The organism is Streptomyces sp. CRN 30, from assembly GCF_034105845.1.
This window is the reverse complement of record NZ_JAVRHI010000516.1, coordinates 1-44,411: the sequence shown is the minus strand read 5'-3', so window position 1 is coordinate 44,411 and position 44,411 is coordinate 1. Positions and strand designations below refer to the sequence as shown.

The window sequence follows — 44,411 nt, the reverse complement described above, 5'->3', positions numbered from 1 at the left end:
GCCCGCACGGGCCCGCGCCACCTGCACCACGCGGTGGGCGCGCTAGCGATGGCCTACATGGCCGCCGTCATGGCCGCCGCCCCCGGCCCCCACGGCGGGCACGGGGGCTCCGGCGCCCCCCTGCTGACCGGCGCGCTGCTGCTCTACTTCACCGGTTACGTCCTGTGGTCCGGTGTCCGGCTGGTACCCGTGCCGGTCCCGGCCGGGGGCACCGCGGTCGCGGCCGCCGGGTCCGGCCGGTGCGACCGGCCGGAGGTGACACGCGCGTGCCGGCTGTCGATGGGCATCGCGATGCTGGTGATGCTGCCGGCGCTCTGAGGGCCCGCGCCACCGGGTTCCGCGCACCGGCCGCGGGCCCCGGCACGCCTTCGCCTGTACGAAACCGTGGTCTGTGTCACTTTGCCGTCCGGTCCCGTGCCCCGCCGCCCGTGCTCCTCATAGGCTGCGCCCCATGATGGTCCCCGCGGCACTGTTGCTGCTCGGCGCCCTGACCGCCGTCGTCGCCCCACGACTGCTCGCCCGCGCCGACTGGCCGGACCGTGAGCCCGTGGTCGCGCTGTGGATGTGGCAGTGCGTGGTGGTCGCCGTCCTGCTGTGCTGCGCGCTGTCGATGGCGCTGAGCGCGGCCGCCGCCTGGTCCGCCGTCCGGGGCCAGGTGTTCGCGCCGGCGCCGCACGGCGTCGTGGAGGCCTACGCCCTGAGCACGGGCCGTCCGTGGGCCGCGACGACCGCCGTGGTCCTCGCGTGCGGCGGCATGTGGACCGGGGCGATGCTGGTCCGCGAGATCGCCGGGGCGCGGCGGCGCCGTCGGCTGCGGCGGACCGAACTCCTCGTGCGCTCCCCGCTGTTGCCCGGGGAGGAGCCGGGGCCCGGCCCGCTGGTCGTCCTGGAGGGCGAGCGTCCGGACGCCTGGTGGCTGCCCGGCGCCCGGTCCCGGCTCGTCATCACCACGGCCGCGCTGCGGCGCCTGAAGGGCCGGCAGCTGGACGCCCTGCTCGCGCACGAGCAGGGTCACGCCCGGGCGCGGCACGACTGGCTGCTGCACTGCTCGTCCGCGCTCGCGGACGGCTTCCCCCAGGTGCCCGTGTTCGCCGCGTTCCGCGACGAGATGCACCGCCTGGTCGAGCTCGCCGCCGACGACATGGCGTCCCGGCGCTTCGGCCGTCTCACCACCGCCCTCGCCCTGGTCGAACTCAACGAGGACCGCGGGGTGTTCGGACCCTGCCCGACACCGCAGGCCCAGGTCCCCCAGCGGGTCGACCGGCTCCTGACGCCGCCGGACCGGCTGACGGCGGCCCGGCGGCTGCGCCTGACGGCGGCCGCGGCCCTCGTCCCCGTGGTACCGGTGCTGGTGGCGTTCGGGCCGGGCCTGCGGGCGCTCGGATAGACCGGACGCGCCGCACGGGACGCACCGGCCCCACCGGGCGCGCTCACGGCCGTCCCCGCACACCGCGCCGCCCGTGCGCACGGCCATCCCCCGACAACTGACGGCGGCCCCTTCCGGGTTCCGATCCGCGGGGTGAAGTCTTTCTCACGCCGCGGTGTTGGCCTCCGGCCGCGCGGGTCGGCGAGGATCACCGTATGCGTTCGCCGTCCCCCGACCCACCGCCCCGTCCGGCGGGCCCGCGCGCGGCCGTACGCGCCGCCGTGGCCCTCGCCGTGCCCACCCTCCTGCTCCTGCTGCTGGTGATCGTCTCCTGGCAGCCGCTGATGTCGCTCGACGGGGACATCGCCCGCACCACGCACCGCTGGGCGGTCGACGAGCCCGGCCTCACCCAGGCCTTCCGCGTCCTGACGGACTGGGTGTGGGATCCCGTCACGATGCGGGTGCTGGGTGTACTGACCGTCGTCTGGCTGCTGTGGAGACACGCGCAGCGGCGGCTCGCGGCCTGGCTGCTGGTCGCGGGCGTGGCGGGCGCGGCGGTGTCCCAGGGACTGAAGGCCGCGGTCGGCCGGGAGCGTCCGGTGTGGCCCGATCCCGTGGACTCCGCGCACTACGCGGCCTTCCCGTCGGGGCACGCCATGACCGCCACGGTGGTGCTCGGTCTGCTGCTGTGGCTGCTGCGGCTGTACGGTGCCGGGCGCGTCCTGTGGCTCACGGCGCTCTCCGTGGCCGTGGTCTCCGTGGTGGGGGTCGGCCTGACCCGCGTCTGGCTCGGTGTGCACTGGGCCTCGGACGTGCTGGGCGGCTGGCTGCTGGGCGCCCTGACGGTGGCGCTGACGGTCGCCGCGTACGAGAAGTGGCAGGGTGCTCGGCGCACCTGACCCGTACGGGATGCCTGCCACGTCCGCCGTGAGGCGTGAGCCCGTCCGTCCCGGACCATCCCCCGCGTGGCCCGGGACGGACGGCATCCCAGGAGGTCCACAGGGGGTGGGCTCCTGGCCGCGCTGAGTATAGTTGGCTGGCAGCCAGTCAACGCAGGAGTTACAGGATGGCCCCGCGCAGCGCCTCGGTCAATGAAGAATTGCGGCGACGGTCCCGGGAACGGCTTCTTCAGGCTGCGGTCGAACTGGTCGGCGAGCGCGGCTACGAGGCGACGACGCTCGGGGACATCGCGGACCGGGCCGGGTCGGCGCGCGGACTGGTGTCGTACTACTTCCCCGGCAAACGGCAGCTGGTGCAGTCGGCCGTGCACCGGCTCATGCACCGCACGCTGGAGGAGGCCCTGGAGCGCGAGCCGCGCACCGAGGACGGCCGGGAACGGATGGCGCGGGCGATCGACGCGGTCCTCGGACTCGCCCGGGACCGGCCCGTGCTGATGCGCCAGCACATGGCGGGGCTGCTGGACACCGAGGGCTTCGTGCAGTGCCCCGAACAGCAGCGGCTCGGCGAACTGCTGCGGGACACGGTCGAGCGGCACGGCCGCGCGGACGCCGCCGCGGGCTATCCGCTGCTGCGTTCCCTGCTGATGGGCGCGGTGTACGCGATGGTGCTGCCGAACGTGCCGTTACCGCTCCCCGTGCTGCGCGACGAGCTGTTCGAGCGGTACGGGCTGGACCGGGAAGCGGGTGCCCCGCCGGACCCGGAGGGGCCCGGCGGGGCGTGCGACGAGGATCTGTCACGGTTCTTCTCGACCGGACTGTGCCGGCCGGAGCAGCCGGTGGCCGATCAGTCGAAGTAGTCCGGCTGCGTCTGGACGTTCAGCTCGTCCGTGCGGACGCGGGCCGCCGGGTCCGTGCGCCGGTCGCTGAGCTTCAGGACGTCGAAGCCCTTGGCCATGTCGTTCGAGTAGATGTAGCCGTTGTAGTAGTACGCCGACCACGAACCGCCACCCACCAGGGCCTCCGTGGAGATGGGGCCGCGCTCGAAGTAGGCGATCTCCTTGGGCTTGCGGGAGTCGGTGAACTCCCAGACCGAGACACCGCCCTGGTACCAGGCCTGGACCATGATGTCCTTGCCCTTGACCGGGATCAGCGAGCCGTTGTGGGCGACGCAGTTCTCGGTGTCCGCCTGGTGGCGGGGGATCTTGTAGTAGCTGCGGAAGACCAGTTCGGCCTTGTCGCCCTTGCCGACGATGTCGTAGATGCCGTTGGCACCGCGGTTCGGCCCGATGGCCGCGTTGCAGGTGGCCGCGCCACCGCCGCCCAGCTCGTCGGTGAAGACGATCTTGTTCGCCTTCTGGTTGAAGGTCGCCGAGTGCCAGAACGCGAAGTTCACGTTGTCCTGGACCTGGTCGATGATCTTCGGCTTCTCCGGGTTCTTGATGGAGAACAGGATGCCGTCGCCCATGCAGGCGCCCGCCGCGAGGTCCTTGGAGGGCAGCACGGTGATGTCGTGGCAGCCGGTGGTCTTGGACACGCCCGGGTTGGTGGGGGCGCCCGGGTTGCCACCGCCGTCCGGTCCCTCACCGGGGAAGAGCACCGGGAAGTCGATCACGGCCGCCTGCTGCGGGGCCTTGCGCGGCACCTTGATGATCGAGATGCCGTCGTGCGGCGGCTGGCAGTCCGGGAAGGACGCGCTCGGCGAGTACGAGGAGACGTAGACGTAGACGTTCTTGCCCTCGGGCACCAGCGTGTGGGTGTGCGAACCGCAGGCGGTCTCGACGGCGGCGACGTACTTCGGGCTGCGCTTGTCGCTGATGTCGAAGACCTTCATGCCCTCCCACGAGGACTTCTCGGTCGCGGGCTGCGTGGTGCTGTTGCAGGAGCTGTCGCTGCGCGAGGAGTCGGTGGAGAGGAAGAGCAGGTTCCCTGAGACCGAGATGTCGTTCTGCGAGCCCGGGCAGAGCACCTGCGAGACCGTCTTCGGCTTCTTCGGGTTGCTGATGTCGAAGATGCGGAAGCCGTCGTAGTTGCCCGCGAAGGCGTACTTGCCCTGGAAGGCGAGGTCCGAGTTGGTACCCGGCAGCGCGTCCTTGGGGACGTTGGCGAGGTGCTTGATGTTGGAGGAGTGGACGATCTCGTCCTGTGCGGGTATCTCCCCGCTCTCGATCGCCTTCCTCGCCTCGGCGATGTCGCTCTGGGAGACCTTCTCCCTCACGGCCGGGGCGTCCCCGGGGTCGGGGGTCGCGGCCGCCGGGGCCGCCGTGAACAGTGCGGCCAGCAGTCCGGCTGCCGCGGTGGCGACGCCCAGGCGTCTGCGCCGTGTGCGCGGGTTGTTCGACAGGGTCACTGCGTCCTCCCTTGTAGCCGTTCACGATCGAACGGTTCTCGGACCACCGGAAGTATCGCCTTCGGCATGGACAGATCAATAGATGGAAACGCACCTGTAACAAATTCTTCTGATCACCCGGGCGGGGAACCGTGCTAGACCGTTCACCGACACTCACGAGGTGTCCGTCAGTTCTCTGCCCATCTGGAGGTCACCGTGCTCGTTCGCCGTACGTCCCGTGCACCGCTGGTCGTGACGTCACTGGCGGCCACCGTGCTCGTGCTCACGGGCTGCGACTCGGGGTCGGACTCCGGCGGGGGCAGGAAATCGGCCGACGCGAGCGGCTCTTCCGTGATCGCGCCCGGCATGCCGGGCGAGGCCGCCGAGACCCTGTCCGCCGCGGAGGCCGAGGAGCGCCGCGCCGAGGACGACTCCCCCAACTCGGCGGACTTCACGTACGCGCAGATGATGATCGAGCACCACGGCCAGGCCCTGGAGATGACCGAACTCGTGTCCGAGCGTGCGGATTCGGCCAAGGTGAAGGGGCTCGCCGAGCGGATCACGGCCGCGCAGCAGCCGGAGATCGCCGCCATGGAGGGCTGGCTGAAATCAAACGGCGACGAGAAGCAGGCCGGTTCACGGGGGCACGCGCACGGCCATCAGCACGAGGCGATGCCCGGCATGGCGACCGAGGCGCAACTCAAGGAGCTGCGCGCGGCGCGGGGCACGGCGTTCGACCAGCTGTTCCTGAAGCTGATGATCACGCACCACGACGGGGCGATCACCATGGCCACGGACGTGAAGGCGCAGGGCAACAACATCCTGATCGAGGAGATGGCCGACGACGTCATCGCCCAGCAGGCGTCGGAGATCGGCCGGATGCGCCAGATGCAGTGAGCGCCTGCGCCACGTCTCCGGCAGAGCCTCACCCCTGGCCACCTCCGTGGCCCGGCGGCAACAGGCCGGCGTCGCGCGCCCCGGCGATCAGCCGGAGCGACCTGCGGCGGCTGTGACCGGTCGCCCACATCACGGCGAGCACCGGATCGGCTCCCCGCTCCCGGGCCGCGCGGTACTCCTCGGCGATCATGCGGCGCCCCTCGGCTCCGCCCGGCCGTGCGGGCCGGGCGTGCCGCGCGGCCACCCCACTCCCCCCGTACGCCTCCGGGGCCTCCTGCGTCCCGCGGGCCTCCCTCGGCCCACCGGGCAGTCCGGGCCGGCCCACGACACACGCCTCGAACAGCGGACCCTCCAGCCAGTCGGCCAGCACGGCCAGGTCGTCGAGGGTCAGGGGTGGCTCGGAGCGCACCTCCTCGATCAGGACGTGCCCTCCGGCCGCCACGGCGAGCGCGTCGACGCGGGCGCCGTCGGCGAAGGCGAGCCGTGCGTGGAACCACATCGTGACCCCGGCCCGGTCCCGCACCCGCCACGCGGGCCACACGGACACAGCGCCGCCGTCATCATTCGGCCAATTTCGATCAGAAAGATTAAGAAAGGACGCTTCCGTCACATAAGGAACGTAAGTGAATGATCACACCCCGGACGAAGAGGCACGCACGCCGGAGGCGTTCACCGCACCCCGACAGCGCATCGGCCGCCCTCGCGCCCCCTCCCCCGCCACCGGAGGCGGTGCCATGCTGAAGGCATCAGCGATCTCCTCGAGCAAGGAGCTCCGCAGTGCTGCGTGTCGCCGTCGTCGGCTCGGGTCCGAGCGGGGTCTACTCCGCCCAGAGCCTCGTCCAGCAGGACCCCGCGGTACGCGTCGACGTCCTGGACCGACTGCCGTGCCCGTACGGCCTGGTGCGCTACGGCGTCGCGCCCGACCACGAGAAGATCAAGTCCCTGCAGAACACCCTGCGCACCGTGCTGGAGCACGACCGGGTCCGTTTCCTCGGCGGAGTCGAGGTGGGCCCCGCGGGGCTGCCGACCGCCCGGCTGCGCGAGCTGTACCACGCGGTGGTCTACTGCGTGGGCGCCGCCACCGACCGCCGGCTCGGCGTGCCCGGTGAGGAGCTGTCCGGCAGCTGGTCGGCGACCGAGTTCGTGTCCTGGTACAGCGGACACCCCGACACCGCCGCCGCCCTGGCGGACGACTTCCTGCACGGGGCGCGCACGGCCGTGGTCATCGGCGTCGGCAACGTCGCGGTGGACGTGACCCGGATGCTGGCGCGGGGCGTCACCGAACTGAGCCCCACCGACATGCCCCAGGCGGCGCTCGGCGCGCTCGCCGCCAGCGAGGTCACCGAGGTGCACATGGTGGGGCGGCGCGGCCCCTCCCAGGCCCGCTTCACCACCAAGGAACTGCGCGAGCTGGGCTCCCTGCCGGACACGCGGGTCACCGTCGAGCGGGCCGACCTGGAGCTCGACCCCGGGTACGCCGACCCCGCGGAGCTGCCCGGCGCCCAACGCCGCAACGTGGAGGTGCTGCGCGGCTGGGCGGACGCGCCCCCTCGCGAGGACGCCCGGCACCGGCTGCGGCTGCGCTTCTTCCTGCGGCCCGTCGCGCTGCTGCCCGACCGCCCCGGCGGCGACCGGGTGGGCGCGGTGCGCTTCGAGCGGACGGAACCGGACGGCCGCGGCTCGGTGACCGGGACCGGACGGTACGAGGAGATCGAGGCCCAGCTGGTGCTGCGGTCGGTGGGCTACCGCGGGGTGCCGCTGGAGGGGCTGCCGTTCGACGCCGGGCTCGGCACTGTGCCGCACCTCGGCGGGCGGGTGCTGCGCGAGGGCGTTCTCGCGCCGGGCGAGTACGTGGCCGGGTGGATCAAACGGGGCCCGACCGGGGTGATCGGCACCAACCGGCCCTGCGCCAAGGAGACGGTGACCTCGCTGCTCCTGGACGCGCCCGCGCTCCTGCGGCGCGACCTGCCGGGCGATCCGCTCCCCGTACTGCGCGCGGAGGGGCACGCGCCCGTCGACTGGTCCGGCTGGCGGGCGATCGAACGCGCCGAGGCGGAGCTCGGGGCGTCGCTCGGGCGCGGCGTGGTGAAGCTGTCCGACTGGACGTCCCTGCGGGCCGCGGCGCGGGGCGACCGGGCCTGACCCCGCGGGGTCAGCCGCCGAGCCGGTCCGCCTGCCGGGTGGCCGCGTCGAGGACGCGGCCGAGGAGTCCGGGGAACAGCGCGTCCAGATCGTCCTCGCGCAGGCCGTTCAGCTTGGCCGTGCCCCGGTAGACCTGCCGGACCACCCCGCTCTCGCGCAGCACCCGGAAGTGATGCGTGCTCGTGGACTTGGTGACCGGCAGGTCGAACTGCGAGCAGGAGAGCTCGTTGCCGCCTGCGGCCGCGAGCTCCCGCACGATGCCCAGCCGCATCGGATCGGCCAGGGCCTGCAGCACGTTCTCCAGGCGGATCTCCGCACGCCGGGGGTGCGGCAGCTCACGGCCACCGGCGCTGACGGGGACGGGGACGGGGGTCGTCACAGCGGCTCTCCACTTCGTCCGGGATGTCTCCGGGGAGCTTATTCCGGAACCCCTCCATGGGATTCCTCATGCGGGGAATTGTACGAGAGGCATCGTAGTTTGACACACGCCGTACTACGATGACTATCGTACGAACGATTCCCTGGTCCCCCACGAACGGAGTCCTTCCGTGAGCGCGCTCTTCGAGCCCTACACCCTGCGTGAACTGACCATCCCGAACCGGGTGTGGATGCCTCCGATGTGCCAGTACTCGGCCGCTCCGGAGGGCCCCGGCGCGGGCGCCCCCACTGACTGGCACTTCGCCCACTACGCGGCGCGCGCCACCGGCGGCACCGGCCTGATCATCGTGGAGGCCACCGCCGTCAGCCCCGAGGGCCGCATCTCGCCCTACGACCTCGGCATCTGGAACGACACCCAGGTCCAGGCGTTCCGCCGGATCACGGACTTCCTGAAGGGCCAGGGCACCGTCCCCGGCATCCAGCTGGCGCACGCCGGCCGCAAGGCGTCCACCGAACGCCCCTGGAAGGGCGGCGAGCCGATCGGCCAGGACGAGCCGTACGGCTGGCAGCCGCTCGCACCGAGCGCCGTGCCGTTCCAGGAGGGCCACCCGGTGCCCGCCGAGCTGACCGTCGAGCAGATCCGCGAGCACGTCCAGCTCTTCGTCGACGCCGCCCGCCGCGCCCTGGCCGCCGGCTTCGAGGTCGCCGAGCTGCACGGCGCCCACGGCTACCTGATCAACGAGTTCCTCTCGCCGCACTCCAACAAGCGCACCGACGAGTACGGCGGCTCCTACGAGAACCGCGTCCGCTTCGCGCTCGAGGTCGTCGACGCCGTGCGTGAGGTGTGGCCCGAGGACAAGCCGCTGTTCTTCCGCATCTCGGCCACCGACTGGCTGGAGGAGGGCGGCTGGACGGCCGACGACACGGTGCGCTTCGCCGCCGAGCTCAAGGACCACGGCGTGGACCTGCTCGACGTGTCGACCGGCGGCAACGCCTCCGGCGTCCGCATCGTCACCGGCCCCGGCTACCAGGTGCCCTTCGCCGCGCGCGTGAAGGCCGGGTCCACGCTGCCCGTGGCCGCCGTGGGCCTGATCACGGAGGCCGAGCAGGCCGAGAAGATCCTGGTCAACGGCGAGGCGGACGCCGTGCTGCTGGGCCGCGAGCTGCTGCGCGACCCCTCGTTCGCACGGCACGCCGCCCGTGCGCTCGGTGCCGAGCCGTACGTCCCGGACCAGTACCACCGGTCGGTCTGAAGTCCGCGTGCGCGGGACGGTTCCTTCCGAGCGGGGGGGCCGTTCCGCTCAGTCCGCCGGGAGCACCTGCTCCGCCCAGATGGTCTTGCCGTTGCCGTTCGGGCGGGTGCCCCAGCGGTCCGTGAGCTGGGCGACCAGGAGGAGGCCCCGGCCGCCCTCGTCGTAGGTGCGCGCCCGGCGCAGATGCGGTGAGGTGCTGCTGGCGTCGGACACCTCGCAGATCAGCGAGGAGTCGCGGATGAGCCGCAGCTGGATGGGGGCGCCGCCGTAGCGGATGGCGTTGGTGACCAGCTCGCTCACCACCAGTTCGGTGACGAAGGCCGTCTCCGCCAGCCCCCACCGGGCCAGCTGTTCGATGGTGTGCTGGCGGGCGGTGGCGACCATCGCCGGATCGGCGGGCATGTCCCAGACGGCCACCCGTTCCGCGTCCAGGCCCTCGGTGCGGGCGATCAGCAGGGCCACGTCGTCACCGGGCCGGTCCGGCAGGCAGGAGCGCAGCACGGTGTCGCACAGGTCGTCGAGGCTCTCGGCCGGGGCGGCGAGGGCGGCGCACAGCGTCCGCGTCCCCGCGTCCACGTCGAGTTCGCGGCCCTCGATGAGCCCGTCGGTGTAGAGGGCCAGCAGGGAGCCCTCCGGCAGCTGGATCTCGGTGGCCTCGAACGGCAGCCCGCCCACGCCGAGCATCGGTCCGGCGGACACCTCGACGACCCGCACGGAGCCGTCGGGCAGCCTCAGGACGGGTGGAGGGTGGCCGGCGGAGGCGACCGTGCAGCGCCGGGACACCGGGTCGTAGACGGCGTACAGACAGGTCGCCGCGATCTCCCCGGCCTCCCGGTTCTCGTCCGTCGCGTCGGTCGCCAGGTGCCCCACGAGGTCGTCGAGGTGGGTGAGCAGTTCGTCGGGCGGCAGGTCGACGTCGGCGAGCGTCCAGACGGCCGTACGCAGCCGGCCCATGGTCACCGAGGCGTGGATGCCGTGGCCCACGACGTCGCCGACGACCAGCGCCACCCGGGTCCCGGACAGCGGGATCACGTCGAACCAGTCACCGCCCACGCCCGCCTGCGACAGCGCGGGCAGGTACCGGGACGCGAACTCGACGGCCACCTGGCCCGCCAGGGCGTGCGGCAGCAGACTGCGCTGCAGGGCCAGCGCCGTGGTCCGCTCCCTGGTGTAGCGGCGGGCGTTGTCCACGCACACGGCGGCCCGGCTGGCCAGCTCCTGGGCGAGCGACACGTCGTCGTGGTCGAAGGCGATGGGCTGCTCGGGCCGCATCATCCGGGCGAACGTGGCCACGCCCAACGTGGTGCCCCGCGCCACCAGGGGCACCGCCATCAGGGACAGGTCCTGGTCCCGCCACGTGTTCATGTTCACCCCGGAGTGACCGGCGGCCCGCTGTTCGATCCAGTCGTCCACGTCGGCCGTTCCGGTGCGGGCGAGCACGATCCCGCCGGTGGCGAGCGCACGGGCGGGCGGTGAGGTGGGCGGGTGGCTCTCGACCGCGCCCAGCTCGGTGACGGGGCCCGGTGCGGGCGCGTCCAGGGACTGGTGCGCGACCCGGCACAGCTTCGCGTCACCGCCCACGACGCCCAGCGGCGGCGGCTCCTCGCCCCGGAGCACCGAGTCCAGCAGGTCGACGGCCGCGAAGTCCGCGAACCGGGGCACGGCCAGGCCGGCCAGCTCCTCGGCGGTGTGGGCCACGTCCAGCCGGGTGCCGAGCGCGTCGGCGGCCTCGTTGAGGATGGCCAGCCGCTGCCGGGCCAGGTACTGCTCGCTGCTGTCCTGCGCGGCGAGCGCGGTGCCGATCAGTTCGCCCGCGGAGTCGCGCACCGGCCAGATCTCGATGTTCCAGGCGTACATGCGGCGTCCGGACGGCGCGCTCGTGCGGCTCTCGTAGTGGACCGGCCGCCCGGTCTCCACGACCATCCGCAGGTGGCGCTGGAATCCGGGGTCCGTCACGATCTCCTGCATGTACCGGTGCTTCACCTCCGCCTCGGGCTGCTCCATGACCTGGGACGCCGCCTCGTTGGTGCGCAGGTACCGCTGCTCGGTGTCCAGGACGCACATCGGCATGGAGGCCTGCCGGAAGACCGCGTCCACCAGCGCGCACTCGGCGGCGTCCGGTGCCGCGGCGACCGCGGTGACCACATAGGCCGGCCACCCGCCCCGTACGGGGCACACCCGGACCGTGAGCTCGGCCCGGCGGCCGTCACGGTGGCGCAGGAGCACCGTCGCGCCGCCGTCCGCGCACAGGGTCCGCCAGATCCCGGCCGCGTCCCCGTCCACCAGGGCGGTCACCGGCCGGCCGGTGACCTCGGCCGCCGGGTAGCCGGTCAGCAGGCGCGCGCCCTCGCTCCAGCCCGTCACCGTGCCGTGCGCGTCGACCACGGCCAGGACGTCACCGGCCGGGTCCGTCCGCTCGGGTCCACGCGGCGCCGTCACCATATGTCCAAGAATGACCCGGGAGGGCAGCGGCAACAACCGGGGTCCGGCGGCGCGGTCACCCGGTGTCCGCGCGACCTGCCACCCCGCCCTCCCCTCTCGCCGTGCCCCGCCGCGATTCCCCACCGCGACCCCGGATCCGTGCTCCGACCTGCGGCGACACCCGCCTTTCGGGGTGACTGTCAGTGCCGGGGTGCAGACTGGCCGTGCCTTAAGACAGCGACGTCCCGGAGGTGGTCGGCATGACCGGCATTCTGCTCACCGTTGGCACCCGCAAGGGTCTTTTCGTCGGGCGGCGGCGCGACGGCGCCGCCCGGGGGCGATGGGAGTTCGACGAGAGCCCGTACTTCTCCGCGCAGGCGGTGTACTCGGTCGCCATCGACACCCGGCGCGGCACGCCCCGGCTGCTCGTCGGGGGCGACAGCGCGCACTGGGGCCCCTCGGTCTTCCACTCCGACGACCTGGGGCGGACCTGGACCGAGCCCGCCCAGGCGCCCGTCAGGTTCCCCGAGGACACCGGCGCCTCGTTGGAGCGGGTCTGGCAGCTGCACCCGTCGGCGGCCGAACCGGACGTGGTGTACGCGGGCACGGAACCGGCCGCCCTGTACCGCTCCGAGGACCGCGGGGAGAGCTTCACACTCGTACGGCCGCTGTGGGAGCACCCCACGCGCGGCCGGTGGGCGCCCGGTGGCGGCGGCGAGGGGCTGCACACCGTCCTCACCGACGGACGTGATCCGCGGGCCGTGACGGTCGCCGTCTCGGCGGCCGGGGTGTTCCGCACCGGAGACGGCGGCTCGACCTGGTCCCCCTCCAACTCCGGCGTCTCCGCGGTGTTCCTGCCCGACCCGAACCCCGAGTTCGGCCAGTGCGTGCACAAGATCGCGCGCGACGCCGTCGTACCCGACCGGCTGTACCTGCAGAACCACTGGGGTGTGTACCGCAGCGACGACGCGGGCGCGCACTGGACGGACATCGGCGAGGGGCTGCCGTCGACGTTCGGGTTCACCGTGACCGCCCACCCGCACCGCGGGGACACCGCGTACGTCTTCCCGATCACCGCCGACGCGGACCGGGTGCCGGCCGGCCGGCGCTGTCGCGTCTTCCGCACGGCGGACGCGGGCAAGAGCTGGGAACCCCTCTCCGCCGGACTGCCGGACGGCGACCACTACGGCACGGTGCTGCGCGACGCGATGTGCACGGACGGCGCCGACCCGGCGGGCGTCTACTTCGGCAACCGCAACGGCGAGGTGTACGCCTCCGACGACGACGGCGACAGCTGGCGGCAGCTCGCGGCCCATCTGCCGGACGTGCTGTGCGTGCGCGCGGCGGTCGTGGACTGAAGGTCGTGCCGCACATGCACATGGAGAGCGCCGGCACAGCCGTGCACACCGCGTCCCCGTGTCCGCCAAGTCCGCCCGGCGAGCGGTCCGTTCCACAGCCGACCGGTCGTTCCCGGTCGTACGTCGGCCACTGGATGATCGCCGTCGCGCGGACGGCAGTAGGGTGACGCCCGTGGCACCACGACCCTTGCATGAAATCGTCGAGGCGGGCTGGGCGAAGGCCCTCGAACCCGTGACCGGGCGGATCGCGGAGATGGGCGAGTTCCTGCGCGCCGAGATCGCCGCGGGACGCACCTACCTCCCCGCCGGGGCGAACGTCCTGCGCGCCTTCCAGCAGCCCTTCGACGACGTCCGCGTCCTGATCGTCGGACAGGACCCGTACCCGACGCCGGGGCACGCGGTGGGGCTCTCCTTCTCGGTCGCGCCGGACGTGCGGCCGCTGCCGGGGAGCCTCGTCAACATCTACCGCGAGCTCCACGGCGACCTGGGGCTGCCCCAGCCGTCCGACGGGGACCTCACGCCGTGGACCCGGCAGGGCGTCCTGCTGCTCAACCGGGCGCTCACCACGGCTCCGCGGCGGCCGGCGGCGCACCGCGGCAAGGGCTGGGAGGAGGTCACCGAGCAGGCGATCAGGGCCCTCGTGGCGCGCGACCGCCCGCTGGTGTCCATCCTGTGGGGCCGCGACGCCCGTAACCTGCGTCCCCTGCTCGGCGACTACCCGTCGATCGAGTCCGCCCACCCCTCGCCGATGTCCGCGGACCGCGGCTTCTTCGGCTCCCGCCCGTTCAGCCGCGCCAACGACCTGCTCCTGAGGCAGGGAGCGCAGCCGGTGGACTGGCGCCTGCCATGACCGGGCCGGGGTCGGGGCCGGGGCACGGCGAGGCACCGGAGCGGGGCGGCCTCCGGAGCGGGGCGCCGGCGCGGTCCACGCCACCGCCGGACACCCCGGCCGCTCCGGTCACGATGACGGGCCGGCCCCGGCCCACGGCACGCGGTGCGGCGTGCGGCGGTACGTCCCGTCGTACGACGCGCCGCACGCCGACGGCCGCACGGGCCGCCCCGGCCGACGCACCCGCCACACAGGCCGTACCCGGCACACGGACCGTACCCGGCACACGGACCGTTCCGACCGCCGGACCCGTCGGTACGGGCGCGCCCCTCGTGCTGGCCGTGGACTCGGGGGGTTCGGGTCTGCGGGCCGTGCTGGCGGCGGGCGGTGCGGCCCTCAGCGCTCCCTCGGTGTCCGACGAACCCGTGCGGATCGGGGAGCGAGGTGTCGACGCGGGGCACCTGCTGGAGCTGCTGCTGCCCATGGCACGGCGGTTGCTCGACACCGCCGGGGCCGGCCCGCCGCGGGCGGTCGTCATCGGCGCCACCGGTTTCGCCGCCCTCGGCGACCGGATGCGCGCCGACCTCCCCTCCGCACTGGCGGGCGAGTTCGGCGGGCCCAGGATCGCCCTGGTCGCCGACGCGGTCACCGCCTACACGGGCGCGCTGGGCACCCGGGCCGGCGCGGTGATCGCCGCCGGCACCGGGCTGATCGCGATCGGCACCGATCTCGAGAGCTGGCACCGGGCCGACGGCTGGGGCCATCTGCTGGGCGACTGCGGCAGCGGTGCGTGGATCGGCCGGGCGGGCCTGGAGGCGGCGCTGCGCGCCCACGACGGCCGCCCCGGTGGCTCGGCGCCCCTGCTGGCCTGCGCCGAGAAGACGTTCGGTCCCGTCGACGAGCTGCCCGGGCGCCTCTACCCGCGCACCGACCGCCCCGCCGTGCTCGCCTCCTTCGCCCCACAGGTCGCCGTCTGCGCCGGGCACGACCCGGTGGCGGCCGACATCCTGCGCGCGGCGGCCCGGCACATGGCCGACTCCGCCGCAGCGGTCTGCCCGGCCTCCGACGAGCCCCTGATCGCCTTCACCGGAGGTGTCTTCCGCATGGGCGAGCCCCTCCTCGTACCACTGGAGACGGAGCTGAAGGAGCGGCTGCCGCACGCACGCCGCGTGCCGGCCGAGGGCGATCCGCTGCACGGCGCGGTACGCATCGCCACCGAACTCGCGGTCGGCGGGCTCGCGCTGCCACGCGACGAGCGGATGCTGTACGAGGTGGCCGGAAACTGACGTACCGGAAGGAGCCTGGACTCCCCTTGCCCGGTGCGCGTTCCACTGGTCCGGCAGCCGCCGCGCGACGGGGCGGGACGACACGTTTCTCCGCTGATCGGCAAGTAATCCATCAGACAAATACGGACGGATACCGCTCACCTGCACCCTCCCCGAACAGGGGAACCCAGGAAGCCAGTAGCATGCGTCGCCATGAGTTCCCCCACTGGGCCCGCAGCCGGCCTGCCTGTACGAATGCCGCGGCCCCGCCAGCCCGGGCGACACCGCCGTCCGGAGCCGCTGGTGGCTCCCGAGGACGCGCCCGCCCTGGTCCTCGCGGTGCCGGGCGTGCCCAGCGCCGCCACGCGCGGCCTCGCCGAGGAGGTCGTGAGCATCGCGCGCTCCGAGCTGCCCGGCCTGGACGCGCGGATCGGGTACCTCGACGGCGACGGTGACGAGTTCCCGACCCTGCAGTCCGTGCTCGCGCGCGCCGGCGCGGAACGCACGGCCCGCTACGAGCACGCGCGTGCCGCCGGCGCGGACGTGAAGGAGCCCGACGGGCCCGTGGGCGTGGTCGTGCCGCTGCTGGCCGGCCCGGACGGTTCACTGCTGCGCCAGGTCCGGCAGGCCGTGATGGAGAGCCGTGTCGGTGCCGAACTGACCGATGTCCTCGGTCCGCATCCGCTGCTCGCCGAGGCGCTGCACGTACGGCTGTCCGAGGCCGGCCTGGCGCGCGCCGACCGCGCCCGGCTGTTCACGGTGGCGACCGCGGCGGACGGCATCATCCTGGCGTCGGTGGGCGGCGACGAGGCCGTGCAGGCGGCCGGGATCACGGGCATGCTGCTGGCCGCGCGGCTCGCCGTGCCGGTGATGGCGGCGGCGCTCGACGAGGACGGTTCGATCACGTCCGTCGCGGAGCAGCTGCGCAACTCCGGCTCCCAGCAGCTCGCACTCGCCCCGTACCTGATCGGCCCGGAGATCGACGCCGGGCTGCTGGCGGCGGCCGCCGAGGAGGCGGGCTGCTCCACGGCCGAGGCGCTCGGCGCCTACCCGGCGATCGGCAAGCTGGTGCTCTCCAAGTACACGACGGCGCTGGGCATCGCCCCGCAGCAGCCGCAGAGCACGCCGGCCCGCTGAGCCTCGGGCACCCGCCCGCGTCCGCACGTCGCGAGGGCCCGCTCCCGTGTACGTGGGAGCGGGCCCTCGCGCTGTGCGCCGGCGCCACAGCCGGCGGGGGTGCGCGTCAGCCGAGCACCACGCACGACGCAGCCGGCACCGCGACCGAGCCGCCACGCCGGGGCATGCCCGTCTCCGGGTCGACGGCGAACCAGGTGACGTCACCGGAGCGCTCGTTGGCGACGTAGAGGAACCGCTCCGAGGCGGTGAGCGCGCGCGGCCAGTGCCCGCCGCAGGGCACCGTCCCCACCAGGCGGAGCGCCTCACCGCGCCCGTCCGCCGCGAGCACGGACAGCACGTCCTGGCCGCGGGTCGCCGTCCACACGAAGCGGCCGTCGGCCGACACCGCGATCCCGGACGGGTACGCGTCGCCGTCCCAGGTGCCCGGCAGCAGCGGTACCTCGGCCAGCGGGCGCAGCGCCCCCGCCGCCGGGTCCCACCGGCAGACGGTGACGACCGGCACGAGTTCGTGCACGACGTACGCGTACCGGCCGCCCGGGTGGAAGGCCAGGTGGCGGGGGCCCGAGCCGGGCCGGAGCGCCGTCCGGTCGTGCAGCACGGGCCGCCCGTCGTCCAGCGCGTACACGAGCACCGAGTCCGTGCCGAGGTCGACGCCGACGGCCCAGCGGCCGCCGGGGCCGGCCTGCACCTGGTGGGCGTGCGGCTCCCGCTGGCGTTCCGGGTGCGGCCCGGAACCGGTGTGCCGGAGCACTCCGGAGGCGGCCTGCGCGAGGGTGCCGTCGGCGCGCAGCGGCACGGCCGTGACGCTGCCGGACCCGTAGTCGGCGGTCAGGACGTGGCCGTCGAACAGACCGAGGTGCGTGGGCCCGGCGCCGGGCACGGGCACCGGTGGCCCGGCCGGTTCGAGGCCGTCGCCGGTCACCCGGTAGGCGGCCACGGCGCCCTCGTCAGTCTCGCTGACCGCGTAGAGCAGGTCGCCGCCGGGCGACAGGGCGAGGTACGACGGGTTCGGCGGGCCGTCCGTGCCGCTCGCACCGCCGCTCGCCAGAGTGAGGGCGCCGCTCGCCGCGTCCACCGCCGCCAGGACGATGCCCGGGCCGCCGGCCGTCGTGAAGGACCCGATGAACGCCCGTCCGCCCCGGCCGTGGGCACCTTCCGCTTCCTCCGCCACCGCTGTCCCCTCTCGCTGTGCCGTCCGCTTCGGGCAGACGGTAGCAGTAGGTCTAGACCAAGTCGCAGGAGGCGAGAGGGGGCGGAGAAGCCAGCCGTCCCCCCTCCAGCCGTCAGATTCCGGCCAGGGGCGAGCGGTGCAGGGGCGCCGCCAGGGCCAGGAGCGCCTGCTCCAGACCGTGCAGATGTGCGAGGGCCTGCTCCGCGCCCGGATGGTGCCCGGGCGCGCCCGCGTGCGCCGGGACGGCGCGCTCCGGCACCGCCCCCACCAGGGTCTCGACCGCCGTCTCGACCCGCAGGCACGCCGCCGTGAGGCGGGCGTCGTGCGAGGCGTCCGGATCGGCGGCGACGGCCACCAGACCGCGTGCCTCCCGGGCGCAGTCGTCCAGCAGGGCGAGCACCCGGCGGGCCCGCTCCTTGCGCGCCCGCAAGGGATTGAGGGGATGCACGAGGGGAGCGAGCGACAGCCGTACACGCCCCAGCAGCACCTCGAGTTCCGCCGCGCGCGCCGCGGGATCCGCGGTGGTGTCTCCCGCCAGCCGCCGGGCCGCCGCGGCGGTGCACCCGTGCACGGCGTGCAGGGCCCGCCCCACCCAGCCGTCGGTGACGGTGTGGGTGGTGACGGGCAGGACCAGCGCCACGGCGAGCGCGGCACCGGCGGCGCCGGCGGCCGTCTCCGTCAGCCGCAGCGCCAGCAGCCCCGGATGGAGCACACCCAGCAGGCCGTACAGCAGACCGGCCAGGACCGTCACGAAGAACATCATCCAGCTGTAGGAGAGCGGGGCCGTGTAGAAGATGCCGAACACACAGACCGCGACGAGCGCGGCGGTGGGCGCCGGGGCGCCGTGCAGGGGCACGGCGACGAGCAGCCCGGCCGCGATCCCGGTGACCGTGCCGAGCAGGCGGCGGAAACCGCGTACGAGCGTCTCGCCCCGCGACGCGGTGTTGACGAAGATCCACCAGGCGGCGCCGACGGCCCAGTACCAGCGCTCCTCCGAGAGGACCTGCCCGGCGGCCATGGCGAAGGCACAGGCGGCCGTGGCCTGGAAGGCCTGCCGTGTGGTCGGCCGGGCCAGCCCGCGCCCGGCGAGCGGAGGGGGCGCGGCGGCCGGCGGGACGCGCCGCTCGATGCACCAGGCGCCGAAGCGCACGCCGAACGCCGTGGCCAGCGCGAGGCCCATGGCCGCGTACAGCTCCGGCAGCTGGGCGGGGACCGCGTGCAGGAACTGGGTGACGAAGAAGGTCATGAACGCGAAGATGCCGAGCGCGTGGCCGCGCGGCCCCCATCGGCGGGCGTAGACCCCGCAGAAGACGACGACGAGCCAGCTCGCGTCCCGCAGCGCCGGTGTCCCGTGCAGCACGGTCGCGAGCGCGAGGACCGGGAAGCCGGCGGCCGGCAGCAGCGCCGTGGTGACCGCCTGGGCGCGCACGCCGGCGTCGGCGACCGTGAACAGCGCGAGCAGGGCCGCGAGTCCGCCGGTGATCGACGCGGTCAGCGACAGCCCGGCCAGTTCCGACGCGGTCACCGCGAGACCGATGCCGAGCACCGCGCGCAGCGACACCCGCAGACGCAGCAGGCCCGGATCCGGAGCCATGAACATCCTCTTCACCGCCGGCAGCACGCCCCCTCCCGAGGAGAACCAAGAAGATCGGGACCAAGAAGGTCAGGACCCGGTCCGGGCCCGCCGCGCGGCAGCGGGACCTCGGCCGGGACCCATGACATGACATGGGGATGGCGCCGCGGGCACGGTTCCGGCCTCATTGCCGTCCTGCACTGCGCGGCGCCATTGACAGTGATCAGGAAAGCATCAGTACGGCAATGGCTCAACAGGCTGCTGCTCCGCTGGGCCATTGGTACAGTCATTGACGATCACCCAAGGCGACCGGGAGGCCAACGGACCATGGCCGTGGACGAGCTCGACACCCGCATCCTTCGGCTGCTCCTGGAGCAGCCGCGCACCAGCGCGCGCGAGTACGCCCGTGTCCTCGGCGTCGCGCGCGGCACCCTGCAGGCCCGCCTGGACCGGCTGGAGCGGGACGGCGTGATCACCGGGACGGGCCCCTCGCTGTCGCCCGCCGCGCTCGGGCACCCGGTACTCGCGTTCGTGCACATCGAGGTCACCCAGGGCCATCTCGACGACGTGGGCGAGGCCCTGGCCGTCGTACCGGAGATCATCGAGGCGTTCTCGATCACGGGCGGCGGCGACCTCCTGACCCGGGTCGTGGCGCGCGACAACGCCCACCTGGAGGACGTGATCCAGAAGCTGATCAGCCTGCCCGGCGTGGTCCGCACCCGCACCGAGGTGGCACTGCGCGAACGTGTGCCGTACCGGACGCTGCCGCTGGTCGAGGCGGTCGGGCGGGCGGCCGGGGGGTGATCTCTCGGGGCCGGGAGCGTGCTTGGCATGCTGTGCGGATGAGCACCCTCGGCACCATCTCGGTCGTCTTCGACCTCGACGGCACACTCGTGGACAGCGAGCCCAACTACTTCGAGGCCGGCCGCCAGACCCTCGCCGAGCAGGGCGTCACGGACTTCACCTGGGCGGATCACGAGCGGTACGTGGGCATCAGCACGCGGGAGACGATCACCCGGTGGAGGGTGCGGTACGGCCTCGACGCCCCGGTCGAGGAGCTGCTCGCCGACAAGAACCGCCGTTATCTGGAGCTGGCGCGGGCCTCCACGCGCGCGTACCCCGAGATGCGGACGTTCGTCGCCCTGCTGGCGGACGAAGGGGTGCCGATGGCCGTGGCCTCCGGCTCGTCACGGGAGGCGATCGAGGCCATCCTGACCGGCACGGGACTGGCCGAGCACCTGAGGACGGTCGTCTCGGCCGACGAGGTGCCCCGCGGCAAGCCGGCGCCCGACGTGTTCCTGGAGGCCGCGCGGCGCCTCGGTGCCGCCCCCGCCGACTGCGTGGTCGTGGAGGACGCGGCTCCGGGCGCGGCCGCCGCCCACGCGGCCGGCATGCGCTGCATCGCCGTCCCGTACCTCGCGGCGCAGGCGGACGACCCGGTGTTCGCCACGGCGGCGCTGCTGGTGCGCGGCGGCCAGCGCGCGTTCACCGCCCGGGCGGCGCTGGACTGGCTCATGCGTCCGGCATCCGTCGCCTGACCCGCGCACGCCCCTCCCCGCGCACGCCCGCCCCACCCCGCCCACGCACACCCCACCCCATCCACGTGCGCCTCTCCCGGCCCGCGCGCCTCTCGCGCCGGTGCAGGGGAGGCGAGTGACCGGCGCAGGAGCACGCGCGCCTCGACGTTTCACCCCGCGCGTCCGTCCCGTACCACCAGGGCTCGGAAAGCGCCCCCTTCACGCGGTGCACGACCGCCACCAGGACTGTTTGGGTTGTCGTGCAACGCACACAGCCCGGTCGCACGCACCGTCACGAGGTCGCTGTCATGGTGTCCACCGCCCCGGAGGCCGTCCCCGGTCTCCCCCGCCACCGCGGACCCGTCCCAGGCGGACGGTCCCACTCCCTCGCGACGACGCCGGAAGCCCCCATACCCCACGGGACGCCCTGACGGTCCTCGGCCCTCGGCCCCGGGGCGCGCGATCCGCCGCCCCGCTTCCTGCCCGACCACTGTCCCGCTCTCCTGCGGACACGTGAACGTGCGGACACGCGGACACCCGTCACCGCCGGTACGCCGGCTGCCCTCCTCGTACGTCCCCACCGGCTCTCGCGCCCGCTCCCACGCCCGCACCCGAGCCCGCCCACCGGTGACGACTCCGTCCGCCGGCCCGTCCGCCGGCCCGTCCGTGGTGCCCGGCCCCTGCCCGTTGCACCTTCGTCCGCTCACCCTTGGGAGGGACAGTGACCGTCCCGGACAGCACGCCGGAACACACCCCCGACAGCCCCACGGCCCCCGCCCCCGCGGGACCCGACGGCGACGCGCCGCTCACCAGTCTCGGCACCCGGGCCGCGCGCCGGCTCGCCACGACCACCAAGTCCGCGCCACAGATGCAGGCCATCACCTCGCGCTGGCTGCTGAAGATACTGCCGTGGGTGGACGTCAAGGGCGGCACCTACCGGGTGAACCGCCGCCTCCAGCTCCGCGTCGGCCGGGGCCGGGTGCAGTTCGAGCAGAACGGCGGCGACCGCGTCCACGTCGTCCCCCGGACCCTCACCGAACTGCCGGCGCTGCGCGGCTACTCCGACACGGAGGTGCTGCGGGAGATCGCCTCACGGTTCCGGGTCCGCAACGTCCGCGCAGGACAGGTCCTCTTCGAGGCCGGGCAGCCCGTCACCGAGGCGTACCTGATCGTCCACGGGCGGTTCACCCGCTACACCACCGGCAAGTACGGCGAGGAGGAGGTCCTCGGAGTCGTCACGGACGGCGAGGGCCTGGGGGACGAGGCCGTGGGCCGGGCCGACCCGCTGTGGCTCGGTTCGGTACGGGCCGAGACCGCGGGAGTGGTCATGGCCCTTCCCTGGGACGTCCTCGAGGACCTCGTGGAGCGCGCCCCGTCCCTCGCCGCCCATCTGGAGGCGTTCGCGGAGCGGCACGGCAGGCCCATGAACCGCAAGGGCGAGGCCGAGGTGCCCGTCAGCGCCGGGCACGTGGGCGAGCCCGTCATCCCCGGCGGCTTCGTCGACTACGAACTGGCCCCGCGCGAGTACGAACTGTCCCTGACGCAGACGGTGCTGCGCGTGCACACCCGGGTCGCCGACCTCTTCAACGACCCGATGAACCAGACCGAACAGCAACTCCGCCTGACCGTCGAGGAGATCCGTGAGCGCCAGGAGTGGGAGCTGGTCAACAACCGTGAGTTCGGACTGCTGCACAACATCGACCACGCCCAGCGCATCAGCACCTCCTCCGGTCCGCCCACCCCGGACGACCTCGACGAGCTGCTGACGATGCGCCGCAAGACCCGGCTGTTCCTGGCGCACCCGAAGACGATCGCGGCCTTCTTCCGGCAGTGCAACCGGCGGGGGCTGGTGCCCGGCACGGTGAACGTCGACGGGCACGAGGTGCCCGCGTGGCGCGGCGTCCCGGTGTTCCCCTGCGGCAAGATCCCGATCAGCGCGCAGCACACGAGCAGCATCATCGCGCTGCGTACGGGCGAGAAGGACCAGGGGGTCGTCGGCCTCCACCAGACCGGCATCCCCGAGGAGTTCGAACCCGCACTCAACGTGCGGTTCATGGGCATCGACCGGGCGGCCATCATGAGCTACCTCGTGACCGCCTACTACTCCCTGGCGATCCTCGTGCCCGATGCCGCGGGCGTCCTGGAGAACGTCCAGGTCGGGTGGTTGCCGGAATGAGCGCCATGTCACCGGCAGCCGGTCCGTCCGGCACGCCGCAGGTCCCGGGTGGAGCGACGGTGACGCCGGAGGAGTCCGGCGCCCCCCGTGCCTGGCGGCTGCCCGGGCCGCCGGGTCCGCTGCGCATCACGCCGGCCCGGCGCACCGGGGCGGTGCCCGGGCTGCTGTACCGGCCCGCCGTCCCCGCCGACCCGGAGAAGGCCGCCGAGATCGACCGCAGGCTGGAGGCCTGGGCCCGTGAGCTGGACGTGTTCCCCGAGACGTGGACGGGGGACTTCGCGGGGTTCCAGTTCGGCCGGGCCGTCGTGCTCCAGCATCCGGGCGCGCTCGACCTGGACCGCCTCACGGTGGCGGGAGAGCTGCTGCTGGCCGAGAACGTCGTCGACAGCTGCTACTGCGAGGCGGAGGAGGGCCGGGGCGGATCACCGCGCGGCCTGGGCGGCCGGCTGGTCATGGCGCAGGCGGCGATCGATCCGTACCACGGCACCCCTGAGCTGGAGGAGGAGTGGCGCGGCGGTGTACGGGCCGACGGCCCACTGCGCTCCTACCACGAGGCGCTGAAGGACTACGCCGCCTTCGCGACCCCCAGCCAGAGGGGCCGGTTCGTGCACGACATCGCCCGGCTGCACCTGGGCTACCTCGCCGAGGCGGCCTGGGCCGAGACGAGCCACGTGCCGCGGGTGTGGGAGTACCTGGTGATGCGGCAGTTCAACAACTTCCGCCCCTGTCTGTCGATCGTCGACGCCGTGGACGGTTACGAGCTGCCCGAACCCCTCTACGCCCGGCCGGAGATCCAGCGGATCACCGCCCTCGCCTGCAACGCCACCACGATCGTCAACGACCTGTACTCCTTCACCAAGGAACTGGCCGACCCCACCCACCTGAACCTGCCCCGGGTCATCGCCGCCAACGAGCGGTGCGGACTGAAGGCCGCCTATCTGGAGGCCGTCGAGATCCACAACCGGGTCATGACGGCGTTCGAGGAGGAGTCCGCGGCCCTGTCCGCCGGCTCACCGCTGGTGGGGCGCTACGCCGGGAGCCTCGCCGCCTGGGTCTCCGGCAACCACGAGTGGCACGCCACCAACACCCACCGGTACCACCTGCCCGACTACTGGTGAGACCCGCCCGTCCGGCTTCCCGGGTCCCGCCCCCTGTCCCCCACACCCGATCACGAGGAGCTCTGATGACCACGATCGACGCCCGCACCACCACCGCACCGGTGCCGTCCCAGTCCACGTACCAGAACCGCGTCGCGGCCTACTGGAACGCCGAGGAGAACCCGGTCAACCTCGAACTCGGAAGGATCGACGACCTCTACCACCACCACTACGGCGTCGGGGACGCCGACCGGTCGGTGCTCGACGAGACCGATCCCGCCCGGCGCCGGGAGCGCGTCACCGCCGAGCTGCACCGCCTGGAGCAGGCCCAGGCCGAGCTGCTCGCCAGCCACCTCGGCCCCCTCTCCCCCGCCGACCGGGTCTTCGACGCCGGCTGCGGGCGCGGGGGCGGCAGCGTCGTCGCCCATCTGCGGTACGGGTGCGGCGCCGACGGGGTCACGATCTCCCGGAAGCAGGCCGAGTTCGCCAACGAGCAGGCCAGGTCGCGGGGCATCGCCGACAAGGTGCGGTACCACCGGCGCGACATGCTCGACACCGGCTTCGCCACCGGCGCGTACGCGGCGTCCTGGAACAACGAGTCCACGATGTACGTGGAGCTGGACCTGCTGTTCGCGGAGCACGCCCGGCTGCTGCGCCGCGGCGGACGCTACGTCACCATCACCGGCTGCTACGACGACACGTACGGGCGGGCCTCCCGCGAGGTGTCCCTCATCAACGCCCACTACATCTGCGACATCCACCCGCGCTCGGAGTACTTCCGCGCCATGGCCCGCAACCGGCTCGTGCCCGTCCACGTCCAGGACCTCACCCCGGCCACCGTCCCGTACTGGGAGCTGCGCAAGGAGGCCGACCACCTGGTCACGGGCATCGAGGACACGTTCCTCGGCGCGTACGCGAACGGCAGCTTCCAGTACCTGCTGATCGTGGCCGACCGGGTCTGACACGGCAGGCACGGGGCCCGGTCCGCGACGCGGACCGGGCCCCGCCCGCTCAGCCCAGGAAACTCAGCCGCACCTTCCGGTCAGGGTTGTCCTTGTTGGTGTCCACGAGGCACACCGACTGCCAGGTCCCCAGCTCCAGCCGGCCGTCGACGACCGGGAGGGTGGCGTGGGGCGGGACGATCGCCGGGAGGACGTGGTCGCGGCCGTGACCGGGGCTGCCGTGGCGGTGCTGCCAGCGGTCGTCCGCGGGGAGCAGCGAGTGGAGGGCGGTGAGCAGGTCGTCGTCGCTGCCGGCGCCCGTCTCGATGATCGCCACGCCGGCGGTCGCGTGGGGGACGAAGACGTTGAGGAGGCCGTCGCGGCCGGCGGCCACCTCCCGCAGGAACGCCTCGCAGTCGCGGGTGAGATCGACGACCGTCTCGCTGGATCCGGAGGAGACGTCCAGGACTCGGGTGGTGAAGGCATCGGACATGACTCCATCCTCGCCCACCCGGCCCTCGACGCGTCGGGCGGCCTGCCGGGAAGATCCGCGCCCTCGGCGCGGTTGGTGGAAACGTGGACAACTTCGGGGTACGTGACGTCGACGTCGTGGTGGTGGGTGCCGGTCAGGCGGGCCTGTCCGCCGCCTATCACCTGCGGCGCACCGGTGCCGAGCCGGAACGTGGCTTCGTGGTGCTCGACCACGCGCCCCGGCCGGGCGGCGCCTGGCAGTTCCGGTGGCCCTCACTGACGTGGGGCAAGGTGCACGGGATGCACGCGCTGCCGGGCATGGAGCTGACGGACGCGGACCCGGCGCGCCCGTCGGCCGAGGTCGTCGGGGAGTACTTCGACCGGTACGAGCGGGCCTTCGGCCTGCGGGTGCGCCGGCCGGTCGACGTGCGGGCGGTGCGCGAGGGGGAAGCGGGGCGGCTGCTCGTGGAGACTTCCGCCGGGTCCTGGTCGGCGCGGGCCCTGATCAACGCGACCGGCACCTGGGACCGCCCGTTCTGGCCGCGCTACCCGGGCCAGGAGACCTTCCGCGGGCGGCAGCTGCACACGGCGCGGTACGCGGGCCCCGAGGAGTTCGCGGGGCAGCGGGTGGTCGTCGTGGGCGGCGGCGCGTCCGGTACCCAGCACCTGCTGGAGATCGCCCCGTACGCCGCCGCGACCACCTGGGTGACCCGGCGTCCGCCCGTCTTCCGGGAAGGTCACTTCGGCGAGGAGGCGGGGCGCGCGGCCGTGGCGCTCGTGGAGGAACGGGTACGGCGCGGGCTGCCGCCGAGGAGCGTCGTGTCGGTGACCGGTCTGCCGCTGAACGACGCGATCCGCCGGGGGCTGGCGGACGGTGTGCTGGACCGGCAGCCCATGTTCGACCGGATCACGCCCGACGGAGTGGACTGGGACGACGAGGCACGGCACGTGGATGCCGACGTCATCCTGTGGGCGACCGGCTTCCGGCCGGCCGTCGACCACCTGGCGCCGCTGCGGCTGCGGGAACCGGGTGGCGGCATCCGGGTCGAGGGCACCCGCGCGGTCGCCGACGCCCGGATCCATCTGGTCGGGTACGGCCCGTCGGCCAGCACGATCGGCGCGAACCGGGCCGGGCGCGCGGCGGTACGGGACATCCGGCGCCTGCTGGCCGGGGAGCCGGTCGCGGCGTGAGGTCACGCTCCCGATCGGCGGGTGCGTCGGAGAACACCCGCGTGCCGTGCCGCCGTCTCACCGTGCCGGCTCGGCGCTGCCGCGCTCCTGGTTCCTCTCGCGCTCCCGCCCGCGGTTGAACTCGGCCACGTTCCGCTGGTGTTCCGTGTAGTCGGCCGTGAAGCGGGTGTCGCCAGGTTTCACCGTGACGAAGTACAGCCAGTCGCCGGGCGGCGGCCGGAGCGCGGCCCGCATCGCGTCCTCCCCCGGGTTCGCGATCGGCGTGGGTGGCAGCCCCATGCGCTGGTACGAGTTGTAGGGGCTCTGGATGCGGGTGTCGCTCTCGCGGGTGTCCAGCGTGAAGCGGTTCAGCGCGTAGTTAAGGGTGGAGTCCATCTGCAGCGGCATGCCGCGTTCCAGACGGTTGAGGACGACCCGGGCCACCCTGCCCATGTCCGTCTCGGTCGCGGCCTCGGCCTGGACGATGCTGGCGGTGGTGACCGCCTGGTAGACGTCGAGGGCGTTGCGCTGGGCGCCGGCCGTGGTGCGGCCGCCGCCGAACCTCTCGTTCGCGGTGTCGACCATGGAGGACAGCAGGGACTCGGGGGTCGTCCCGCTGTCGAGGGGGTAGGTCGCCGGGAAGAGGTAGCCCTCGGGATTGCCCTCGGCCTCGGCCGGGAGTTTCAGGCGCGCCTTGCCCAGTGACTTCTTGGTGGTGCCCGCGGGCAGGGCGAGGGCCTTGTCGACGGCCTCGTAGATCTGGGCCGACCGCAGGCCCTCCGGGACGACCAGTGAGGCCGGACGCCCGCCCCGGGCACCGTCCCCGTACCCGATGACCATCAGGGGCACCGCCACGGCGGTGGCCGCCGCGACGGCTCCGGCCGCGATGAGAGCGGCCCGGCCCCGGCGCGTGAGTCGCATCGTGCTCCGTGGCGGAGTGTTCGTCTGCATGCGGGCACGGTAACCCGCGAAGACCGACAAACTCCGCATATCGTCATCTTGTCGGCTCCAGTCGGGCGTCCCTGCGTACGAGCGAGGCGTAGCGCCCGTCCAGCGCCAGCAGTTCTTCGTGCGTCCCCCGTTCGAGCGCGCGGCCGGAGTCCAGGACCACGATCTGGTCGGCGCCGCGGACGGTGGACAGCCGGTGGGCGATGGTGATCGTGGTGCGGTCGGCCGAGAGCGCGTCGATGGCCCTCTGCACGGCGTGCTCGGTGCGGGTGTCCAGGGCGCTGGTGGCCTCGTCGAGGATGAGCACGGGCGGGTCGCGCAGGATGGTCCGGGCGATGGCGAGCCGCTGCTTCTCCCCGCCGGAGAAGCGGTGGCCGCGTTCCCCGACGACCGTCCCGTACCCGTCGGGCAGGGACATGATGTGCTCGTGGATCTGGGCCGCCCCCGCCGCCGCGTGCAGCTCCTCCTCGGTGGCGTCCGGCTTGGCGAAGCGCAGGTTGTCGGCGACCGAGGCGTGGAAGAGGTACGTCTCCTGGGAGACGATGCCGACCGCGCGCGCGAGGGTGTCGAAGTCGAGGTCGCGGACGTCCACGCCGTCCAGTGTGACGCGGCCGCCCGTCACGTCGTACAGGCGCGGCACCAGGTAGCCGAGGGTGGACTTGCCGGCGCCGGTGGGTCCGACGACGGCGAGACTGCCGCCCGCGGGGACGGTGAGGTCGAGGTCGTCGAGGAGGGGGCCGCCCTTGTCGTCGTACCGGAAGGAGACTCCCTCGAAGCGGATCTCCCCCTTGACCTGGTCGAGCCGGACCGGGCGCGCGGGCTCGGTGATGTCGACGGGCAGGTCGAGGTACTCGAAGATGCGCTGGAACAGGGCGAGCGACGCCTGTATCTGGACGCCGGTCGACAGCAGGCTGACGGTGGGCCGGAACAGGCCCTGCTGGAGCGAGACGAACGCGACGAGCGTGCCGATCGAGACGGCCGGGCCGCCGAACCGGAAGGCCATTCCCGCGGTCCAGTAGATGACGGCGGGCATGGCGGCCATGACGACCGTGATGACGGCCATGCGCCAGCGGCCCGCCATGTTGGAGCGCACCTCCAGGTCGACCAGCCCTTCGGACTCGTCGGCGAAGGACTTCGTGAGCGAGTCGGCGCGGCCCATGGTGCGGCCGAGCAGGATGCCGCTCACGGACAGCGACTCGGTGACGGTGGCGGCCATGGCGGCCATCTGCTTCTGGCGCTCGGTGGTGATCTTCTTGCGTTCGTTGCCGACGCGGCGGCTCATCCACACGAACAGCGGCAGCAGGAGGAGCGTGACCACGGTCAGCCGCCAGTCCAGGGCGATCATCGCGATGATCGTGGCGACGACGCTGGTCAGGTTGGAGACCAGGGAGGTGGCGGTGGAGGTGACGGTCGCCTGCATGCCCCCGATGTCGTTGGCGATGCGCGACTGGACCTCTCCGGTGCGGGTCCGGGTGAAGAAGGCCAGCGACATGCGCTGCAGCCGGGCGTAGACGGCGGTGCGCAGGTCGTGCATGACGCGCTGGCCGACCGTCGTGGAGATCAGCGTCTGCAGCACACCGAAGACGCTGGTGAGGACGGCGCCGACGATCATGCCGAGCGCGAGCAGGCTCAGCAGGCCGGTGCGCCCCTCGGGGATCGCGGTGTCGAGGATCTCCTTGAGCAGGAACGGCGTGGCGACCGAGACGAGTGACGCGGCGCCGACGAGCAGGCCGACGAGGGCAAGACGGCCCCGGTAGGGACGGAACAGCCGCAGGATGCGGCGCACCTGCCGCGGCCGGTCGGATTCGTCGGGCGGCGGTGTCCAGGCGGGAGGTTGGTCGGGATGCATGGGCTCCTACGGATGTCGGCGGCTCATGTCCCCGGGGGAGGGGACACGAGGGATCAGGTTCGACGGAGCATAGCTCATTGTTACCTATACTCACAATGAGCGGCGTCCTGATATTGTTCCCGCATGACCTCCCCCGACGCCGACGGCCTGCTCGCGGAGCAGTTGCTCCGGCTGACCCGGCGCGTGCACCGCATTCAGAAACGCCACCTGGAGCGGTCCGGACTGAGCATCACGCCGGCCCAGTCCCGGCTGCTGCGTACGCTCGCGCACTACGATTCACCGCCGCGCATGGCCGACCTCGCCGAGCGGCTGGAGGTGGTGCCCCGGGCCGTGACGTCCCTGGTCGACGGGCTGGAGGCGAGCGGACGGGTGCGCCGGGTGCCCGATCCCGCCAACCGGCGCGTCATCCGCATCGAGGTCACCGACGAGGGGCGCGCGGCCCTGCGGGAGCTGCGCCGGGCACGCCGGACGGCGGCCGAGGAGATCCTCGCCCCGCTCCGGGACGATCAGCGCGCCGTACTGGGCGGCCTGCTGGACACCCTGATCGACGGGATACCGGCGGAGATGACGGCCACGGACCCGGACCTGAGCGCGGCCCGGCGCGTCCCGCACCAGCACGGCTGAGCCGCGTCACCCGGCACTCCCCGCTTCGCGACGGGGCGTCAGGCCTTCGAACTCTCATGCCCTCAAGCCCTCAGCTCCGCCCTGTCCCCCATCACGACGACCGGACGCAGTTCGGGATCGAGCGTGCGCAGCAGGTACTCCATGCCTGACCTGGACAGGCTCACGCAGCCGGACGTGCCGCTGCCGTGGTCCAGGTGCAGCCAGATGCCCCCGCCCTTGGAGCTCCCTTCGGGACGGGTCGGATCGTTCGGCGAGGTGCCCCTGACGCGGTTGTAGTCGATCGCGATGACGTAGTCGAAGTCGTGCCAGTGCGACTTCGCCCAGTACCGCGGCGCCTGGAAGGACGCGTCACGGGTGTACGGGAGTTCCGCACCGGGGTCGGCGAGGACCCCGCCCGCGTCGCTGAGGGTGAAGACGCCGACGGGGCTGCGCCGGTCGCCCTCGCGATGGCGCGTGGTCCAGCCCCTCTTGCCGTTGTGCCCCTGCCAGCTGCGGATCCGGTCCCAGGTGGAACCGTGCCGGGTGTAGAGCACGACGGTGGCGTCCGCGTCGTCCTCCCCTTCCCCGTAGACCGCCACGACCTGGCGGGAGTTGTCGGGGATGCGGCGCTGCAGGCGGTCGCCGACGTCCGGGATGCGCTCGAGTCCGGTGCTGCCGGCCTCCCGGCCCGTCGAGTCACCGGAGCCGCCACGGCCCTGCGTTCCGCTTCCGCCGCCCGAACCGCCGCATCCGGCCAGGGACATCACCAGGACACCGCAGACCGCCGCGGCGATCCGTGCCCGCGCCGCGCCCCTGACACCGCCTGTTCGCATGCGGTCCATCCTCGCACCGCGCACCGTCACCGCGACCCGTCACCGGCCGTCTGCGCGCGTGGGCGGCCGAACCGGGCCGAATCTTTGCCTCGCCACGGAAAAGCGTTTGCCTCCGCCCACGCGGTGACGCAACCTTTCACGGCTTGCTGCCGGGCCTCCACGGCCGGCGCGGACCGACCACCGACCCGGCCCCCTCCCCTCCAGCCCCCTGATCACGAGTCACTGGGACGTCATGCAGATCCGAGACCTTCCGTACCCCGACCCGGGTGTGCCCGACGCACGCTCGGGGCCCCGCTTCCTGTGGTGGCTCTTCCGCAATCAGCTCGGCGGGCAGCTCAAGGCCCTCGCCTGGGGACTCCTGCACTTCACGGCCGTGTGCGGGCTGCCGTTCTGCGTGGGCCTCGCCGTGCAGGCCGTCGTCGACCGCTCCGGCACCCGACTCGCCCTCGCGGGCGGGCTGATGGCGCTGTGCGGCGTGGGGATCGCGCTGGGAGACACCTTCCTGCACCGTACGGCGGTCACCAACTGGATCACCGCCGCGGCGCGCGTCCAACAGCTACTGGCCCGCAGGACCGCCCAGTTGGGTGCGGCACTGACCCGGCGGGTCGCTGCCGGCGAGGTCATCGCGGTCTCCACCGCCGACGTGGAGAAGATCGGCTGGTTCGTGGAGGCCGTGTCACGGTTCACCGCGGCCCTGCTCACCGTCGTACTGGTCTGCGTCGGTCTGCTCGTGTACCAGCCGGCCCTCGGTGTCGTCGTCGCCGTGGGCGTCCCGGTCCTCGCGCTCGCCGTCCTGCCGCTCCTGCCCTCGGCGACGCGGCGCGCCGACGTCCAGCGCGAGAAGGCGGGGCGCGCCACGGAGCTCGCCTCCGACACCGTCGCGGGACTGCGCGTCCTGCGGGGCATCGGCGGCGAGGAGCTGTTCCTGGAGCGATACCGCAGCGCCTCGCAGGAGGTGCGTCACGCGGCCGTGCGCAGCGCCCGGATGTGGGCGCTCATCGCGGCGGTCCAGGTGCTGCTGCCGGGACTGCTGATCGTCACGGTCGTCCGGTACGGCGTACAGCTCGCCCAGGAGGGCCGCATCGCGGTCGGTGAGCTGGTCACCGTGTACAGCTCCGTGATGCTGCTGACGTACCCGCTGCGGCACTTCGAGGAGATCGCCATGGCGTGGTCCTTCTCGCGGCCGTCGGCCCGGCGGGCGGCGCGGGTGCTGTCGCTGGAGCGGGCCACGGACACCGCGGGGACCCGCGAGGCCGTCGTGCCGTCCGGCGATCTGTACGACCCGGCGACCGGACTGCTCGCACCCGCCGGCCTCCTCACCGCCGTGGTGTGCGGCGACCCGGACGCGGCGGGGCGGCTGGCGGAACGGCTGGGCGGACATCCCGCCGAGCAGGGTGTTTCGGTGCTCCTCGGCGGCGTACCGCTCGACGCACTGCCGCTCGGCTGCGCGCGCACGGCCGTCCTGGTCCAGGACAAGGATCCGGTGCTCCTGTCGGGTTCCCTGCGCGAACTGCTCGACGTGCCCGCATCGGGCGCCGTCGGCGCCGGTGACGCCCTGGCCGCCGCCCAGTGCGGGGACGTCCTGGACTCGCTCGTCCAGGGATCACCGGCCGCCGGTGACCCGCTGGACGCGCGGATCACCGAACGCGGGCGGTCCCTGTCCGGCGGCCAGCGGCAGCGCCTCGCGCTCGCCCGGTCGCTGCTCACGGATCCGGAGGTGCTGGTGCTGGACGAGCCGACGTCCGCCGTCGACTCGCACACCGAGGCCCGGATCGCCGAGGGGATCAGCTCCTTCCGGGCGGGCCGCACCACGGTCGTGCTCACCACCTCGCCCCTGGTGCTGGACCGCGCGGACCGTGTCCTCCTGGTCCACGAGGACACGGTCACCGCCGTGGGTACCCACCGTGACCTGCTGCGCACCGAGCCCCGGTACCGGGCGGTCGTCACCCGTGAGACCGACGAGGCGCCCCCTCCGCCCGCGGCACCGGACGACCGGAGCGCCGTACGCGGAGCACGGGGCGACGAGACGTCCGTACACGGGGTGCACGGTGTGCTCGCGAAACTCACGAAGACCGAGGAGACCGCATGATCGGCCTGGCGCCACCGGCCCACGACCCGGCCGCCCCGACCACGGCCGGCACCCTGCCCGTCGGCTCGTCCGGCACCGTACGAGCCTACGTGGCCGAGCTGGCACGCCGGCACAGGCGGGCCTTCGCCCTGCTCGTCGCCGTCAACACCGTCGCCGTCATCGCCTCGATGGCCGGTCCCTATCTGCTCGGCGGGCTCGTCGAGCGCGTCTCCGAGGGCGCCCGCGACCTGCGCCTGGAACGCACGGCCGGGCTGTTCGTCGCCGCCCTGCTGGTACAGGCCGTGTTCGTGCGGCAGGTGCGGCTGCGCGGGGCCGTACTCGGTGAGCGGATGCTCGCCGACCTGCGCGAGGACTTCCTCGTACGGTCCGTGGGGCTGCCGCCGGGCGTGCTGGAGCGCGCCGGGACGGGTGACCTGCTGTCCCGGATCACCACGGACGTCGACCGGCTGGCGAGTGCGATGCGCGAGGCCGTGCCGCAGCTCGCGATCGGCGTGGTGTGGGCGGGGCTGCTGCTCGGCGGCCTGGCCGTGACCGCGCCACCGCTCGCCCCGGCCGTGCTGCTGGCACTGCCGCTGCTGGTGCTGGGCTGCCGCTGGTACTTCCGGCGTGCGCCCGCCGCCTACCGGTCGGAGGCCGCCGGGTACGCCGCCGTCGCCGCCGCCCTCGCCGAGACCGTGGACGCCGGGCGCACCGTCGAGGCGCACCGGCTCGGCGAGCGCCGGATCGAGCTGTCGGACCGGCGGATCAAGGAGTGGACGGCATGGGAGCGGTACACCCTGTCGCTGCGCTCGGTGCTGTTCCCGGTCATCAACCTCACCCACGTCACGGTCCTCGGCTCGGTGCTGATGATCGGCGGGGTGTTCGTGCTGCGGGGGTGGATCGGCGTGGGCCAGCTGACCACGGCCGCCCTGATCGCGCAGATGCTCGTCGACCCGGTGGGCCTCATCCTGCGCTGGTACGACGAGCTGCAGGTGGCGCAGGTGTCGCTGGCCCGGCTGGTGGGTGTGCGGGACATCGAGGCGCACACGGGCGATCCCGCCGTGGTCCCCGACGGGCAGGACGTGCGCGCCGACGAGGTGCGCTTCGGCTACCGGGCCGGTGTCGACGTGCTGCGCGAGGTCTCCCTGGGCGTCGCGCCCGGCACCCGGCTCGCCCTGGTCGGTCCGTCCGGCGCGGGCAAGTCCACGCTGGGCAGGCTGCTCGCCGGCATCTACGCGCCCCGGAGCGGCCGGGTCACCCTCGGCGGCGCCGAACTGTCCCGGATGCCCGCCGAGGACGTCCGCTCCCATGTGGCCCTCGTCAACCAGGAGCACCACGTCTTCGTGGGCTCCCTGCGGGACAACCTCCTGCTGGCCCGCACGGACGCCGCCGATACGGAACTGTGGGCGGCGCTCGGCGCGGTCGACGCGGACGGCTGGGCCCGGGCGCTGGACGGCGGCCTGGACACCGAGGTCGGCTCGGGCGGGTCCACGCCCACCCCGGCCCAGGCCCAGCAGATCGCGCTGGCCCGGCTCGTGCTGGCCGATCCGCACACGCTGGTCCTGGACGAGGCGACCTCGCTGCTCGATCCCCGTGCGGCCCGCCAGCTGGAGCGTTCCCTGGCCCGCGTCCTCGACGGCCGGACGGTCGTCGCCATCGCCCACCGGCTGCACACCGCGCACGACGCCGATCTCATCGCGGTCGTCGAGGACGGCCGCATCAGCGAGCTGGGCAGCCATGACCAGCTGGTCGCCGCCGGTGGCGCGTACGCGGCGCTGTGGCGGTCCTGGCACGGCTGACCGGGTCGTAGCGGCGGTCCGGCGGCCGCCCGGCGTTCCCTGCGGCGTGGTGTCTCGGGCGCCGCCGTTGCAGGGGCGCGGAAGCCGGTGGAACGCTGGGGGCGGCACCGGTCCCACCTCACCGACGACGGGAGGAAGCCGTGGACAGCGCCGGAGGATGGGGGGACGACGTCTACCAGCCCGACGCGTCCGAGATCCAGGACGACGCGGGGCTGCTGGACCCCGAGGACACCCTGGAGGACGACGGGGTGGACGATCCGCTGGAACGGGGTTACTCCCCGCCGGAGCGGCCGTGGGCCGTGGAGCACACCGGTGTGACGGCCGCGGAGCGGCGGCGGGGCGAGACCCTGGACCAGCGCCTCGCGGAAGAGGTCCCGGACGTCGCGCCGGCCGAAGGGGACGGCCTGGGTGACTTTGTCGACTCGGACGGGGAACTCCTGGACGACGAGGTCGGTGCCGGTCGCGCCGGCCGCCTCGTCGCCCCCGACGAAGGAGCGCACGAGGACGAGGAGAAGGACCTGGTCGCGACCGACGTGGGCATCGACGGCGCTGCCTCCTCGGCCGAGGAGGCGGCGATGCACATCGTCGACGAGGACACCCCGCCCCCGTCCGGCTGACGCCGCCCCCCGTAGCGAAGGAGCACCCATGCAGCAGGAGAAGCAGCCCGACTACCACCCGGTCGTCTTCCGCGACCGGAGCGCCGGATACGCCTTCCTCACCCGGTCGACCGCCACCAGCGACCGGACCATCGAGTGGGACGACGGCGAGACGTACCCGGTCGTGGACGTCGAGATCTCCTCGGAGAGCCACCCCTTCTACACGGGGAAGGCCCGCACCGTGGACACGGAAGGACGGATCGCGCAGTTCGAGCGGCGGTACGGCGGCGGGGACGGCGGAGGTACGAGCTGAGGCCGCGGCGGGACCGCGGACCGAGGTGATGGGAGGGCGCCGGTGGGGGCGCCCTCCCCCGTTCAGATGACGTTGAGCGCGACCGCCCCGCCGACTCCGCCGAGCACCATGAACACCGGCATCAGCACCTTCACCTCGACCCAGCTGCCCGCGCGGAACCGCATGCCCTTCGGCGGCCCGAGGGGGTACCAGCGCTTGCGGCCGACGGGTATCGGCCACAGGACCGGGCAGCCGGAGACCGTCAGCGCGTCGCCCAGGCAGTGCACCAGCGCGCCGAGGACGACCGGCAGGCCCAGCCAGAGGTACTCCTGGCCGGGGGCCGTGAACAGCCAGTCGGCGCCGTTGTTCGGCTGGTCCAGGATGTCCGCGAGGATCCAGGCGCTGGTGGCGGCCAGCAGCCACACCAGGACGTCGCTGCTGGAGCCGCGGGCCGCCCGCCACAGCAGCCCTTCGATGGCGAGCACCATGTGCACGAAGAGGATGAGGAGCACGCCCCAGCGGTCCACCGCGATCGCCGTGACGGAGCAGATCGCACCGATGAGCGCCGCCCACAGCCAGGTGTGCGTCAGGGTGCGGTGCCCGCCGGAGCGTCTGGGGTCGCCCGGCTTCTTCGTCGCCTTGTAGACGGCGTACGAGAGCTTGTCGACGATCTCGCACAGCCAGCGCGACACGGGTCCGAAGGACCGCGAGATGGTGGCCGCCTTGTGGTCGAGGTCCGGGGCCAGCGCGGCGCCCGCGCAGATCAGCGCGCCGACCAGGAGGACCGGCCAGGGCATGGGGCGGTCGGCCGCGGCGGCGGCCGCTCCGACCCCGAGCCAGGCCGCGGCCCCCGACAGTGAGTGTGCTGGTCCCATCATGGCCGCTTCCCGCCCCTTTTCTCCTGTGCCGCTGCCCTGTTGCCCGTGCGCGGTGACTCCGTGTCGGCGCCACAGCGTAACGTTCATGATCTTCAGCTCGGCAGCCGATTCCCGCATCGAGTGGGACGGCAGGCAAGATGGGGGCGTGACCCTCATCGATCAGCTGCCGCAGACCGCCGACCCGGACGCCCTTTACGAAGCCTTCGAGGCCTGGGCCGTGGAGCGTGGTCTCACCCTCTATCCCCATCAGGAGGAGGCGCTGATCGAGGTGGTCTCCGGGGCCAACGTGATCGTCTCGACGCCTACCGGCTCCGGCAAGAGCATGATCGCCGCCGGTGCGCACTTCGCGGCCCTCGCCCGGGACGAGGTCACCTTCTACACCGCGCCGATCAAGGCGCTGGTCTCGGAGAAGTTCTTCGAGCTGTGCAAGCTGTTCGGCACCGAGAACGTCGGCATGCTCACCGGCGACGCCTCCGTGAACGCCGACGCGCCCGTCATCTGCTGTACCGCCGAGGTGCTGGCGTCGATCGCGCTGCGTGACGGCAAGCACGCGGACGTCGGCCAGGTCGTGATGGACGAGTTCCACTTCTACGCGGAGGCTGACCGCGGCTGGGCGTGGCAGATCCCGATCCTGGAACTGCCGCAGGCGCAGTTCGTCCTGATGTCGGCGACGCTCGGCGACGTCTCGATGTTCGAGGGGGACCTCACCCGGCGCACCGGCCGCCCCACCGCGGTGGTCCGCTCGGCGACCCGGCCCGTGCCCCTCTCCTACGAGTACCGCGTCACCCCGCTCACGGAGACGCTCACCGAACTGCTGGAGACCAAGCAGGCCCCCGTCTACATCGTGCACTTCACCCAGGCCCAGGCGGTGGAGCGGGCGCAGGCGCTGATGAGCATCAACATGTGCACGCGCGAGGAGAAGGACAAGATCGCCGAACTGATCGGCAACTTCCGCTTCACCACCAAGTTCGGCCGCAACCTCTCGCGTTACGTACGGCACGGGATCGGTGTCCACCACGCCGGCATGCTGCCCAAGTACCGGCGGCTGGTGGAGAAGCTCGCGCAGGCCGGCCTGCTGAAGGTCATCTGCGGCACGGACACTCTCGGCGTCGGCGTGAACGTGCCGATCCGCACCGTGCTGTTCACGGCCCTGACGAAGTACGACGGCAACCGGGTGCGGACGCTGCGCGCCCGTGAGTTCCACCAGATCGCCGGGCGTGCCGGACGCGCCGGCTTCGACACGGCGGGCTTCGTGGTGGCGCAGGCCCCGGAGCACGTCGTCGAGAACGAGAAGGCGCTGGCCAAGGCGGGCGACGACCCGAAGAAGCGCCGCAAGGTGGTCCGCAAGAAGGCGCCGGAGGGCTTCGTCGGGTGGACGGAGAACACCTTCGAGAAGCTGATCGCCTCCGATCCCGAGCCGCTCACCTCCCGCTTCCGGGTGACGCACACGATGCTGCTGTCGGTGATCGCCCGTCCCGGCAACGCCTTCGAGGCGATGCGGCGACTGCTGGAGGACAACCACGAGCCGCGCAAGCAGCAGCTGCGGCACATCCGCCGGGCGATCGCCATCTACCGCTCGCTCCTCGACGGCGGCATCGTGGAGAAGCTCGACGAGCCGGACGCCGAGGGCCGGATCGTGCGCCTCACGGTCGACCTCCAGCACGACTTCGCGCTGAACCAGCCCCTGTCGACCTTCGCCCTGGCCGCGTTCGAGCTGCTGGACCCCGAGTCGCCCTCGTACGCCCTGGACATGGTGTCCGCGGTCGAGTCCACGCTGGACGATCCGCGGCAGATCCTCGCCGCCCAGCAGAACAAGGCCCGCGGCGAGGCCGTGGCCGCGATGAAGGCGGACGGTGTCGAGTACGAGGAGCGGATGGAGCGGCTGCAGGACATCGGCTACCCCAAGCCGCTGGAGGAGCTCCTCTTCCACGCGTACAACACCTACCGCAAGAGCCACCCCTGGGTCGGCGACCATCCGCTGTCGCCGAAGTCCGTCGTCCGGGACATGTACGAACGGGCGCTGTCCTTCACCGAGTTCGTCTCCTTCTACGAGCTCGCCCGCACCGAGGGCATCGTGCTGCGCTACCTCGCCGGCGCCTACAAGACCCTGGAGCACACCGTCCCCGACGACCTGAAGTCGGAGGACCTGGAGGACCTGATCGCCTGGCTCGGCGAGATGGTGCGCCAGGTCGACTCCAGCCTGCTGGACGAGTGGGAGCAGCTCGCCAACCCGGAGGAGATGACCGCCGAGGAGGCCCAGGAGAAGGCCGACCAGGTCAAGCCGGTCACCGCCAACGCGCGCGCCTTCCGGGTCCTCGTCCGCAACGCCCTGTTCCGCCGCGTCGAGCTCGCGGCGCTCGACCAGGTGGAGGAGCTCGGGGAGCTGGACGCCGAGTCCGGCTGGGACGCCGAGCGGTGGGGCGAGGCGATGGACCGGTACTGGGACGAGTACGAGGAACTGGGCACCGGTCCGGACGCCCGCGGCCCGCGGCTGCTGATGATCGAGGAAGAACCGCAGAACGGTCTGTGGCGCGTCCGCCAGACCTTCGCCGACCCGAGCGGTGATCATGACTGGGGCATCAGCGCGGAGGTCGACCTCACGGCCTCCGACGCCGAGGGACGCGCCGTCGTCAAGGTCACCGACGTCGGCCAGCTGTGAGCACGGGAGAGACGGACACATGACGACCAACCCGGCCGAGAGACTCGTCGACCTGCTCGACCTGGAGCGGATCGAGGTCGACATCTTCCGCGGCCGCAGCCCGCAGGAATCCCTGCAACGGGTCTTCGGCGGCCAGGTGGCGGGCCAGGCGCTGGTCGCCGCCGGACGCACCACGGAGGGCGACCGGCCCGTGCACTCGCTGCACGCGTACTTCCTGCGCCCGGGGCGTCCTGGGGTGCCGATCGTGTACCAGGTCGAGCGGGTGCGGGACGGGCGGTCGTTCACCACCCGGCGCGTCACCGCCGTGCAGCAGGGCCGCACGATCTTCAATCTGACCGCCTCCTTCCACAAGCCTGAAGAGGGGAGCTTCGAGCACCAGCTGCCGCCGGCCCGCGAGGTGCCCGACCCCGAGTCGCTGCCGACGGTCGCCCAGGAGATCAGGGAGCACCTGGGCGCGCTCCCCGAGCAGCTGGAGCGGATGGCACGGCGCCAGCCCTTCGACATCCGGTACGTGGACCGGCTGCGCTGGACCCCCGAGGAGGTCGAGGGCGCCGAACCGCGCAGCGCGGTGTGGATGCGCGCGGTCGGGCCGCTGGGCGACGACCCGCTCGTGCACACCTGCGCCCTGACGTACGCGAGCGACATGACCCTGCTGGACGCCGTCCGCATCCCGGTGGAGCCGCTCTGGGGTCCGCGTGGGTTCGACATGGCGTCGCTGGACCACGCTATGTGGTTCCACCGGCCGTTCCGCGCGGACGAGTGGTTCCTCTACGACCAGGAGTCCCCGATCGCGGTGGGCGGGCGCGGGCTGGCCCGCGGACGCATCTACGACCGCGAGGGCCGACTGCTGGTCTCCGTGGTGCAGGAGGGCCTCTTCCGCTCCCTCGGCGGCTGAGGCGGCCGGGACGGGCGGGGCGGTCAGGGCGAGCGGGGCGGGCGGTCAGGGGACGCGCCGCGGCTGCCGGGCACCGGCCCGTCAGGGCTTCCTGCGGCGCAACCGGCCGAGCAGGCCGCGTCGTTCGCGTGGTGCCCCGCTCGCCTCGCGTGTCTCACTCGTGTCGCGTGCCTCGCCTGCCTCGCCAGTCTCACTCGCCTCGTGTACCTCACGTGCCTCGATCGCAGGTCGTGGTGCCGGCCGGTGTTCCCGTGCCTCGGCGAGGGCCTGCCGCAGATCGGTGCGCAGCCGGGCGATCTCGTCCGGATCGTCCGCCGTCGTGATCCGGACCGTGGTCAGGGCGGCGGGCGAGTCGAGGGTGCCGTGGGCGGGCCGGGCCGGGCGCAGCCGGTTGACGTAGGCCCGCTCGTACGGATCCCGCACCAGCTCCGCGATCCGGACGGGGTCGAGGAAGGACGCCAGGGCCGCGGCCCGTGCCCAGGGGTCGCGGGCCCTGTCCAGCCAGAAGGCGAGCCGGCGCCCACGCCAGGTACGGGGCCGCAGGTCCAGGCCCGCGTCCAGGAGGTCGCGCAGGTGCTCCGGTGTGCGGCCGCTCAGCAGGAGCGCGCTCTTCTCGTCCGCGGCGAACTCGCGCAGTTCCGCCGCCCGGTACAGCCAGACCACCGCCGCGTACCGATTGAGGTAGTAGTCGACCGGAGTCACCCGGCCCAGTCGCGCCAGGCGGGTGAAGCGGGCGCTCGTGACCTCCAGGAGGGCGGCCCCTTCCGCGGTGCCCACCATCCTGACGCGCTCCTTCAACGTCTCGGGGAAGCCGTCCTCGGCGCGGAGCCGGTCGATCTCCGCCGGGACGACGCGAGGGCCGCCTCCGTCGTCGGCGAGCGTCCGGATGCTGCCCAGGTGCACGGCCAGGTCGAACTCCCGGCGTTTCAGGCCCAGTTCCCGCGCGGCACGGCTCTGTGAGAGCGGGACGCCGCGCGCGGTGCGGGCCGGTCGCTCCAGGACGACGGCCGGGGCGGCGGTGGACCCGATGGTTGTTGCAGTCCCGGTCGTGGTCTCGATTGTGGTGTCGGTCGTTGTGCCGGTCTCGGCCGCGGTCGGCTGCGTGACGATGTTGCCGGTCATGATGGTTCTCCCCCGTGCGACGACGTGCCGGCGCCGCTCGGCGCCCGCTGCGGAAAAAACCGTATCGATCCCGCCCGACAACGCGGCCGAGCCTGTGGATAACTCCCGCACCGATGGGTTCCGACAGGGGCGCCGACGGAACGCCGACGGGGAGGAACAAGGCAGCTGGCGAACGGGAAGGGCGGAGAAGACGCAGGTCAGAGCTCTGGTGCGGACGAGTGTTCGGCAGGGCGGGCGGCTACACCGAGGTGTTCGCCGACCTGGTTCACCAACCGGGTCATCTCATAGCCGATCTCCCCGACGTCGGCCTGGGCGGCACTCAGCACGCATAAGCAGCTGCCCTCGCCCGCCGCGGTGACGAAGAGCATCGCCTCGTCGAACTCGATCATGGTCTGGCGTACCTCTCCCGCGCCGAAGTGACGACCGGAGCCCCTGGCGAGGCTGTGCAGCCCGGCGGAGACCGCGGCGAGGTGCTCGGCGTCCTCGCGCCGCAGGCCGGTACTGGCTCCGGTCACCAGCCCGTCGCCCGAAAGCACCAGAGCGTGCCGCACATGTGCGACGCGTGCTATGAAGTCGTCCAGCAGCCAGCCGAGTCCCGTGGTCCGTGCCATCGCCGGTTCCCCCTCCAGGGTCGCTCCTCCCTGACCGGAGGATCCGCCGAATCAGCCTTCCCCACCTGCACGGCACGGGCAAGCGGGATGAAGCCATGCGCGGAAGATGACCGACGGGCGAGTCCGGGTTCTCGCCCCTCGGCACCACCCGCACGGCGGGTTCCGGGCCGCGTGTGCCGGTGGCCCGGCCGGCCTCCGGCACACGCGGCCCTCCTTCCCGCATCGCTTCACTGCAGCGAAGATCGCGATCAGCTCACCGACTCCAGCAGCCGGGCGGTGTGCATCCGGCCGGCATACTCGACGAGCCGTATCAGCACGTCCTTCCCGGACTCGCGGTCGCGCGCGTCGCAGAGGAGCACCGGCGTGCCCCGGTCGAGGTCGAGGGCGCGCGACACCTCGTGCGGCGCATAGGTGCGGGCGCCGGCGAAGCGGTTGACCGCGACCACGAACGGAATGCTGCGGTGCTCGAAGTAGTCCACCGCGGGGAAGCAGTCCTGCAGTCGCCGGGTGTCGGCGAGGACGACCGCGCCCAGCGCGCCGTGCGCCAACTCGTCCCACAGGAACCAGAAACGGTCCTGGCCAGGGGTGCCGAACAGATAGAGCGAGAGGTCGGGCCTGATGGTGATGCGTCCGAAGTCCATGGCCACGGTCGTGACCGTCTTCCGTTCCACGCCCGCGGTGTCGTCCACGGACCGGCCCGCCTCGCTCAGCGCTTCCTCGGTGCGCAGCGGCCGGATCTCGCTGAGTGCGCCCACCAAGGTGGTCTTGCCCACGCCGAAACCACCGGCGATCAGGATCTTCAACGCCAGGGCGGTCGTGTCCGCATCAGTGGCGTCGGAGTGCTCGGGTGCCATCGATCACTTCTCTCGGGAGAGCAGGCGGATGTCGATGTCGGTACACACATGCGAAGACAGCATCATGGCAACAACCGGGCGTTCCCGTGGCGTTCGACCGGTTTTCGGTCGGCCTGACTGACCGACTGACTGACCGATCGCGCTCGGTGTCCTTTCGAGACCGATTTCGATCGCATACCGAAGCGATCTGTCCGAAGTTCCTTCGAGAAGGTTCGGGGTTCGGGAAGGGGTGGGGTTCGGGAAGGCTCGGGGGTCGGGAAGGTCCGGGAAGGGATCATGTGGGGATGAGTGACGACCACACGCACGTCCAGGAGTTCTTCACGGCCCGTGCGGCCGGCTGGGACGCGAAGTTCCCCGACGACGGGCCCGCGTTCGCGGCGGCGGTCGCCGAGCTCGGGCTGCGTTCGGGCGACCGGGTGCTCGACGCCGGTTGCGGCACCGGACGGGCCCTCACACCGCTGCGCGCAGCCGTGGGGCCGTCGGGAGTGGTGCTGGGAGCCGATCTGACACCGGCCATGCTGGCGGCCGCCGTACGGGCCGGACGGGACCGTGCCGGGCGTCTGCTGCTCACCGACGTGGCCGCCCTGCCGCTGCGCGCGGAGTGCCTCGACGCGGTGTTCGCCGCAGGGCTCGTCGCGCATCTGCCGGACCCCGCCGCCGATCTGCGCGAGCTGGCGCGGGTGGTCCGTCCGGGCGGCAAACTGGCGCTCCACCACCCCGTCGGAAGGGCCGCGCTCGCCGCACGCCAGGGACGGCGGATCACACCGGACGACCTGCGCGCCGAGGCCAACCTCGCCCCACTGCTCGCGCGTTCCGGCTGGCACATGACGTCGTACGTGGACCGGGACGACCGGTTCCTCGCGCTGGCCGTACGCGGCGGCTGACGCCGGCCGGCCCGGCTGTCGCCCGCCCGTGGGCGCCATCGCCCGTGCCGCCCACCGCGTGCTTCCCCTTCTGCTCCGGGGCTCCCGACTCTACGTTTGAGGAGGAAGGCACGACCGGTCGATGAAGGTCGACAGGGGGAGGGCAGCCCTATGCTCGGCAGGCTCCGCAAGTCCACCGGCAGATTCCTCAACTCCTTGCGCACGGAACCGGACGCGGGCCGGCCGCACGGATCGCGCAATCTCTTCGAGGCCGCCGCGGCGTACATCTCGGCATGCGCCGAGGACGATCAGGACCGGATGGACGAGACCACGACGTGGGTGTCGCCCGACGCGCTCTCCTTCGGGGTGAGCGAACTGGCGTGCCGGGCCGTCATCGCGCTCGCACGGGAGCGGGACGAGACCCCCCGGACGGTGGCACGCGATCTCCTCGGGCTGCCCGCCGCCTGAGCGGGAGGCCTTGACCGGAACCGGTCCGTCCCCTGTCGGGCCGGGGCGGGATCACCGCAGCTCCTCACCGGCTTCCCCCTTCGTGACAAGCGGCTTCCGCGCGCACTAGGGTGCGCCGACGGACTTGGGCGAAGGGCGTGAGCGAGGGGGAGGCCGGCATGGCCGTGGCGGACGAGGACGCCGTCGCCGGCGGGGACGACGACGCGCTGTACGTGCTGACCGCGGTGCTGCTGACGCCGGCCAGGTTCCCCAGCGTGCTGGGCGACGACTATCCGGAGGCGTGCGCGGCGCTCGGTCTGCCGCCGCTCGCCGGCGGGTACGGCCTCGTGCTGGGCCAGGACGGCGACGGCGCGCGGTGGACGGTCGTCGTCGACGACGTGCCCCTGGTGGCCGTCGCCATCGCGTCGTGGGACTGCGGGATGGAGTACGACCTGTCGCCGGACGAGCGCTCGGTCGTGGCCGCGCTGCCCGGCTGGCCCCTGGCCGTGGCCGTCGCCGCTCCCGGGGTGCCCGCTCCGCACGACCCCCTGGCGGAGACCGCCGGGCGGCCGCCGCTGCGCCCACCGGACACCGGCAGCTGGGGACCGCCCCAACGGCGGCTCGGCGCCGACGAGGTCGCCCTGCGGTGGTCGGTCTGGCGGGAGCAGGTCGACGACGCCTCGGCCGTCACCGCGGGCGGCGTCGCG

General features: G+C 73.0%; 40 protein-coding genes and 1 pseudogene. 27 read left to right on the top strand and 14 right to left on the bottom strand.

The window, feature by feature from the left end; genetic code table 11:
* The 4 genes from UW392_RS60640 to UW392_RS60625 form a co-directional block, all read left to right on the top strand.
* On the top strand, nucleotides 1-318 hold a 318-nt coding region (locus UW392_RS60640; RefSeq protein ID WP_320784070.1), incomplete at its 5' end, for a DUF5134 domain-containing protein.
* 133 nt (nucleotides 319-451) lie between these two features.
* Nucleotides 452-1,387, top strand: coding sequence for a M56 family metallopeptidase (locus tag UW392_RS60635; RefSeq protein ID WP_320784069.1), 936 nt, complete (start codon nucleotides 452-454; stop codon nucleotides 1,385-1,387).
* Nucleotides 1,388-1,581: 194 nt separating this feature from the next.
* On the top strand, nucleotides 1,582-2,265 hold the full coding sequence (locus UW392_RS60630; protein WP_320784068.1) for a phosphatase PAP2 family protein: 684 nt from the start codon (nucleotides 1,582-1,584) through the stop codon (nucleotides 2,263-2,265).
* 167 nt (nucleotides 2,266-2,432) lie between these two features.
* Complete coding sequence (locus UW392_RS60625) at nucleotides 2,433-3,122, top strand: helix-turn-helix domain-containing protein (RefSeq protein WP_320784067.1); 690 nt, start codon at nucleotides 2,433-2,435, stop codon at nucleotides 3,120-3,122.
* Here the strand turns inward: UW392_RS60625 and UW392_RS60620 are convergent.
* Complete coding sequence (locus UW392_RS60620) at nucleotides 3,110-4,612, bottom strand: hypothetical protein (RefSeq protein ID WP_320784066.1); 1,503 nt, start codon at nucleotides 4,610-4,612, stop codon at nucleotides 3,110-3,112. The genes UW392_RS60625 and UW392_RS60620 overlap by 13 nt on opposite strands.
* A gap of 195 nt (nucleotides 4,613-4,807) precedes the next feature.
* On the opposite strand from UW392_RS60620, the gene UW392_RS60615 reads away from it, so the two are divergent.
* Nucleotides 4,808-5,488, top strand: a complete 681-nt coding sequence (locus UW392_RS60615; RefSeq protein WP_320784065.1) for a DUF305 domain-containing protein — start codon at nucleotides 4,808-4,810, stop codon at nucleotides 5,486-5,488.
* 28 nt (nucleotides 5,489-5,516) lie between these two features.
* Here UW392_RS60615 and UW392_RS60610 read toward each other — a convergent pair whose 3' ends face one another.
* Nucleotides 5,517-6,035 (bottom strand): DUF6214 family protein, encoded by a 519-nt coding sequence (locus UW392_RS60610; RefSeq protein ID WP_320784064.1) that lies wholly within the window; start codon nucleotides 6,033-6,035, stop codon nucleotides 5,517-5,519.
* A 230-nt stretch (nucleotides 6,036-6,265) separates the two neighbouring features.
* On the opposite strand from UW392_RS60610, the gene UW392_RS60605 reads away from it, so the two are divergent.
* The gene (locus UW392_RS60605) at nucleotides 6,266-7,630 is read left to right on the top strand and encodes an FAD-dependent oxidoreductase (RefSeq protein WP_320784063.1); all 1,365 of its coding nucleotides are present in this window, start codon (nucleotides 6,266-6,268) and stop codon (nucleotides 7,628-7,630) included.
* Nucleotides 7,631-7,640: 10 nt separating this feature from the next.
* On the opposite strand, the gene UW392_RS60600 is transcribed toward UW392_RS60605, so the two are convergent.
* A complete protein-coding gene (locus UW392_RS60600; RefSeq protein WP_320784062.1) occupies nucleotides 7,641-8,009 on the bottom strand; it encodes a helix-turn-helix transcriptional regulator in 369 nt (122 codons plus the stop codon).
* Between the two features lie 169 nt (nucleotides 8,010-8,178).
* On the opposite strand from UW392_RS60600, the gene UW392_RS60595 reads away from it, so the two are divergent.
* Nucleotides 8,179-9,261, top strand: coding sequence for an NADH:flavin oxidoreductase/NADH oxidase (locus tag UW392_RS60595; protein ID WP_320784061.1), 1,083 nt, complete (start codon nucleotides 8,179-8,181; stop codon nucleotides 9,259-9,261).
* A gap of 48 nt (nucleotides 9,262-9,309) precedes the next feature.
* Here the strand turns inward: UW392_RS60595 and UW392_RS60590 are convergent, their stop codons facing one another.
* Entirely contained in the window at nucleotides 9,310-11,703 is a 2,394-nt protein-coding gene (locus UW392_RS60590) for a SpoIIE family protein phosphatase (protein ID WP_320784060.1), read from the bottom strand.
* Nucleotides 11,704-11,942: 239 nt separating this feature from the next.
* Between UW392_RS60590 and UW392_RS60585 the strand changes: the two genes are divergently transcribed.
* The 4 genes from UW392_RS60585 (at nucleotide 11,943) to UW392_RS60570 (ending at nucleotide 16,271) form a co-directional block, all read left to right on the top strand.
* The gene (locus tag UW392_RS60585) at nucleotides 11,943-13,040 is read left to right on the top strand and encodes an exo-alpha-sialidase (RefSeq protein ID WP_320784059.1); all 1,098 of its coding nucleotides are present in this window, start codon (nucleotides 11,943-11,945) and stop codon (nucleotides 13,038-13,040) included.
* A 172-nt stretch (nucleotides 13,041-13,212) separates the two neighbouring features.
* Nucleotides 13,213-13,890, top strand: coding sequence for a uracil-DNA glycosylase (locus UW392_RS60580; RefSeq protein ID WP_320784058.1), 678 nt, complete (start codon nucleotides 13,213-13,215; stop codon nucleotides 13,888-13,890).
* A gap of 311 nt (nucleotides 13,891-14,201) precedes the next feature.
* A complete protein-coding gene (locus UW392_RS60575; protein WP_320784057.1) occupies nucleotides 14,202-15,155 on the top strand; it encodes an N-acetylglucosamine kinase in 954 nt (317 codons plus the stop codon).
* Nucleotides 15,156-15,347: 192 nt separating this feature from the next.
* Nucleotides 15,348-16,271, top strand: coding sequence for a hypothetical protein (locus UW392_RS60570; RefSeq protein ID WP_320784056.1), 924 nt, complete (start codon nucleotides 15,348-15,350; stop codon nucleotides 16,269-16,271).
* A gap of 106 nt (nucleotides 16,272-16,377) precedes the next feature.
* On the opposite strand, the gene UW392_RS60565 is transcribed toward UW392_RS60570, so the two are convergent.
* Entirely contained in the window at nucleotides 16,378-17,442 is a 1,065-nt protein-coding gene (locus tag UW392_RS60565) for a lactonase family protein (protein ID WP_320784055.1), read from the bottom strand.
* A 112-nt stretch (nucleotides 17,443-17,554) separates the two neighbouring features.
* Nucleotides 17,555-19,042: an FUSC family protein gene (locus tag UW392_RS60560; RefSeq protein ID WP_320784054.1), complete on the bottom strand. Its 1,488-nt coding sequence runs from the start codon at nucleotides 19,040-19,042 to the stop codon at nucleotides 17,555-17,557.
* 300 nt (nucleotides 19,043-19,342) lie between these two features.
* On the opposite strand from UW392_RS60560, the gene UW392_RS60555 reads away from it, so the two are divergent.
* From UW392_RS60555 to UW392_RS60535, 5 genes are all read left to right on the top strand, one after another.
* The gene (locus UW392_RS60555; RefSeq protein WP_320784053.1) at nucleotides 19,343-19,819 is read left to right on the top strand and encodes an Lrp/AsnC family transcriptional regulator; all 477 of its coding nucleotides are present in this window, start codon (nucleotides 19,343-19,345) and stop codon (nucleotides 19,817-19,819) included.
* Nucleotides 19,820-19,857: 38 nt separating this feature from the next.
* Complete coding sequence (locus UW392_RS60550; protein ID WP_320784052.1) at nucleotides 19,858-20,553, top strand: HAD family phosphatase; 696 nt, start codon at nucleotides 19,858-19,860, stop codon at nucleotides 20,551-20,553.
* A 700-nt stretch (nucleotides 20,554-21,253) separates the two neighbouring features.
* On the top strand, nucleotides 21,254-22,708 hold the full coding sequence (locus tag UW392_RS60545) for a family 2B encapsulin nanocompartment shell protein (protein ID WP_320784051.1): 1,455 nt from the start codon (nucleotides 21,254-21,256) through the stop codon (nucleotides 22,706-22,708).
* Between the two features lie 59 nt (nucleotides 22,709-22,767).
* Nucleotides 22,768-23,826: a family 2 encapsulin nanocompartment cargo protein terpene cyclase gene (locus tag UW392_RS60540; RefSeq protein WP_414497595.1), complete on the top strand. Its 1,059-nt coding sequence runs from the start codon at nucleotides 22,768-22,770 to the stop codon at nucleotides 23,824-23,826.
* A gap of 65 nt (nucleotides 23,827-23,891) precedes the next feature.
* The gene (locus UW392_RS60535) at nucleotides 23,892-24,767 is read left to right on the top strand and encodes a geranyl diphosphate 2-C-methyltransferase (RefSeq protein WP_320784050.1); all 876 of its coding nucleotides are present in this window, start codon (nucleotides 23,892-23,894) and stop codon (nucleotides 24,765-24,767) included.
* 49 nt (nucleotides 24,768-24,816) lie between these two features.
* Here UW392_RS60535 and UW392_RS60530 read toward each other — a convergent pair whose 3' ends face one another.
* Complete coding sequence (locus tag UW392_RS60530) at nucleotides 24,817-25,239, bottom strand: secondary thiamine-phosphate synthase enzyme YjbQ (protein ID WP_320784049.1); 423 nt, start codon at nucleotides 25,237-25,239, stop codon at nucleotides 24,817-24,819.
* Nucleotides 25,240-25,322: 83 nt separating this feature from the next.
* Here UW392_RS60530 and UW392_RS60525 point away from each other — a divergent pair, with 83 nt between their 5' ends.
* Entirely contained in the window at nucleotides 25,323-26,408 is a 1,086-nt protein-coding gene (locus UW392_RS60525; RefSeq protein WP_320784048.1) for an NAD(P)-binding domain-containing protein, read from the top strand.
* Nucleotides 26,409-26,465: 57 nt separating this feature from the next.
* Here UW392_RS60525 and mltG read toward each other — a convergent pair whose 3' ends face one another.
* Nucleotides 26,466-27,338, bottom strand: a complete 873-nt coding sequence (mltG, locus tag UW392_RS60520; protein ID WP_320784047.1) for an endolytic transglycosylase MltG — start codon at nucleotides 27,336-27,338, stop codon at nucleotides 26,466-26,468.
* Nucleotides 27,339-27,381: 43 nt separating this feature from the next.
* Nucleotides 27,382-29,184: an ABC transporter ATP-binding protein gene (locus UW392_RS60515; RefSeq protein WP_320784046.1), complete on the bottom strand. Its 1,803-nt coding sequence runs from the start codon at nucleotides 29,182-29,184 to the stop codon at nucleotides 27,382-27,384.
* A gap of 123 nt (nucleotides 29,185-29,307) precedes the next feature.
* On the opposite strand from UW392_RS60515, the gene UW392_RS60510 reads away from it, so the two are divergent.
* Complete coding sequence (locus UW392_RS60510) at nucleotides 29,308-29,808, top strand: MarR family winged helix-turn-helix transcriptional regulator (RefSeq protein ID WP_320784045.1); 501 nt, start codon at nucleotides 29,308-29,310, stop codon at nucleotides 29,806-29,808.
* A 62-nt stretch (nucleotides 29,809-29,870) separates the two neighbouring features.
* Here UW392_RS60510 and UW392_RS60505 read toward each other — a convergent pair whose 3' ends face one another.
* Nucleotides 29,871-30,620 carry a L,D-transpeptidase family protein gene (locus tag UW392_RS60505; protein WP_320784044.1) on the bottom strand — a complete coding sequence of 250 codons (750 nt, stop codon included), beginning with the start codon at nucleotides 30,618-30,620 and terminating at the stop codon, nucleotides 29,871-29,873.
* Nucleotides 30,621-30,852: 232 nt separating this feature from the next.
* Here UW392_RS60505 and UW392_RS60500 point away from each other — a divergent pair, with 232 nt between their 5' ends.
* The 4 genes from UW392_RS60500 (at nucleotide 30,853) to UW392_RS60485 (ending at nucleotide 35,396) form a co-directional block, all read left to right on the top strand.
* Nucleotides 30,853-32,709, top strand: coding sequence for an ABC transporter ATP-binding protein (locus UW392_RS60500; RefSeq protein ID WP_320784043.1), 1,857 nt, complete (start codon nucleotides 30,853-30,855; stop codon nucleotides 32,707-32,709).
* Nucleotides 32,706-34,487 (top strand): ABC transporter ATP-binding protein, encoded by a 1,782-nt coding sequence (locus UW392_RS60495; RefSeq protein ID WP_320784042.1) that lies wholly within the window; start codon nucleotides 32,706-32,708, stop codon nucleotides 34,485-34,487. Before UW392_RS60500 ends, UW392_RS60495 begins: the two co-directional genes overlap by 4 nt.
* A gap of 140 nt (nucleotides 34,488-34,627) precedes the next feature.
* Nucleotides 34,628-35,104: a DUF5709 domain-containing protein gene (locus UW392_RS60490; protein WP_320784041.1), complete on the top strand. Its 477-nt coding sequence runs from the start codon at nucleotides 34,628-34,630 to the stop codon at nucleotides 35,102-35,104.
* 28 nt (nucleotides 35,105-35,132) lie between these two features.
* Entirely contained in the window at nucleotides 35,133-35,396 is a 264-nt protein-coding gene (locus UW392_RS60485) for a type B 50S ribosomal protein L31 (RefSeq protein WP_320784040.1), read from the top strand.
* Nucleotides 35,397-35,458: 62 nt separating this feature from the next.
* Here UW392_RS60485 and UW392_RS60480 read toward each other — a convergent pair whose 3' ends face one another.
* Entirely contained in the window at nucleotides 35,459-36,253 is a 795-nt protein-coding gene (locus tag UW392_RS60480) for a metal-dependent hydrolase (protein WP_320784039.1), read from the bottom strand.
* Between the two features lie 145 nt (nucleotides 36,254-36,398).
* Between UW392_RS60480 and UW392_RS60475 the strand changes: the two genes are divergently transcribed.
* Nucleotides 36,399-38,912 (top strand): DEAD/DEAH box helicase, encoded by a 2,514-nt coding sequence (locus UW392_RS60475; RefSeq protein WP_320784038.1) that lies wholly within the window; start codon nucleotides 36,399-36,401, stop codon nucleotides 38,910-38,912.
* A 19-nt stretch (nucleotides 38,913-38,931) separates the two neighbouring features.
* Entirely contained in the window at nucleotides 38,932-39,807 is an 876-nt protein-coding gene (locus UW392_RS60470) for an acyl-CoA thioesterase II (protein ID WP_320784037.1), read from the top strand.
* Between the two features lie 81 nt (nucleotides 39,808-39,888).
* On the opposite strand, the gene UW392_RS60465 is transcribed toward UW392_RS60470, so the two are convergent.
* The 3 genes from UW392_RS60465 to UW392_RS60455 all read right to left on the bottom strand — a co-directional run bounded on the left by UW392_RS60465 (nucleotide 39,889) and on the right by UW392_RS60455 (nucleotide 42,394).
* The gene (locus UW392_RS60465; RefSeq protein ID WP_320784036.1) at nucleotides 39,889-40,929 is read right to left on the bottom strand and encodes a DUF6397 family protein; all 1,041 of its coding nucleotides are present in this window, start codon (nucleotides 40,927-40,929) and stop codon (nucleotides 39,889-39,891) included.
* Nucleotides 40,930-41,126: 197 nt separating this feature from the next.
* Entirely contained in the window at nucleotides 41,127-41,540 is a 414-nt protein-coding gene (locus UW392_RS60460; protein WP_320784035.1) for a roadblock/LC7 domain-containing protein, read from the bottom strand.
* A 248-nt stretch (nucleotides 41,541-41,788) separates the two neighbouring features.
* A complete protein-coding gene (locus tag UW392_RS60455) occupies nucleotides 41,789-42,394 on the bottom strand; it encodes a GTP-binding protein (RefSeq protein ID WP_320784034.1) in 606 nt (201 codons plus the stop codon).
* Between the two features lie 284 nt (nucleotides 42,395-42,678).
* Between UW392_RS60455 and UW392_RS60450 the strand changes: the two genes are divergently transcribed.
* The 3 genes and pseudogenes from UW392_RS60450 to UW392_RS60440 all read left to right on the top strand — a co-directional run.
* Nucleotides 42,679-43,278 (top strand): class I SAM-dependent methyltransferase, encoded by a 600-nt coding sequence (locus UW392_RS60450; protein WP_320784033.1) that lies wholly within the window; start codon nucleotides 42,679-42,681, stop codon nucleotides 43,276-43,278.
* A 150-nt stretch (nucleotides 43,279-43,428) separates the two neighbouring features.
* Nucleotides 43,429-43,725, top strand: a complete 297-nt coding sequence (locus tag UW392_RS60445; protein WP_320784032.1) for a hypothetical protein — start codon at nucleotides 43,429-43,431, stop codon at nucleotides 43,723-43,725.
* A 158-nt stretch (nucleotides 43,726-43,883) separates the two neighbouring features.
* Nucleotides 43,884-44,411: pseudogene (locus UW392_RS60440) on the top strand (hypothetical protein); the annotation flags it as partial.

Excerpts from the sequence above, each read along its gene's own strand:
- UW392_RS60635 (WP_320784069.1), top strand. The coding sequence starts at position 452 with ATGATGGTCCCCGCGGCACTGTTGCTGCTCGGCGCCCTGACCGCCGTC.
- UW392_RS60585 (WP_320784059.1), top strand. The coding sequence starts at position 11,943 with ATGACCGGCATTCTGCTCACCGTTGGCACCCGCAAGGGTCTTTTCGTC.
- UW392_RS60515 (WP_320784046.1), bottom strand. The coding sequence starts at position 29,184 with ATGCATCCCGACCAACCTCCCGCCTGGACACCGCCGCCCGACGAATCC.
- UW392_RS60625 (WP_320784067.1), top strand. The coding sequence starts at position 2,433 with ATGGCCCCGCGCAGCGCCTCGGTCAATGAAGAATTGCGGCGACGGTCC.
- UW392_RS60530 (WP_320784049.1), bottom strand. The coding sequence starts at position 25,239 with ATGTCCGATGCCTTCACCACCCGAGTCCTGGACGTCTCCTCCGGATCC.
- UW392_RS60570 (WP_320784056.1), top strand. The coding sequence starts at position 15,348 with ATGAGTTCCCCCACTGGGCCCGCAGCCGGCCTGCCTGTACGAATGCCG.
- UW392_RS60485 (WP_320784040.1), top strand. The coding sequence starts at position 35,133 with ATGCAGCAGGAGAAGCAGCCCGACTACCACCCGGTCGTCTTCCGCGAC.
- UW392_RS60470 (WP_320784037.1), top strand. The coding sequence starts at position 38,932 with ATGACGACCAACCCGGCCGAGAGACTCGTCGACCTGCTCGACCTGGAG.
- UW392_RS60590 (WP_320784060.1), bottom strand. The coding sequence starts at position 11,703 with ATGGTGACGGCGCCGCGTGGACCCGAGCGGACGGACCCGGCCGGTGAC.
- UW392_RS60460 (WP_320784035.1), bottom strand. The coding sequence starts at position 41,540 with ATGGCACGGACCACGGGACTCGGCTGGCTGCTGGACGACTTCATAGCA.
- UW392_RS60510 (WP_320784045.1), top strand. The coding sequence starts at position 29,308 with ATGACCTCCCCCGACGCCGACGGCCTGCTCGCGGAGCAGTTGCTCCGG.
- UW392_RS60560 (WP_320784054.1), bottom strand. The coding sequence starts at position 19,042 with ATGTTCATGGCTCCGGATCCGGGCCTGCTGCGTCTGCGGGTGTCGCTG.
- UW392_RS60505 (WP_320784044.1), bottom strand. The coding sequence starts at position 30,620 with ATGCGAACAGGCGGTGTCAGGGGCGCGGCGCGGGCACGGATCGCCGCG.
- UW392_RS60480 (WP_320784039.1), bottom strand. The coding sequence starts at position 36,253 with ATGATGGGACCAGCACACTCACTGTCGGGGGCCGCGGCCTGGCTCGGG.
- UW392_RS60555 (WP_320784053.1), top strand. The coding sequence starts at position 19,343 with ATGGCCGTGGACGAGCTCGACACCCGCATCCTTCGGCTGCTCCTGGAG.
- mltG (WP_320784047.1), bottom strand. The coding sequence starts at position 27,338 with ATGCAGACGAACACTCCGCCACGGAGCACGATGCGACTCACGCGCCGG.
- UW392_RS60535 (WP_320784050.1), top strand. The coding sequence starts at position 23,892 with ATGACCACGATCGACGCCCGCACCACCACCGCACCGGTGCCGTCCCAG.
- UW392_RS60550 (WP_320784052.1), top strand. The coding sequence starts at position 19,858 with ATGAGCACCCTCGGCACCATCTCGGTCGTCTTCGACCTCGACGGCACA.
- UW392_RS60630 (WP_320784068.1), top strand. The coding sequence starts at position 1,582 with ATGCGTTCGCCGTCCCCCGACCCACCGCCCCGTCCGGCGGGCCCGCGC.
- UW392_RS60465 (WP_320784036.1), bottom strand. The coding sequence starts at position 40,929 with ATGACCGGCAACATCGTCACGCAGCCGACCGCGGCCGAGACCGGCACA.
- UW392_RS60500 (WP_320784043.1), top strand. The coding sequence starts at position 30,853 with ATGCAGATCCGAGACCTTCCGTACCCCGACCCGGGTGTGCCCGACGCA.
- UW392_RS60455 (WP_320784034.1), bottom strand. The coding sequence starts at position 42,394 with ATGGCACCCGAGCACTCCGACGCCACTGATGCGGACACGACCGCCCTG.
- UW392_RS60450 (WP_320784033.1), top strand. The coding sequence starts at position 42,679 with ATGAGTGACGACCACACGCACGTCCAGGAGTTCTTCACGGCCCGTGCG.
- UW392_RS60445 (WP_320784032.1), top strand. The coding sequence starts at position 43,429 with ATGCTCGGCAGGCTCCGCAAGTCCACCGGCAGATTCCTCAACTCCTTG.
- UW392_RS60495 (WP_320784042.1), top strand. The coding sequence starts at position 32,706 with ATGATCGGCCTGGCGCCACCGGCCCACGACCCGGCCGCCCCGACCACG.